This is a genomic window from Clostridium sp. CS001 (genome assembly GCF_020443565.1).
Classification (GTDB): domain Bacteria; phylum Bacillota; class Clostridia; order Clostridiales; family Clostridiaceae; genus Clostridium_AD.
Window position 1 is genome coordinate 1 of sequence record NZ_JAIZZN010000024.1, and the last position, 57,671, is coordinate 57,671.

Consider the following 57,671-nt stretch of genomic DNA (forward strand, 5'->3'; position numbering starts at 1 on the left):
TGAAAAATATTTATGATTAGGTAAATCTTATTGAACCGCCAAGTACCGAACGGTATGCTTGGTGGTGTGAGAGGTCGCTGAATAAATTAATTATTCAGCTCCTACTCGATTGCATCATAATAGAACATTATCATACGCATATGTAAGTAAAGTTTTATACAGATACTTAACTCTAGACTATTATATAAAGTAGAAATATGTACTATAATTATATATGTGTGACATAAGACAAAAAATATTAAAGGGGAAAAATCATATGAAAATAGATATTATAATTTCGGCCAGCGATATAAAAAAAGAAAAAATAGAAAATAAAACTGTGGTAGTTATAGATATACTTAGGGCAACTAGCGTAATAACTACTGCAATGAATAATGGATGCAAGGGTGTTATTCCTGTTTTAACAGTAGAGGAAGCATCGAGCATTGTGAGAAATAGTAAAGAGGAATTTATGCTTGGCGGAGAAAGAAATGCACTGAGGATAGAAGGCTTTCACTATTCCAATTCCCCATTAGAATACACTAGAGAAAGCATTCAGGGTAAAACTCTTGTTATGACTACTACAAATGGTACTAAAGCTATAAAAGGCTGCATAGGAGCTAGTAACATCCTAATTGGTGCAATGGTGAATGCAAAGGCTACTGCAAAAAGAATATTAGAATTAAACAATGATGTGGTAATAGTTAATGCAGGAACTTATGGTGAGTTTTCTATAGATGATTTCTTGTGCAGTGGATACATAATTGATTGTATATTAGAATCTCTGCAAGCAGAGCTTTCAGATATAGCTATAACTTCACATTATATTTATAAAAATAATAAAGATATTCATAGCTTTATTAAATATGCAAATCACTACAAAAGGATTACAGAGTTAGGTCTTGAAGCAGATTTAGAATACTGCTGCAGAAAAGATACTATAGACATTGTTCCAGAATATAGGGATGGGATTATAGTTTAAAAAAGTACGATATACTTAATTGAAAGATTATATAATGATAAAGTTTTGATTACTTATATTTTAGCATAATAAAAAGGTATATATTACGTAAAGTGCATTTGAACAAGCTAATAAATTTTAGAATTTCTTAGCGATGTGAAAGCAGTTGTAGTAATATATACCTTTTTCGTTTTAAACTACTTGGAACACATAAAATTTTAAATAATAAGATTCATCAGAATTCCATAGTATTGGATGATCTGCAGCTTGAGTTCTAAATTCTACTTGTCTCAGTGTTCTTTTAGCATCCAATGCTGCTTCCGCTATTGTATCTCTAAACAAATCAGGATACATAAAATGAGAGCAGGAACAAGTTACAAGATAGCCACCTGGTTTAACTAATTTCATTCCACGCAGGTTAATTTCCTTATATCCTCTTGAAGCTCCATCTATAGTAGAACGTGATTTTGTAAAGGCTGGGGGATCAAGTATTACTACATCATATTGTCTTTTATCTCTTGACCATTCTCTTAGTATATCAAAGGCGTTATGGCACTCAAATTTAACTGTATCTGAAAGGCCATTAAGCTCTGCATTTTTTCTGCAAAAATCTATTGCATGCTCAGAAATATCTACTCCAAGAACACTTTTAGCACCAGCGATACCTGCATTAAGAGCAAAGGAGCCTGTGTGGGTAAAGCAATCTAAAACATCAGCGTCTTTGCACAATCTGTGGATAGCTGCTCTGTTTTCCTTTTGATCTAAGAAAAATCCGGTCTTTTGACCATTTTCAATATCAACGAAGTATTTTACACCGTTTTCAACAATTTCTACCATGGTATCAAAGGGCTCTGTTAAGAAGCCTTTTGTTTGCTCCATTCCTTCAAGCTCGCGAACTCTAGCATCACTTCGCTCATAAACGCCTTTTGCACCATATTCTTCTACTAATAAATTAACAACTATATCTTTGTATCTATCTATACCTAGTGCCAAAGATTGAATAACATAATAGTCTTCAAATTTATCTATAGTAAGGCCAGGCAAAAAGTCTGCTTCTCCAAATACGAACCTACAACTAGAGGTATCGATAATAGTTTTTCTATAATTCCAAGCATCAGCAAGTCTTCTGCGGAAAAAGTCTTCATTTACTTCTTCCATTATATCTCTAGTCATTATTCTTATAGCAATTTTAGATGCATCATTTACAAAGCCCTTGCCTATAAACTCTCCTCTAAAATTGTATACCTCAATTATATCTCCATTTTCATACTCACCATCAAAGTTTTCTATCTCATTTGCATATATCCAAAGGTGTCCTTTTTCTGCATTTCTGCCCTTACCTTTATATAAGTAAAATTTACAAGCCATTTTTAATTCCTCCTGTGTTCTTTAGGGTTACAAACAACTTTTAATAAGAAATATCAAGCTATTTATCTATAGTAGTATACCACACCCAATTAATTTTCAACATAAAATCCATAAAATTCTTTTGACATAAGAGCACTTATAAATTAAACTAATCTATGTGTTGTTTTTTAATGTATGGTATTATTTTTTAATTAATACTATTGCTTTTGAATACACAACTTAGTTAAAAAGCTTTGAATTTAATGATTAAATGTATTTGCTTTTGGATGAGATTCCATAGTTTTCATAGAAGATTTTACGAAGTAAATGAATATAAAATTATAGATTATAAGGAGAATAACAAATGAGTATATTAGTAGTAAAGAATATTAACCATGGCTTTGGTGACAGAGCAATTTTTGAAAATGTATCTTTTAGGTTACTTAAAGGGGAACATATAGCACTTATAGGAGCTAACGGAGAAGGTAAGTCAACTTTCATGAACATTATTACTGGAAAACTTATGCCAGATGAAGGTGAAGTTGAATGGTCAAATGGTGTGAGGGTAGGATACATGGATCAGCACACTGCATTGGAAAACGGACAAACAATTCAAGATGTATTAAGAGGTGCATTTAAATATCTTTTTGACTTAGAAGAAGAAATGATGGTTATAGCAGAAAAGATGGCTGATGTAACACCTGAAGAGCTAGAAAAATTATTAGATAGAATGGGTACAATTCAAGATTTGTTAGATCATAATGGATTTTATAATATTGATTCCAAGATAGATGAGGTAGCGGCTGGAATTGGGCTTCGAGATGTTGGTCTTGAAAAAGAGGTTTCGGATTTAAGCGGAGGACAAAGAACAAAAATTCTTCTTGCAAAACTTTTGTTAGAAGTTCCGGATATTCTTTTACTAGACGAGCCTACTAACTACTTAGATGAACAACATGTAGAATGGCTTAAGAGATATCTTCAAAATTATGAAAATGCTTTTATCTTAATATCCCACGATGTTCCATTCTTAAGCGATGTAGTTAATTTAATATATCATGTGGAGAATAAAGAACTAAGTAGATATTCAGGTTCCTATGATGAATTCATAAGAGTATATGAGGCTAAAAAGAAACAAGTGGAATCTGCCTACGAAAGACAACAACAAGAAATTGCCAAACTAGAGGACTTTGTTGCTAGAAATAAAGCAAGGGTTGCCACTAGTAATATGGCAAAATCAAGACAAAAGAAATTAGACAAAATTGATAGAATAGAAATTACAAAAGAAAAACCAAAACCAGAGTTTAACTTTAAAACTGCAAGAGCTTCAGGAAGAGTAATCTTTGAAACTAAGGATTTGGTTATTGGATACGATAGTCCATTAACTAAGCCACTTGATTTGTACATGGAAAGAGGCCAAAAAATTGCTTTAGTGGGTGCTAATGGTCTTGGAAAAACAACTTTATTAAAAAGTCTTATGGGTAGTATTAAGGCTCTTTCAGGTAAAGTAAATTTAGGTGATTATCAATATATAGGGTACTTTGAACAGGAAATCAAGGGTTCAAACTATGATAGTTGTATTGATGAGTTTTGGAAGGACTTTCAAGGATATACTCAATATGAGGTAAGAGCAGCACTTGCAAAGTGCGGACTTACTACAAAGCATATTGAAAGTAAGATTGTGGTACTTAGTGGTGGAGAACAAGCAAAGGTAAGACTTGCTAAGCTTATAAATAAAGAAACCAACATTTTAATTCTAGACGAGCCTACCAATCATTTAGATGTAGATGCCAAGGAAGAGTTAAAAAGAGCATTAAAAGAATATAAAGGAACAATCCTTTTAGTTTGCCATGAACCAGAATTTTATCAAGATATAGTTACAGATGTATGGAATTGTGAGAATTGGACTACAAAGATTGTGTAGATAAAAATTAAAATACTAGGAGATATTTTATAATATTTCCTAGTATTATTTATATTAAGAATAGCATTTTGTTTATAACGTTACATATTTTGCTCATGTTTATATTGCTTGATTTTCCATTTACATTTCCAAACTATTTTTAATATTGCTAAACATATTACTCCAATAAAAACTGTGAATATACCAAAAGCATAAGAGCCAGTGTTGATTGTTGCCATACCCTCCATAAAGAAGCAGATGACTTCTATAATCAGAGCTACCTTGAAAAATTTCTTAATTTTAGTGTATTGAGTGATTTTTGATTCTACATCAGTATACATTTCAAAGAGACCATCTGATGCCTTCTTTTGTAAGTATACCCATCTCCACCATTGGGATATGACTTCTACTCCTGTATCCTCCATGAAGGCTGAATAGTCATCTTTTTCGCTATTCCAGCTATCAAGCAAGTCTATTTGATAGTTATATTCTCCTGGTTCACATTTTTCAAAAGTATAAAAACCAAGGAAGAATTTCTTAAAGGCCCATCCATTTAAACACATTTTCTTTAACCAAACTTCTTCTTCATCTTTGTCATAATATAGTTTGAATTTTAACATAGATACACGCCCCCTAATCACTTATATTTTTTGCGTTTTTTATAAGTTCATTTAACCTTGTTACTTCATTTTTGAATATTTCTTTTCCGGCATCTGTAATAAGATATTCTTTTTTCTTTCTAGATTCCTTATCCTCACTATATAAATTAAGCCAGCCCTTTGAAAGCATTGAATTAATAGCGCCATATAAGGTGCCTGGTCCTAGGGTTACTCTTTTATCTGTCATTTCACTTACAGCTTGAATAATTCCATATCCATGATTGGGTGTATGCACAGCCAACAAGATATAAAATAAAGCTTCTGTCAAAGGTGTGTTATTTTCCAATTATATCAACCTCCAATATATCGCTTGATGATATATAATATATCATCAAGCGATACGTTTGTCAACGATATATTAAAAAATATATTATACATCATAAGCTACATAGTATAATAAAAAAAACTTCAGAAAGGATGTAAATATCCTTCTGAAGTCTTTATTATTTACGTATTAATGATGATTCCATAGAAATTCTAGTTTAAAACTTCCAAGCCCAGGTCTAGTATATTTGCAAATAGTGATAATGTATTAATGTTTGGGATAACATTATTTTTAACATCTAATAATTTTCCAAGGCCGTAATCAGTGTAGATACTAACGCTAGCAAAGTTACTTTCACCCAGATCACAAATAATATCTGTTTCATATAACTTTATTTTAGTCATTTTATCAATAGGCTCTACTATTTTATAAAGTCTTGTGGAATAATCATATCTTAGAACTTTTAGAGTATCACTTGATAATATTTTTTGTGGTTTAGTGTTTATATCATACTTTGAAGTAGCAGACGCAACATTGTTAATAACAAAATAAGAAACATTTCTTTTGTAGTTTACCTTATCTTTAAATTCTTGTAATCTTTCTAAATTCAAATTAACATCTACTGAGATCTCATCAATATCTAAGGTGTTAAAACATTCCTTTATGCAAGTTAATTCTTCTTTTCCATGAAGCTCCCTAGCTAAGATATTCATGCAATCATCATAGATATCTTCAAAAGAGCTAAATTGCAATGAATATTTTATATTATCTAAAACAAGGTAAATCTTGAAGGTAGATTTATTACTGTTTTTAGAGGAATAATTTACTTCAACTAATAAATGTTCATGTAGTAGCCCTGTATCAAGTGTTATTTTTTCGATTCCTTCATTAAATTGTACAATGTAATTTTCATTAGTAGATAAGGTTTGTTTATGCTGATTTATTATGTATGTACTTTTAAAGCCAGCCTCATTAATTTCACCAACTCTTAATGAAATTGTTTTTGAAAGTTTCTTTAGATTTATATATGGTCTATCTATACATAGATTATTTTCAGATATTATTCTCATAGTGAACTCCTTTAGCACTAACAAAATTGTTAGTTTGATTCATAAATTATAACATAAGTAACATTGAAAAAATTAAAAACTTAATCAATAAGGAAAGGTCTATTGATTAAGTCTATTTTTACTATTAATTTCATAGCATTATAATTTCTATATTGAGCAAAATAGTAAGATGACATTATGATCAAATTATTATTTTAGGAGGTATAACACAATGAGCGAAAAAAAAGATCCTACCGTTTCAAGCCAACAAGAAAAAGAAAAGAAAGAAAACAATTTAAAACATAAGCACAGTAAAAAAACTCATAAAAAGGATTAATATTACGAGAATTAATAAAGGCATATACCCCATGGATATATGCCTTTGCCTAATAACAACATCTAAGATGATGATTTAAGTAGTTGTCTCTTCTTCACAATTAACAGTATCATCTACGGTAATTACGATATCTCTTTTTATCCACCCTTTATTATTAATATTAGTCTGGGATTTTAGGGAGACTTCATACCAGGAAATATTAAAGAGCTCAGCTAAATCTTGAATTTCTAGGTCAGTTCCTCTAGCTATACTAGATAGTATTGGTGAACTTTCCATAGGACTTAGATATAGGCTACAATTTGCTTTTGTAGTTCCTGCCTTAAAAAGTGGCTGTTTGTATCTTATTATAATTGGGCCCTCAGCACCGCGAACACTTGCAATTTTTGATTTAAATTCTCTGTTTTGTCTAGAGGTAATCTTTAGTTGAGTGTTCAAAGTAGATAGCTTTTGGCCCATTATATAATAATATACGCCAAAACATATAAGAAGAATTGAAAATAGAATAATAAGCAATGATATCTCTCCTTGTAAATTGCTTCTTAGAAGATATGAAAGAGGTTAATCTAAAAGATGGAACAATAGTAGGTTAAGTTATATTTCGTTCTAGTATATACTATTCTATAGAAAACAAAAAAATTCATATAAAAAATCCAACTATCTGCAATTAACGAAGATATGTGCGGGAGTTTTTATATGAATTTTTAACCACATTTCAGCACCTCAGGTGATGATTTAATTGGATGTTATTAGTTCATGATATTCTATTATGTATCTATCTGCATGGTAAATAATATCTTCCCATTGATGTTTAGAAAAATCATCATATACACCAACGACCTTCATTCCGGCAAGCTTTGCACCCTTAACTGCAGGAAGGATATCTTCAAAGACAATACATTCCTCTGGTTTTACACCTAACCTCTCTGCTGCAAGCAAATATACATCAGGAAAGTTTTTGCCTCTAGAGACTTCTTCAGTTAGAGTTATGGAGTCAAAGAAATCATATATTCCGTTAGCGTTTAGTCCTGCTTCTAATAGAATTCTTGTATTACTTGTAGCTAGTCCAATTTTTATATTTAGGGTTTTAAGTAAAGATAAAAATTCAATTGCACCAGGTTTTAGCCTCACATCACTAATGTACGACCTATGAGCAGAATCTAACCACTCTTTTTTTATTTCCTCTAAAGTGTCTGTTATGTTAAAGGTATTTTTAAAGTATACTGCAACATCGTCAAAACTGAGGTGCTCTATTTGGTCTTTTAGATCTTTAGGTAAATCAATGTTTCGAACTTTTAAATAATCTTCATCTATTTTACCCCAAACCCACATGGAATCTATAAGTGTACCATCTAAATCAAAAATTACAGCTTTAATATTTGTTAGCATTTACTCACCTCGCATATAAATATAGCAGAATTAGATAAATTACCTACCAAAGCAACCTTTCTAGGCTAAACAACTGCCACTTATAGAAGATGGCAGACTTTAAGCTTCCAAAATGTTGTTAAAAGAATATGTAAGTAACAAAGGAAAATGTAGTTCCAATAAATATTCCCATTATAACATCGGTGGGATAATGAACTCCATGATACATTCTAGAAATCCCAACACAAAGGGCTAGGGGAATAGTCAAAAGGCCCCAAATGGGGAAATAAAGCGCTATCATAACCGCTAGTGAAAATGCAGCAGTAGTATGACCAGAAGGAAAAGAATACATATCTATACCTATCTTTTTTATATTTAAATTAGGGATGTGTATAAAAGGTCTGAGCCTAGTGACACTTACCTTTAAAATTTTACCAACCCCTGTGCTTATTGTTACAGAAATCATAGCTTTAACAGCCATGGTGTGAAGAATAGCATCACTTAATAAAAAGGCTGCAGTGCAAAATATAAAGATAAAAGTGAATGAACCCAAATAGGTCATAATGGGCATTGCAAAATCTAAAAATTTACACTTCCAAGAGTTATTTATAAATTTAAGTAGTCGTATATCTTTGTGACTAATATACTCAAATAATGATTTCATAAAACCTCCATAGGAATAAAGAATCAATTAGGTTATTACTGAATATTGTATCATATTTTAGTTGTTATTTATATTGTAAATTCTATCTAAAACCTTAACATAAATAATAATATTATTCCTAGGCTCCATAATGTAGTTAAAGCTACCAAAAACTATCTAAAATTCCCTGCGAAATATCATAGTTTTATCTTTATCTTTGAAATCTTCGGCAACGAAGATCTCCATCTTATCTAGGATTTCGTGCATACAATCACTATCCAAAGCCACCTTGATTTTTGAGTTCTCTGCAAATTCATCTACTCGAAGTTTACCATAGCTCGAATCTTTCAGTGATTTAGGGCCGCCTACGCATCCACCTACACAACCCATACCTTCTATAAAATTTGCATCAAGTTCTCCCTTCCCAGCTTTAGTAAGTAGTTCCTTGCATTCTTTTACGCCATTTCCTTGAACTGAATTGAATAGGTTATATTTTTCGGGAAATAATCTTTCTAGAACTTCTCCAATAGCTATAGATACTCCGCCTGTCCTGGCATAAAGTCTACCACCTCTAGACGCATACTCACTAGATACATCTTCTTGTAACCTTTCTAGGTGGATCTCTAATGTATCAAAAATATCTTTAAGCTCTGTGAAGGTAAGCACATAATCTATATCACCTAAAAGGTCTTTTTCCTTAGCTTCTCCTTTTTTTGCAATACAAGGTCCTATAAATACTACTTTGCAATCTGGATCTAATTGTTTTAAAACTCTGCCAGCGGCAATCATAGGAGATATAGAAGGAGATACATATTTAACTAGATCATTGTATACCCTTTTTACCATTCCTACCCACATAGGGCAACAGCAAGAGGTAATCATTAAATCTTCTTTTGTTTTAACATGTTCATCAAATTCTATGGCTTCTTTTAATGTGAGCATATCTGCGAAAAAAGCAACTTCCACCATATCTGTAAATCCAACTTTCTTAAAGGCAGTTCTAAGATGATTTACATTAACATTTTCTCCAAACTGACCAGTAATGGCTGGTGCTACTGCTGCTATTACCTTGGAATTACCTTTTAATAAATTTATAAGTGGAATAAACTCTACTTTATCCATTAGCGCATCCTTAGGGCATGCATCTACGCAAAGCCCACAGTCTATGCACTTGTCATTATCAATATAGGTAGTGTTAGTTTTATTATCTATTAATATGGCATTAAAAGGACAAGAAGCTTGGCAGGGTTTATTTAAAGGGTCATCTGTGCAATCCATGGTGCAAGACTTGACTTTGGTTACAACCTTATGATTTATTTCGTAGGAAATAATAGCTTTTTTTAAGTCTTCTATGTAATTATTAGAAAAGTCTACTTGAACTCCGCAAAGCGAAGAAATTACTAAACTTAACTCATTCTTGTAAGTATTATCCTTAGAAAGTAGTTCTTGCACCTTGTCTTCAAAATTGTTTTCATAATAGGATTTAATCAGGGACTTAAAATGTTCACTATAGATCTTATTCAAAATAATCACTCCTAATTTGTTATTGGCTATACAATAATGTTAACATAATACTCTGAAAAAACAATAAAACAATGACTATTAGTAGCTTGTGAAATAGGAATGGTTTTATACATATTAATAAACAAAAAAGATTATAAAAAAAAGAGTTGTCATTAGACAACTCTTTTTTGGTCGGGGTGACAGGGATTGAACCTGCGACCTCATGGTCCCAAACCACGCGCGCTCCCAGCTGCGCTACACCCCGAGGACAAGACTTATTATATAAAAGAAATGGATAAATGTCAACAGTATTTAGAAATATTCTTTTTTTAAATAGTATAAAGTGCACCTCAGGCTATACATTACAGTAAGTAGAAGCTATAATTTAAAAGGAGAGAATAATTTGAAAAGTAATCGTTTATTTAAATTGTTTATCAACATCAAAGACGATGATTAAGTAGTTAGGGGGGATGAAATGTATAAATATCTATTAGAAGGATTGCTTGTAGGGTTTGCTTATGTAGCACCTATAGGTACGCAGAACATATTTGTAATAAACACAGCCATACGCAAAGAGAGACTAAAAGCATACCAAGTTGCATTTATTACCATATTCTTTGATATATCACTTGCACTTTCATGTTTCTTGGGTGTAGGAGCGCTTATGGAAAAGTTCAATCTTTTAAAAATGCTTATTCTTTTACTAGGCAGTATAGCGGTAATATATATTGGAGTAGGCCTTGTAAGGCAAGTTCCAGAAATTAAATCTGAAGATACTGTGGATGTGAATAAATCAATACTAAGAATAATAGGTACATGTTTTGCAGTGACCTGGTTAAATCCTCAAGCTATAATTGATGGTTCATTATTATTAGGTGGAAGTAGGGCATCGCTACCAGTAGATATGGGAATCTACTTTATTATAGGGGTATGCTTAGCATCTCTCATTTGGTTTACATCATTAGCAACAATTGTTTCCCTATTTAAAGCTAAATTTAATATTAAGGTTATTAGGATTATAAACTTGATATGTGGAGCAATTATAATCGTATATGGATTTAAATTAGCATATTCGTTTGTAAAATTAATTATCTAAAAAGATTCATAAAATAAGAGAGTAGTTTTTATAGATGATAGAAAAATCATCATATTAAAACTGCTCTCTTTATTATTTCTTAGCATCCTTTTCTTTATCACCTATACCCCTTGTTGGTACAGTGGACATAACAAACCCTACTAATATTGATAATAAGGCAGGAGCTATTATGTTTATGTATACTATATATCGGGTTTTGTATAAAACTAAAGCAATAAGAGAAGTGATTACTGCACTAGCTACAAAAATAATAATTACAAACTTTGCAAAAGAACTCATAAACTTTTCATATATTCTATGACGAGTGGGTCCACTTATTACACTTCTAAATAAAAAATAGGAAGCAAAAATTATTATAATATCTACTATAGCTGAAACTAAAAAATTTTTCACTGTACATACCTCCAAAAGAATTTTTCGTATTTTCATTTTTAGTGTTACCAAAGATTAATTCTTTTACACAATATAATTATAAAAGTTGAAACTAAATTAGGTAAATATAAGTATTTACAATAGTAGTCTTTTTTGGTAATATAAAATTCTGTCGTTTTAAAGATACAAATAATTCAGAATACAAGGGGTAAAACAATTAATAATTGTTTTGTACTACAGAGAACAGCAAAGGGGGATATTATGTCGCAAGTCATTGTGGAGAATTTAGTAAAAACCTTTAAAATAGCTAAACGAAGACCAGGTTTATGGAATGCAACAAAAGGCTTGATTCATAGGGAATATAATACTGTAAAAGCTTTAGAAGGAATTTCATTTAAACTAGATGCAGGAGAATTAGTAGGCTACATTGGCCCTAATGGAGCGGGTAAATCAACCACAGTCAAAGTCTTAAGTGGAATTCTTGTGCCAAGCTCAGGGCATTGTGAAGTTCTAGGGAATGTACCTTGGAAAAATAGAATTTCTCATGTTAAAAATATAGGAGTTGTATTCGGGCAACGTTCTCAGCTATGGTGGGATCTCCCTGTAATTGATTCTTTTGAACTATTGAAAGATATATACAACATTCCACAGGAGCAGTATAAAGCTACTAAGGATGAATTAGTTGAAAGATTAAATCTTTCTAAAATATTAGAAGTACCAGTACGCCAACTTAGTTTAGGTCAAAGGATGCGATGTGAAATATCAGCATCACTTCTTCATACACCGCCACTTCTTTTTCTTGATGAACCAACTATTGGACTAGACGCTGTATCAAAACTCGCTGTTCGGGAATTTATAAAAGGACTTAATAAAAAACGTGGAACAACTGTTATCTTAACTACTCATGATATGGATGATATTGAAGCTCTGTGTTCTAGGGTTATGGTTATTGGAAAAGGTCAGATTCTGTTAGATGGAAACATTGATAATCTTAGAGGGGCAGTATCAAAAGAACGTAGACTGATAGTAGACCTAGAGCAGCAAATCAGTGAAATATCTATAGAACATGCTAAAGTGATAAAAATAGAAGGAAATAGAGCACATCTAAGTTTTAACCCAGATAAAATAACTCCCTCGGAATTAATATCAAATATATCCTCCAAATATGAAATTAAAGATTTGCTAATTGAAAATCAGCCTATAGATGAAATAATCGCAAAGTTATACGGGGAACTCAAAATATGAGAGCATACATATCTATTGTAAAGCTAAGGTTCATGTTACTAATACAGTACAGGGTTGCAGCTATAGCAGGAATTTGTACACAATTCTTATTTGGATTTGTTAGAGTAATGATTATTGCAGCATTTTATGCATCAACTACAGGAACTCAGCCTATGTCATATGGACAAACTGTTACATACATATGGATTAGCCAAGCCCTTTTGGGGATGCTACCTTGGAATGGAGATGCTGAAATTCAAGGAATGATTACCACGGGAAATGTGGCATATGAGTTATGTAGGCCACTAGACTTATATAATCATTGGTTTTGCAGGGCATTTGCCCAGAGAACAGCACCCACCATACTACGGGCAATACCACTATTCATGGTTACTTTATTTTTGTTGCCAGAAAACTATAGCATGCAACTGCCAAATTCATTTGCCAGTTTTGGGGCGTGGATTTTAGTTACAATAGGTGCTTTAATGCTTTCCTGCGCAATAACCAATATATTCAATATCTCAATGCTTTGGACTATATCAGGAGACGGAATTAGAAGACTATTGCCAGCCTTGGTTATGATTTTCTCTGGGATGACAGTGCCATTACCCTTGTTCCCTTCATGGATGCAACCAATTCTTAGAATACTGCCCTTTAGTGGACTGGTAGATACACCTATGAGATTTTATTTAGGTCACATAAAGCCAAGTGATATATTGCCATATCTCTTTCATCAATTAATATGGACATGGATATTAATTTTATATGGAAGATGGCTGATTTCAAGAGGGTTAAAACGTATTGAAGTACAGGGGGGTTAACAATTGATGATTGTTAACTGCCCCAAAGGAATACAAAGGGGTCAACAATTAATAATTGTTATCTACTCCAGCGCGCTACAAGGGGGATAGATATGAGAAATGCTATTAAGCTTTATTTAAGATATATAAGTGTTTCAATTCAAAGTCAGATGCAATATAAGGCATCCTTTATTATGATGGCTATAGCCCACTTTGCAATAACCTTTATAGATTTTATTGGTGTTTGGGTTCTATTTGATAGGTTTGGTGCTATAAAAGGGTGGAATTTACCTGAGATTGCGCTTTTCTATGGAATGATACATATGGCCTTTGCTATAGCAGAAGCAGGTTCTAGGGGGTTTGACACCTTCGATGAAAAGGTGAGAACAGGAGAATTTGATAGATTACTATTGAGACCAAGAAGTCTTGTACTTCAAATCGTGGGACAAGAATTTCAATTAATGAGAATAGGTAGATTTACACAGGGGCTTATAGTTCTTCTTTGGGCTATGTGGTCTTTAAATAATAGCTTGAGTTTAGTTAAGATTATGCTTATAATTATTTCAATCTTTGGGGGAGCATTTTTGTTTTCAGGATTATTTGTCCTGCAAGCAACAATATCCTTTTGGTCGGTTCAGAGCCTTGAAGTTGTTAATATGGTTACCTATGGAGGCGTAGAGATAGCTCAGTTCCCTGTAACTATATATGATTCTTGGTTTAGAAAGTTTTTTATATTTGTAGTTCCTCTAGCTTGTGTTAATTATTTTCCTGCTATGGGGGTTTTAAATAAAGCTGATCCTTTGAATTCGCCAGCATGGATACCTTGGATATCGCCAATTGTAGGAATAGTGTTTTTCTTTGGTGCACTACAGATATGGAAATTTGGAGTTAAGCACTACAAATCTACAGGTAGTTAAATTACTACAGTGGATTCACAAGTCATGTAAAAATAATACTACTATATAGGGGGGCAATAATGAATGATATAAAGAGGATTTTAGATAAGCAAAGAGACTATTTCAATACTGGAGCAACAAGAGGTTTGGATTTTCGCATGAAAAAGTTAAGCATTTTAAAAGAATCTATAAAGAAAAATGAAAAGCAAATATTAAAAGCATTGTGGTCAGATTTACATAAATCTGAATTTGAGACTTATGCAACTGAAATTGGAATAGTTTTAGATGAGATAAACTATGTTATGAAACATTTAAAAGCCTGGTCAAAACCTAAAAAAGTAAAAACACCATTAACACATTTTTTGTCTTCTAGTTATATTTATTCAGAGCCCTATGGAGTAAGTCTAATTATATCTCCTTGGAATTATCCATTTCAACTATTAATAGCACCACTAATTGGTGCAATAGCTGCAGGTAACTGTGCTATGCTAAAACCATCTGAGAATGCTCCGAAAACCACAGAAGTTATTATAAAAATCATTGAAGAGAGTTTCACTGAGGAGTTTGTTTGTGTGGTTGAACCTTATGGTGGGAAGGAATCTGCAGAGGCGCTTTTAAAAGAAGAGTTTGACTATATATTTTTCACGGGTAGTGTACCTGTTGGTAAAGTAGTAATGGCAGCTGCGTCAAGACATCTCACCCCTGTAACATTAGAATTAGGTGGGAAAAGTCCTTGTATAGTGGATGAAGGCTCGAATATAAAGCTTGCGGCAAAAAGAATAGCTTGGGGTAAGTTCTTAAATGCAGGACAGACTTGTGTTGCACCTGACTATATAATGGTACACAAAAGCGTAAAGCTTGAACTACTAACTGAAATAACAAGATGCATCAAAGAATTTTTTGGAGATAATCCAGCAGATAGTAAGGATTTTCCGCGAATAATAAATGAAAGGCAATTCAATAGATTAATAGGGCTATTGGATGAAGGCAACATTATCACAGGTGGGGAATATAACAAAGATGAAAAATATATTTCACCTACAATTATTGATGATATAACTTGGGAAAGCCCAATTATGCTAGATGAAATATTTGGACCAATTCTACCAGTTATGGAGTTTGTGGACTTAGAGGAAGTTATAAAAACAGTTAATTCAAAACCTAAACCTCTAGCATTATACTTTTTCTCAAATAATAAGATGCATCAAGATAGGATAATAGAGATGATTCCGTATGGTGGAGGATGCATAAACGATACAATTATGCATGTTGCATCACCATATTTACCTTTTGGTGGAGTGGGAGCTAGTGGCATGGGTGCTTATCATGGTAAGGGAAGCTATGATGTATTTTCACACAAAAAAAGTATGACTAAAAAGAGCAATCTTATAGATATTAAAATAAGGTATGCACCATATAATGATAAAATTAATTTGATAAAGAAACTTATGAAATAAAGTTAAAACAAAATGCCCTGCGATATGCAAGGCATTTTGTTTTAATAAAATTCGAAATTTAAATGCTATCCAGTGTCTTCCTAAATTCTTCTATAGATTGGGCACCAGCTATAGCGTATTTATCATTTATGACAAAAGTAGGTGTACTATTAATTCCCATGCTGTGAGCAGTTTCAGAACTGTTCTTTAAAACAGTTTCGTATTCTCTATTCTTAACAGAATAAATAAGTTTATCTTTATCTAAACCAATAGTGATGCCTAGGTCGGAAAGCACTTCTAAATCACCAATATCTTTTGAATCTCTAAAGTATGCTTCCATTAGCAGCGAATGATACTCTTTTAGCTTACCATGTGCTCTAGCGAATTCAGCAGCCTCCAAAGCATTATGCGCATTTGGCATATGTTCTAAGGTTGCAAATTTAATCCCATAGGCTGAGCCAGCGTTATTAAGATTAGTCAACATTTTAGCTAGGTTCGCTTCACCAAATTTTTCGCTAAGACGTACGCCTTCTTTTGGCGTCTCAGGATGTATTTCTAGTCCTAGCCACTCAACATCAAGGTCATATTCTGTTTCTAGTTTATCGACAATACCTTTGCCGACGTAACAGAAAGGTCAAATATAGTCTGAAAAGATTTTAATTTTTATACTCATAATAATTCCTCCGATTTTTTTATAATATAATCAATACTTAATGATAATTACATTATATATATGTTGATAGTTATTTTCAATAGATAATTACTATTACATTAAATTCAAAAATAATAATAAAATAGCAAAGATTCTAGGTGAATTAAAATGCACACTAATCCAATATGATATAATGCTATATGGATTGGAGTATAATTTTATTGGAGGTGCTTTATGGTTTATGAAAAGAGCAATCTTAATGTACTGAGTGATTTTGAAATAATGGAGTTGCAAAAAGATGAGCATAGTGTTGATTTGATAATTAAAGTAGAATATAGATGCATAAACTTAGATTTTGATAACGCTCCTAAGTATATAAATTCTAGAATTCAATTTCCATCTGTTAAAAGTATTCTTATTAGATTTTGTACCATTGAAGATAATAATTTATGCACTATACATTTTCTAAGTGATAGTGGGATTCATTCTACTATAGCGAACTTTGAAGTGGATTACAGTGAAACTTATATAGAAGTGAAAGACAGAGAGTTTTCTGTGGATGTGAAAATAGGTCTAAAAAATGCTAGCAATTAAACATGTACTTCCGTAACGAAAACTAATGTAGATACGTTATGATTAAGCCAAAAATATAAAAGGAGCGATATTTAATGAATATAATAGAGTATACCTCTGATGATTTTAAAAGAATTAGTGAAAAGGTTAATACAATAATTATTCCTATTGGATCAGTGGAGGCACATGGGCATCACTTACCACTCGGAACAGATATCTTTTCACCTAGATTATTTTGTGAAAGCTTAAATAAAAAAATAGGTGATAAAGTATGGATTGCACCAGGAATTTCTTATGGGCAAAGCTATGATTTGTCTATTTACCCAGGTACTGTGACTATGCCATCGGAAGTTATGGCAGAATATATTTACTATGTAGGAAAAAGCTTTTATGAAAATGGACTTAAAAATATTATTTTTTTAAATGGACACGGGGGAAATATAACGGCTCTTAGTTTAGCAGCTGAAAAATTAGTGCCACTTGGGGCATCTGTCATGACAATAAACTGGTGGTTAGATTTTTCAGAGGACATACTTACAATTACAGAAGGTCAAGGCCATGGTGGAGAGGATGAAACCTCTGCTATTTTATATTATAATGAAGAGCTCGTACAAATGGACAAAGCAATGAGGAATCCTAATAAGCAAGTTATACCGGTAAGATTTAAGGATAGGGGAAGAACTATTTTTCAAGATGCACTTACTGGAGACGCTACACTAGCAACGGTGGAAAAGGGGAAAAAAATATTTAAATTAGTTGGAGAAAAGATAATAGATAGAATCGAAACAATGATTCGTGGTGAGTATTTCATATAGGAGCAATCCTAAAATTATGGCCTTAGTAACTGGTAAACATAATGGTTACTAAGGCCATAAACATGAATATTACAAGTTTTTAATTACTTTGCAGGGATTACCGCCGGCTAAAACACTTTCTGGAATATCTTTGATTACTACGCTTCCAGCTGCAATAGTAGTATTTTTTCCTATTTTTACTCCAGGGCAAACTATAACGCCACCACCTAGCCAGACGTTATCTCCAATTTCAATGGGATATCCCATCTCTTTTCCAGAGATTCGTTCTTGTGCATTAACAGGATGGGTAGCAGTATATATTTGAACGTTTGGAGCAAACATTACATTGTCGCCGATTTTCACCTTATTTACATCAAGAATAATGCAATTATGATTTGCATAAAAGTTTTTTCCGATTTCTATGTTATAGCCATAATCGCAAAAGAAACTAGGCTCTATGTGGCAAGTATTATCTGTTTGGAATAAACTTTTCAGCAATGCCCTCCTTTCAGGGAGTTTATCAAAAGTTAAAGCATTAAATTCTTGGCATGTATTTTTTGCACTTTGCCTATCAGCAAATAATTGTGGATCCATCGCATTATAAAACATGCCTGCAAGCATCTTTTCTTTTTCAGTCATAATGCCACCTCCTTATTAGTTGAGCTCAGTATAAAGGTATTAGTATTTATTTCCTTTATATTTCTGAAGTAAACTTCTCCATAACAATAACAGCCGTGCCTCCAACCTTTACCGTTAAATCATCTTTCTTTCCTTCTAGCCTTACAATTATTTTACTAGGTCTATTCATATAGTAGCCCTGTTCACAAATTATAGTTATATTATCTTCGAATTTAAGCACATTATTCTTTGCTAGATAAGCACCAAGCGCTCCATTAGAAGTACCAGTGGCGGCCTCTTCATCTATGCCAGCAGCGGGACCAAAGTTTCTACAGGATAGTGTAGAGGTTTCTTCTTCAGTTTCAAGGGTGAAAGCATGTACTCCAATAATATTTAGATTATTACTATACTCAGTTAATCTAGCATAGTTAGGATTTATAGATTTTAATGCAGACAAACTTTTAACTGGCAGCATAATATCTGTAAGGCCGGTAGATACTGCCTGAGGAATAAGAGCATAGCCTTCAATACCTATATCAGCTACGTTAATTCCCATTATACCTGCAAGTCCAGATATATCTTCAACATCAAAAACAAATTTGGGTTTAGCTTGAGTCATCATTACACTATCAATTTTACTATCTTTAAAATAAAGCTCCACTGGTAAAATACCAGCTTTTGTTTTTTGTTTTATTGCCTTAACATCATCTTCGCCAGTAATAATACCTTTTGAAGCTAAAGTGAAAAAGGAAGCAATTGTGGCATGACCACATAAGTCTACCTCTTGAGTAGGAGTAAAGAATTTTACTTCATAATCAGCTTCATGATTTTGCAATGGGAAAATAAAGGCAGTTTCTGATAAATTCATTTCTTTTGCGATATGTAACATCTGATTTTCATTTAATCCATTAGCATCAGGTACTACACCAGCTGGATTACCTCCAAAGGGCACTTCTGAAAAGGCATCTACTTGGTAAATAGCTTTCTTCATAAAAAATACATTCCTTTCTATTGTGGATTGTAGATATATTTTTCATCTACAACCACTATTTTAGCACAATCTCTTATAGGTGATATATTTTCAGAAATAGATTTTACTCTATCTCTGAAAATACTTTTTAGTTTGAGAAATATTATCATTTTCTCATGAGGGTGACACTATTATATGTGCTTATTTAATGTTAAAAGATAGTACAAATCATTAGCTCGGGCATCTCTACATAAATTTAGTGGCTTTCGCCGATAACGATTAAATAGATCTCCATTTTTAAAGAATGTGAACCCCATAGCAAACCCTTCTAAGTTAGTATTGTTATCTTTTGAATTTATAGACTTATTCATTTTAATTTCCTCGCTTTCAAGTTTTTATTTTATACTAAAGCATATATTATTATAGGTACTTTTTTAATACGAGATGATAGTAAAGTTCACTATTAAAATCAACTGTATTTAAAAATAAAGGTTTTGACAAATAAGTGTGTTTAGTTTTTTTGCTTTTTAAAAATTTTGGTTTCATAAGTATCCCTCCTAAATTGAATTTTGGTTTAGTTAAATCGTAACAATGATTCATTGGCATTCCTCCTTAACTTATTTTGAGTTTATATAATAAATCACAAAAGTGAGTTATTAATCATTACTTGTGGTGCGGAAATATCAACTACTTCAGAATAAGGTTTATATTCTTAATGAATTTATCTGACCTCATAGTATAAATAACCACCTATGTAATTAAATTTATACAATCCTAAATATAGTCAATATAAAAAAGCCATGGATATCTCCACGGCTTAAAAATGATTAATCTTATGTTAAAGCGATATGCCTACATAAGAAGTTAATGCATATAAAAAGGTCATGGACTAATAGCCCATGACCAATGTTTATGATTTCATAAAAATATGTTAATAAAGATAACAATTATGAAAAGATAAGTTCCATTAAGGTAGGACTATCATATAAAGTTTTAGACATAATAATGCAATTGGATGTAAATAAGTTAAATGCAATATTAGCATTAATACATATTTCTTTATTGATCATGATTACTACCTCCTTTTCAAATTGTATCATGGTTAACATTTCTCTCAAATGATTCCTTTTTAAGAATACTTTATTTATTAATGGATGTCAATAGATAATTTGAAGAAAATTCAAAATATTACTTTAAGTACATTTCTCCTACTTTGTATACATCCCCTGCACCCATTGTAACAAGCACATCTCCATCCACTAAGTTGTTTTTAAGATGATGAACAATTTCATCAAAGCTATGAAGGTTTATACAATTTATACTTTTTTCTCTTATTCTGTCGCAAAGCATAGTGGAACTTACCACCCCAGTATCTTTTTCCCTAGCAGCATAAATATCTGCTAGTATTAAATTGTCTACACCAGAAAAAGCATTTGAAAAATCTTCAAATAAGCTTAAGGTTCTTGAGTAAGTATGAGGTTGAAAAATACAATAGATTTTATTGTGAGGATAATTTTTTGCAGCATTTAAAGCAGCCTTTATTTCTGTAGGATGATGAGCATAATCATCAATAACAGTTACACCATCTTTTGAACCTTTTAGTTCGAATCGTCTATGGACACCACCGTAACTATAAAGTCCTTCTATAATTGAACTTTCAGAGAAATTGAGACTAAGTGCAGTACCTATGCTTGCAAGAGCATTTAGAACATTATGTTGTCCTGGTACATTAAGGTTTATTTGAAATAACATGCGATCGTCCTTATACACATCAAAGGTTGCGCAACCTGATTTATTATAGTTAATATTTCTACCTTGAAGAATTCCTTGAGTTAAACCGTAAGTAAGTATATTACAATCATAATCATGATTTAAAAGAATCTCTTTAACATTTTCATCTTCTACATTTGCAATTAAATACCCGTCTTTAGGTATAATATTAATAAACTTTACGAAGGTATCTTTAATATGATTTATATCTCTATAATAATCTAGGTGATCTGCATCTATGTTTAATATTGTGCCAATATAAGGGAAGAAACTTAAGAAGGAAGCTTTGTATTCACAGGCTTCTACAATAAAGTATTCACCGTTGCCAACTAAAACATTGCCACCGATAATATCTAATTCTCCACCTACTAATAGGGTAGGGTCTACATCCTCTTTTAAAGTAATGTGACAAAGCATAGATGTGGTAGTAGTTTTGCCGTGAGTACCCGACACTGCTACATTATACTTGTGTCCTTTCATAATGTGGCCTAAGAATTCAGCTCTATCCATTAAAGGCAGATTTAGTTCCTTAGCTTTAAGGTATTCAGGATTTTCAGGTGAAATAGCTGCAGTGTAAACCACTAAATCTACATCCTTTAGGTTATCACCATTATGGCCTTTATAAATCTCCGCACCTTTTTCTTTAAGTTTTTTTGTTATATTTGATGATTGCATATCAGACCCAGAAACTTTATAACTATTTTTTATTAGTATTTCAGCAAGACCACTCATGCTTATTCCACCAATCCCTATGAAATGAATCTTCTTGTTTTTATCTTCTATAAAATCAAAAGACATTATATCAACTCCTTAAAAATGATTATGATTATTTAGTATATGCAAATTGCATTGTAATTGACTGTAACAAAATAATGAATATAAGATATCACCTTAATTATATACAAAATTGTGCAAAAACTATACAGAAATAGAACAATATTTTATATTATGTGAAATAATAAGAATTCAAGGCTGTTAATAAGGATTATCATGTAAACAAATAAGATATTTTTAAATTGCTTAGATAAGCATTGTAATAAAGTTAAAAAAGATTTACAATAAAAGTACGAATGATAGTTAAAATTTTATTGTGTAAAATTCGTAAAATAAATATATAGGTGATGTATTATGAATAAGTATAGTAGAAATCAGAGAGTTACAGGTATTACAAAAATATTAACAGAAAGTCCTAATAAGACGATTAATTTAAAAGTATTTACAGATTTATTTAATGCAGCTAAATCCACAATTAGTGAAGATATTGTAATTGTGAGGGAAACCTTGAGCGAACTATCTATGGGGAAAGTGGAGACAGTTGCAGGGGCAGCAGGTGGAGTAAAGTATATTTGCGGGACCTCACAAAGGGAAAGTGAGAGGTTTGCAGATGAGCTATGTGAGATTTTAAGAGATTCGGATAGATTAATACCAGGAAATTTTATATATATGACTGATATTATGTATAATCCAGAGATAGTTTATAAAGCAGCAGTAATTCTTGCCTCAGCTTTTAACGGGATTAATGTAGATTATGTAGTGACAGTTGAGACTAAAGGAATACCGCTGGCTTATGAAGTAGCAAAGATGTTAGGTGTACAACTGGTTATAGTTAGAAGGGATACCAAAGTTACAGAAGGTAGTACCGTTAGTATTAATTATGTATCTGGCTCTAGTAACAGAATTCAAACCATGTCTCTTTCAAAAAGATCTATTAAAAAACAAAGTAAATGTATTTTTATAGATGACTTTATGAAAGCTGGGGGTACTGCAAGAGGCATAATTAATTTGCTTAAGGAGTTTGAAAGTGAAGTATTAGGGATAGGAGTCCTCATTGATAGTATTGAACATGAGCACAAATTAATAGATGAATATATATCAATAATTCAGTTTAAAGGAATAAGCCAGGAGGGAAAATCCGAGGTAAAACCATCAAAAATCTTTGAAAAAACGTAATATTCAAAAAATTTAATATTTTTACGCAATAAAAGAAGGAAAACTCCAAGTTATATAGAAATAGTATTAAGTATAAACATAACGCAGCTTGGAGGTGTAGGTATGGAAATTACAGACGTTAGAATTAGGAAAATTGCTACAGAGGGTAAAATGAAAGCTATTGTGTCAATAACTTTTGACAATGAGTTTGTTGTTCATGATATTAAAGTTATTGAAGGACAAAGTGGTCTTTTTATTGCTATGCCAAGTAGGAAAACTCCGGATGGAGAGTTCAAGGATATAGCACACCCAATAAACACTGAAACAAGAGAGAAGATTCAATCAGCAATTTTAGGTGAGTATGAAAAGGTAAAAAATGAAGAGCCTGTAGAAAGAATACAAAAAGTAGAAGAGCCAACAGAAAGCTCAGAAGTATAAAAAGGGGGGAAACCCCCCTTTTATTTTTTTGGAATAAAGATATTTTAAAACAGGGTAGGCTTGTTGCAATTAAATACTATATAAAATATAATTAAAGTGGTATTTAAATAGAAAATGATATAGCACATATTTAATTAAGTGTGTCAAATTATTATATAAAGAGGTGTTTGATTTGTATAAATGCGCTATAATATTAGCTGCTGGTGAAGGGAAAAGAATGAATTCCAGTACCCCTAAAGTCCTCCATAAGGTTTGTGGTAAAGAGATGATAAACCATGTTATTGACACCATGAGAAGTGCAGACATTGAAATGGTTGACGTGGTAATCGGAAGAGGAGCGGATGAAGTCAAAAAGGGAACAGAAGATAGAAGGATTAATTATTCTGTGCAAGAAGAACAGTTAGGAACTGGGCATGCAGTAATGTGCGCTAAAGAATTTCTAGGTGATCATGAGGGTACTGTGGCAATATTTGTTGGAGATGGTCCCTTAATTACTGAAGATACAGTTAGAGAAATGATAAACTATCATGAGAAGGGTAATTTTAAAGCTACTATATTAACTTCAAGTATGGAAAACCCAGCAAAGTATGGTAGGATAATTAGAGACGAAAATGGTGAAGTTTACAAGATAGTTGAGTTTAAAGACTGTACAAATCAAGAGGCATTGGTTAAGGAAATAAATTCAGGCATGTATTGCTTTGATATAAAAGAACTAATTAATGGCCTAGATAAATTAAATAATAATAATGCTCAAAAGGAATACTACTTAACAGATGTTATTGGCATATTAAAAAGTCAGGGATTCAAGGTTGGAGCTTACGATGTACCTATTGAAGAAATCACTGCTGTTAATTCCAAAATAGAGCTTGCAGATGCAGAACTGATTATGAGAAGAAGAATAAACGCAAAGCATATGGAAAATGGAGTTACAATAATGGACCCTAATAACACCTACATTGATTGGGCGGTTACAATTGGAAAAGATACAACTATATATCCAGGTAATGTACTTCAAGGCAAGACTGTTATTAAGGAGGAATGTGTGCTTTATCCCAATAATAGAATTGCCGATAGTATACTTCAAAAATCAGTTTCCGTTCAAAGTTCTGTAGTACTTGAGAGTCAAATAGGAGAGGGAACCACAGTAGGTCCATTTGCGTATATCAGACCGGAAAGTAATATAGGTAAGCATGCTAGAATAGGTGATTTTGTTGAAATTAAAAAATCAACAATTGGAGATAATACAAAGGTATCTCATCTTACTTATATTGGAGATGCAGAGGTTGGAAGTGGATGTAATTTTGGATGTGGAACTGTGGTTTCAAATTATGATGGGAAATCAAAATTTAAAACTATCATAGGCAATAATATTTTTATAGGTTGCAACACGAACCTAGTGGCACCTGTAAAAGTTAATGATAATTCATACATTGCTGCAGGTTCTACAATTACAAATGAGGTTCCAGAAAATTCATTGGCAATAGCTAGAGCAAGGCAGGTAAACATTGAAAACTGGGTAGTTAAAAAGGGTTTTAGTAAATAAGTTATCCAGCATAATACTTAAAATAAAGGGAGGTGTAAAACTGATTTTTAAAACCATTATAAATTATTCAAAAAGACGATTTATTATGGTTTTGGGAACCAGAAAGACATATGGTAAATCACGGTAGGAATATTAAGATTTTCACAGGCAACTCAAATCCTAAATTAGCTGCAGATATAGCGGACATACTAGGACTACCAATTGGGGACTCACAAGTGACAACTTTTAGTGATGGGGAGATATCTGTAAATATCCACGAAACTGTTAGAGGGGCAGATGTATTTGTTATTCAATCCACTAATGCTCCAGTAAACGACAATTTAATGGAATTGCTTATTATGATTGATGCATTTAAAAGAGCATCAGCAGGAAGTATAACCGCTGTTATGCCATACTATGGGTATGCAAGACAAGACAGAAAAGCAAAGGCTAGAGACCCAATCACTGCAAAACTTGTGGCGGATATTATAACAACTTCAGGAGCAGATAGAGTGCTTACTATGGATTTACACGCAGCTCAAATACAGGGATATTTTAATATACCTGTTGATAATCTAATGGGAACGCCTATACTTGCAAAATATTTTATCCAAAACGGATTTAAAGATAGAGATGATGTAGTTGTAGTTGCACCAGACCTTGGAAGTGTTGCTAGATCAAGAAGATTTGCAGATAAACTACATGCACCAATAGCCATAATTGATAAGAGGAGACAAAAGGCTAATTGTTCAGAGGTTATGAATGTTATAGGTGATATTAAAGGCAAAACCTGCATAATGATGGATGATATGATAGACACTGCTGGAACTATAACGAATGGAGCCAACGCTTTAGTTGAACTGGGAGCAAAGGATGTTTATGCTTGTTGTAGTCATGGAGTGCTTTCTGGACCTGCAATTGAAAGAATAAATAATTCGGTAATAAAAAAGTTAATATCACTAAATACCATTGATTTGCCAGAGGATAAAAGGTTTGAAAAATTGACTATACTTTCTGTGGCGCCGATTTTAGCTGAAGCTATAAAGAGAATATATGAGGACGTTTCTGTAAGCAAATTATTTGATGAATAATTTATGAAGGAAGACTCTAATTTATAGATACATATTTTAAAAAGGTAATGCTCTATTGTTTTTATAATGGAGCATTACCCTTTTTATGTTAATAATCTGCTTCTATAACGGTGAATAATTTGTAACATTTTAAAAAAAACAATAAGTTGACATTAAAGTATGATAAATTAGTAATAAGTAAATCACTTATTAGAAATATTAAAGAAGTAAACTAAAATATTAAGTAGAGAATTTTAAATACATAAATTTAAAAAATAACTTGGAGGTGTACATATGGAAGGAACTATAGGAAAGATACTAATTGTTGATGATGATAAAAATATTGCTGAGGTAATTAAAATGTATCTTGAGAGTTCAGGCTATGGAACAAAAGTGGTACATGATGGCAGGGCTGCACAGGAAGCCTTTTCAAGCTACAAACCAGATTTGGTGCTACTAGATATAATGCTACCTTACATTGATGGTATTGATGTTTTGAAGTGGATAAGAAAAGAGAATGAAACACCAGTTATTATGCTTACTGCTAAAGGTGAAACCTTTGATAAGGTACTAGGCCTTGAACTAGGAGCAGATGATTATGTTGTAAAGCCTTTTGAACCGAAAGAAATAATTGCAAGAGTTAAAGCTGTGCTTAGACGATATAATTTAGATAATGCTGGTAAAGAAGTTTTAAGCTTTGAGGATTTAGAAATTGATATTAATTCTTATAACATCACATATAAAGGTGAAGAAGTAAAAATGCCACCTAAAGAATTTGAATTAGTACATTATTTAGCTCTTAATAAGAATAGAGTTTTTACAAGGCAACAATTATTATGTGAAGTTTGGGGATATGATTACCCCGGAGATTCTAGAACTGTAGATGTTCATGTTAAAAGGGTAAGGGAAAAGCTTCAAGGAGGAGCGAATTGGCAAATAGAAACTGTTTGGGGAGTAGGATATAAATTTGAGGTGAAATAGATGGTTAAAAAAGGACTATTTTCTAAGATGGTAGCGACATATACTATTATAATATCTCTTAGCTTAATAATTATCGCTTCCTTCTTGTCCTATTGGTTTCAAAACTATTTTTTCCAAGAACGAAAACAACAATTTTTGGATAAGTCATATATGATACAAGGTCTTGCTATGAAGTATTTGGATGGTGATGCTACCTCTGGGCAAGTAAATGAGATAATAGCTATAATTGGTGAGTATATAAAGTCGGATATTTGGCTTACAGACAGCAGTGGATTTGTTTATGCTGTATCTAATGATGATCATAAAGAGTTTATAGGAAAGCAGGTGTTTGCAAAGGAATTAGAACAACTTAGGCTTGGAAATACATTTGAGGTTACAGGGCCATTTGCTGGAATTCTTGACAAACCTGTAAGAGCTTACGGTATACCTATAAGAAATGAAGCTGGTATATTTAAAGGATCCATAGTATTACACAATTCCATTGAAGAATTAAATAAATCTTTAGACCGAGTTTATGAAATAATTTGGGTATCCGCAATTTTTGTAATAGTACTTTCTTGTGTAGTTATATATTATTTTTCACAAAAAATAATTATAAAACCCTTAGCGGAAATTAATTATGTAGCAAGGAAGATATCAAATGGAGATGTGGATCAGAGAGTTTATATAAAGTCTAATGATGAAATTGGAGAATTAGCTCAATCCCTTAATTTTCTGGCTGATTCTGTGGAGAAAATTGAAAAAAACAGACGTGAATTTATATCCAATGTATCACATGAAATTAGATCACCTATAACATCGATTAAAGGATTTATTAGTGGAATACTAGATGGTGTAATTCCTAAGGAAAAAGAAAAATACTATTTATCCATTGCCTACGAAGAAATACAAAGATTAACTAGGCTGGTAAATGATTTACTAGACATGTCTGCAATTGAGGCAGGGGAATTTAGTTTAAGTATTAGGGAAGTGGATATTAATGAAATCATTAGACTCACAGTTATAAAAAATGAAACAAGGATCAAGGAGAAAAAAGCATTAGTAGATGTATGTTTTGATGAAGATAACTTATTTGTAGCAGGAGATAAAGATAGACTAGTGCAAGTAATAACAAATTTATTGGATAATTCAATAAAGTATGTTAGCGAGGGTGGTAAAATAAAGATTACCTCCAAAACTAAAGGAAAAAAGGTACTGATATCTGTGTTTAATGATGGTCCACAAATAGCAAAGGATGATTTAAAATACATTTGGAATAGGTTTTATAAAGCGGATAAAGCAAGAACGGCAAAAGATAGCACTGGGCTCGGACTTTCTATAGTTAGAAATATAATAACTCAATTACAAGAAGATATATGGGTTGAGAATAAGGATGGTGGCGTTTATTTTACTTTCACATTAACGAAAGTAAAATAACTTGGAAATCAAATTACTCATAATATCTTAGAGGAATTTTTAATAATTTAATTATGGTCAGTAAGGGGGTAATGCCATGGATAACAATGATAATATTAGGATAGGTGAAGAAATAAAGGATGCTATGTGGAAGAATGCAGAGTGTCCTCAAGATATCTTTGGTGAAATTAAATTCAGAAAAAGCAATAAGAAAAATTACCTTAAATCATTTGCAAGAGTGGTTAGTTTTATAATGATAGCAGCCCTTTCTGGTGGAATTACAGCACAATATGCAATTAATAAGGATAAAGCATCAAAAGATTTGCAAAACAATAAAATTCAGGGAGTATACGAAAATTCTGTTTCAGGGGTTGCACAAAGTGTAGTACCAGCAGTAGTTGGAATTAGTAATAAGGCAGAAGGGTTATGGAATACGCCAGGGGGTAGTGCTTCTGGGATTATATTTAAAAGTGATGGATTCATCATTACTAATTATCATGTTATTGAGGGGGCAACAGAAATAAAAGTAAAACTCAGTAATGATAATGTTTTAAAAGCTTCAATCATAGGAACAGATGCTAGATCGGATTTAGCGGTTATAAAAGTTGAAGCTAAGAATCTTCCCATTGCAAAATTTGGTGATTCGTCAAAAGTTAAGGTTGGTGATATAGCTATTGCCATTGGTAACCCACTAGGAGATCAGTTTTCAGGAACAGTTACTGCGGGAATTGTAAGTGCGCTGGATAGAAGAATTAATATAGTTGATAAAAAAACAGGAGAACAAACTGTATATAAGGTAATACAAACCGATGCAGCTATAAATCCAGGCAACAGTGGTGGAGCATTATGCAACATCTATGGTGAAGTTATTGGTATAAACAGTTTAAAGATTAATTCCGAAGTTGCAACTGAAGGAATGGGTTTTGCTATTAATTCAAATGAAGTTAAAGAGATCATCAATGATTTGACGACTTATGGTAAGGTAATTAGACCAGCTATAGGCATTTATGGAGGAACTGCAATTTCAGTAGGCAGTGGAGGAATAGCAGGGGTGTACGTTCAAGAAGTTATAAGAGGAAGCGGAGCGGCGGTAGCTGGAGTTATGCCCACAGATATTATAATTGAATTAGGTGGCATAAGTGTTAAAAACATGGAAGAACTCACTGATATTTTGGAAAAATACAAGGTTTCCGATCGTGTGCCTTGTAAGATTTGGAGAAGTGGAAAGGTTAAGGATATTAACATAACCCTTTCTGAACTAAAAAGCAATAGATAAGAATACTAAAAAGAATTTTGTTAATAATATTATTAATATAAACTTGATTTTGGATAGAACATCTTAAATAAGTGCGTGATATTGTAACTTTTATGTATAGTTGTAGAATTAATATTCTTTTTAGTATAATATTATAAACAAAAGAAACAAAATAGTTATGTGGTAGGTGTATGGCTTAAACATAATAATATTTGGAGGTAACGATGTACTTGGTGGTTGGACTGGGGAATCCAGGAGATGAATATAGATATACGAGACATAATGTGGGGTTTGATATAATTGATCTAATGGCAAGTAAGTATAATATTTCAGTTAATAGGATAAAATTTAAAGGTGTGTACGGGGAAACAAATATATCCTCTGAAAAGGTCATTCTTTTAAAACCTAGCACATATATGAATTTGAGTGGTGAAAGTGTACGAGAAATAGCTTCTTTTTATAAGATTCCTAATGAAAATATCATCATAATATATGATGATATTAGTTTGGATGCAGGTAAACTAAGAATAAGAAGCAAGGGTAGTGCTGGCGGGCACAATGGAATAAAGAGCATTATTTTAAATATGTCTTCAGATGTATTTCCAAGAATAAAAATAGGTGTGGGACAACCAGAAAAATCACTAATACCTCATGTTTTAGGAAGGTTTTCTAAAGAGGACCGAGTGTTAGTAGAAAAAGCATTTGAAGCTACTATAAGTGCCGTTGAAACTTTAATAGCAAAAGGATGCACAGAGGCAATGAATCAGTTTAATGGATTTAGCGCTTAAATAAAATATTGTCTATATATTTATGGAGTAAGTGAGAGGTGTTAGAATGAGGCTAAATGGGCTTATGAAGCCTTTAAAAGCAAGTAATCAATTTAAAGATATACTAAAGAATGTAGAAAACAAAATGTATCCAATTGGCGTATATGGATTATCTGAATCAGCTAAAAATTATTTAGTAAATGGTGTGTACGAGCAATTAGATAAATCCATATTAATTTTAACTCATAGTGATGTAGAGGCTAAGAACATTTATGAGGACCTATCCTTTTATGTGAATGATGTATATTATTTTCCAACTAGGGAGGTAGTTTTTTACAATGTAGATGCAATATCTGGAGACCTTAGATGGGAAAGACTTAAAGTAATGAAGGAAATTGCTCAAAAGGGTAAAAAGATAATAATTACCTGCATTGAAGCTTTGGCAGCTACATATATACCTATAGATTTGTTTGAAAAGTATATTTTTAAATTAGCGGTAGGAGATACATTGAGTTTGAAGGATTTCTCAGGAAAGTTAATTCAATGTGGCTATGAAAGAGTAGATATAGTAGATACTAAGGGTCAGTTTTCTATAAGAGGGGGGATAATAGATTTATATCCTCCTATATCAGCATTGCCATTTAGAATAGAGCTATTTGATGAGGAAATTGATTCTATTAGGACATTTAGTTGTGAGACTCAAAGAAGTATAGATAAGGTCTATGAAATAGATGTTTTTCCAGCTAAGGAAATAATACTAACCCAAGAGAGTATGGAAAAAGGGTACAACGAAATAAAGGAAGACTTGGACAATCTATTATCTAGCTTTAATAAGAAGAAAGATAAGGAAAGCATAGAAAGAATAACTTCTTTGGTAAATATTAATTTAGAGGCACTTAAAGAAACTTGGAGCTTTGAAGCTATTGACAGCTATATGCCATATTTTTATGATAATACCTCTACTTTTTTAGATTATATGAAAGATGCATTTATAGTAGTGGATGATGCACAAAGATGCGCAGGCAAATTAGACAGTGTTTATTTTGAGTTTGAAGAAAATTATGAGAATCTTTTAAGACGAGGAAGTGTGCTTCCTAAACAAGCAGAAGTGTTAATTAGCAAAGAGCATATATATGAGGATTTAGGAAATAGAGAAGTTATAACAATAAATGCCATTGCTAAAAGTGCAAAAGTTCTTGCACCAAGATCCATAGTATCCTTTTCTCAAATTACTATTTATGATTACCATGGCCAATTAGATATACTTATTGAAGACATAAAAGATAAAAAGAGTAAAGGGTATAAAACTATAATTCTTTCTGGTACAAGAACTAGAGGAGAGAGACTTATAGATACACTAAGGGATAGAGGCATTGAAGCCGTCTATAAAGACAGTATATCAACTGTTGATTTCGGGGAAGTAGTGGTAACCTTTGGAAATCAATTAAAAGGATTTGAATACCCGGAACTGAAATTATGTGTTATATCAGACAAAGAGGTTTTCGGACAATCCAAGAGAAAAACTATTAGTCGTTCTAGCAAAAAGGGCGCGAGCAAAATAAAAAGCTTTACAGAGCTTAAGCTAGGAGACTATGTTGTTCATGTAAATCATGGCATAGGTGTATATAAAGGAATTAAGCAATTAGAAGTTCATGGTCATAAAAAGGATTATTTAGAGCTTGGGTACAACTCTGGAGACACTCTTTTTGTTCCAGTAGAGCAATTAGATTTAGTACAAAAATATATTGGAAGTGAAGGAAAAGCTCCAAAGATTAGTAAGCTAGGTGGAGTAGAATGGGTTAAGGCTAAAAGCAAGGTTAAAAGCTCTATTGCTGATATTGCAGAGGATTTGGTAAAACTATATGCAACGAGGGCAACCCTTAAGGGATATAGATATAGTAAGGATACTGTATGGCAAAGGCAGTTTGAGGAGGAATTTCCCTTTGAGGAAACTCCAGATCAATTAATAGCAATAGAAGAGATTAAAAAAGATATGGAATCTGATAAACCTATGGATAGGCTTATATGCGGAGATGTTGGGTATGGCAAAACAGAAGTAGCTATTAGAGCTGCCTTTAAAGCTGTTATGGATGGTAAGCAGGTTGCATTCTTGGTACCAACTACCATTTTAGCAGAACAACATTATAAAAACCTTACCAAAAGGTTTTCTGATTTTCCAATAAAGATTGAAATGGTAAGTAGATTTAGAACACCAGCTCAACAAAAAGTTGTTATTAAGGCTGTAAAAGAAGGAAATGTGGATATATTAATAGGTACACATAGGATAATCCAGCAAGATGTAAAGTTTAAAGATTTAGGGGTACTAATTATAGATGAGGAGCAACGATTCGGGGTTACTCATAAAGAAAAAATAAAGAGTATAAGAAAGAATGTAGATGTAATCACTTTAACAGCCACTCCAATTCCAAGAACCTTGCATATGTCTCTTACAGGGGTGAGGGATATAAGTGTAATTGAAACACCACCAGAGGAGAGGTATCCTATACAAACTTATGTGGTGGAGTTTAATGATCAGCTAATAAGGGATGCCATATTAAGAGAAATAAATAGAAATGGTCAAATTTTCTTTGTATATAATAGAGTAGAAACTATAAAAGATATGGCAGCATATATAGGAAAACTAGTTCCAGAAGCTAGAGTGGGTATTGCACATGGTCAAATGACAGAAAGAGAACTTGAATCTGTTATGATAGATTTTATGGAAAATAGGTATGATGTACTAATGTGTACTACTATTATTGAGACAGGAATAGACATCCAAAACACAAATACTATAATAATTTACGAAGCTGATAAGATGGGACTTTCACAGCTCTATCAATTAAGAGGCAGAGTAGGTAGATCAAATAGAATAGCCTATGCTTATTTTACCTATAGAAAAGATAAGGTTTTAACTGAGGTGGCAGAAAAAAGACTTAAAGCAATTAAGGATTTTACCGAACTCGGGTCAGGCTTTAAAATTGCAATGAGGGATCTTGAAATTCGAGGTGCTGGGAATATGATGGGTTCGGCCCAACATGGACATATGGCCACAGTGGGTTATGATTTATATTGTAGGATGCTAGAAGAGACAGTGAAAAATATAAGAGGGGATGTTGATACAGAGCCTATTCAAACCACTGTTGAATTTAAAATAGATGCATATATTCCTAGCACATATATTGAGGATGAAACACAGAAGATTGAAATTTACAAAAAAATTGCAGCAATTGATTGTCACGAGGACATGCTAGATGTACAAGAGGAAATAGAAGATAGGTTTTCAGATATACCACCATCAGTTGCAAACCTTATGGATATAGCCTATCTTAGAAGTATATCAAGGCAAGTGGGGATAATTGAAATTAAAGAGGAAAAGGAGGAGGTAGTACTACAATTTGACACCAAGGAAAGAATAAATCAAGAATTGGTTAAAGCCTTGATAAGTAAATACAATAGAAGTATTGTATTCAAGTTGGGAAGTAAACCAGCTTTTGCATATAAACTTAAAAGTTTAAGAAAAGAAGAAGTGCTTACAAATCTAATAGAGATTGTTAAGCATATAAAAAGTATAGTTGAAATAAAATAAATTTATGATAAAATAAACATGTATTGTAATACAATTTAAAGGTTCGTATTACATATAGAATGGGGGAAATAATATGAAAAACGTAAAAAAAGTAATTAGTGCAGCTTTGATAACTATATTCGCCACAACATTAATCGGTTGCAATATGATTGAAAAAACACCGGAAGGTATTGCTAAGGGTGTAGTTGCAAAGGTATTTGGTGTTAAAGTAACTAGAGGACAGGTAGACGCACAATTAGTACCAGCTATTAAACAATTAGAAGCGCAGTATGGTGCAAACTACAAAACGAATGAAGAGGCAATGGCGCAATTAAAAACTCAAAAAGAGCAAGTGCTAGAAGGTCTTATCTCAGAGACTATAGTAATGCGTAAAGTTGAAGATCTGAAATTAATGCCTGCTGAAGCTAAGATAAAAGAAGAAATCGACAAGCAATTAGCAGAGATTAAGAAAAGCTTAGAAACAGATGCAAAATACAAGGAGGCATTAACACAAGCCGGACTTACAGAAGCAGTACTAAAAGAAAGAATAAAATCAAGTTTTATTCAAGAAACATTATATAATAATGTTATAAAAGATGTTAAGGTTGATGAAGCAAAAGAAAAGACATACTATGATAGTAATTTAACTGAGTTTACAGAGAAACCAAATAGAATTCATGCAGCTCATGTTTTGCTTGCAACTGAAGAAGAAGCAATAGCTGTTAAGAAACGTTTAGATGCTGGTGAAGATTTTGCAAAAGTAGCAAAAGAGAAAAGTACAGATCAAAGCGCTAAGGAGAATGGTGGAGATTTAGGGTTCGTGGAGTACAATGATACTCAAATGGATAAAACCTTTATGACAGCTGCTATGACTCTTCCAGTAGGTAAGATTTCAGCACCTATTAAAACTCAATTTGGATGGCATGTAATAAAAACTATTGCAAAAGAAGAATTTCCTGTAAAGAAATTTGAGACTGTTAAAGCAGAAATAGAAGAAAAACTTTTAGTAACAGAAAAAGAAGCAGCGTGGAAAAAAGCTATGACGGCATGGCAAGAAGAAGCTAAAATAACAAGATATGAGAAAAATTTATAAAATATCATATAAAGAGTACCTTTTGTAGAGGTATTCTTTATTTTTTTTATTTTCTTTTTTATATTAAAATTAAACATATACAAAAGTGCATAAAATTCCAAGTTTAGAAAGATAATAATAGTGCAAGTATATTATATAAGATTTTATATAAGGAGGAGTTATTTAAATGAAAGCAACAGGAATAGTAAGACGTATAGATGATTTAGGAAGAGTCGTTATACCAAAAGAGATAAGAAGGACCCTCAGAATTAGAGAAGGAGACCCATTAGAGATATTTACAGATAGAGAAGGAGGAGTTATTTTAAAGAAATACTCACCTATAGGTGAATTAAGTGAATTCTCTAGGGAATATGCTGAGTCCTTACAACAAACCATAGGCAATATAATAATTGTATGTGACAAAGATAACATAATATCTGTAAGCGGTGGCACTAAAAAAGAATATGTTGATAAGAAAGTTAGTAATGAGCTTGAAAAGATAATGGAAGATAGAAAAGCTATTATCTTAGGCGAGGGCACAGGAAAAATTATAGAACTGTATGATGATGAAACTGAAAATAAATATAGCGCCCAAGTAATAGCTCCTATAATAACAGAAGGAGATTCTATTGGAGCAGTACTAATTGTAGCAACAGAGGGCGGAATTAAATTTGGAGATTTAGAATTGAAACTGGCTGAAACTGCGGCATCTTTCCTCGGAAAACAAATGGAACAATAAATCTAGAAACATTAAAAGTATATATTACTTTGCAAAGCGAAATGTATTTGCAGTAATATATACTTTCATTTTTTTAAAATATAAGTAATAATAATCCCTTAAATTAAATAATTATAATCAGAGAATGTAATTGCTACATATACCACGGTAATACAAGGAGGTTATTATGAAGAAACATTCATTGATAAAAGGGACTATTATACTTGGGGTGGCTGGAATATTTGCAAGGTTTTTAGGCTTGTTTTTTAGGATTCCTATTCAGGCACTTATAAAAGATGAGGGCATGGGATACTATCAGATGTCTTATCCACTTTATATGACTTTTGTGGCATTGGCTTCAGGGGTACCAATAGCTATGTCTAAACTTATTGCGGAGATGAACGCTAAAAATGATGGTGAAGGAGTAGGACAGGTGTTAAGACAAACGCTATCATTAATGTTGATATTTGGCTCAGTGGTTACTATTTTAATGGTGATGTTTGCAAGACCAATTATATCAATGTTAAAATGGGATCCTAAATCATATTACTCTTTTTTGGTAGTTGCTGTAGCTCCAATTTTTGTTTCTATTATGTGTACATTCAGGGGGTTTTTCCAAGGACTACAGAATGTTAAACCTACTGCTATTTCACAAATAGTAGAGCAAGTTGGTAGGGTTCTAGGAGGAGTTCTGTTTGCATACCTGTTGTTTCCAAAGGGAATTGAATATGCAGCAGCAGGAGCGGCACTAGGAACTCTAATTGGTGCAGTCATGGGGAGTGTATATTTATTTTTGACTTATTATAAAGTTAAAAAGGAGTTACCAAGAAGGCGAACATCAAAGAATAAATATATTTTATCTAATTTGGCTAAAGCTGCATTGCCAATATCCATGGGTGCTGCAGTAGGAACTATTATGTCATTAATAGATTCCATCTTAGTACCACAACAACTTCTTAGAGCTGGATTTACACAAACACAGTCGGCAGTTCTGTATGGTCAATTGACTGGGAAGGTATTTACTTTGATGAATGTACCCTTAGCTCTTTCTGTGGCCCTATGTGCATCGCTAGTGCCAATAATTGCAGAAGCATTTTATTTGGGCAGAAGACACGAACTTATTAAAAGGGTGGATATGGCTGTTAAGCTATCTAATGTTATTTCAATCCCATCCTCACTGGGCATGTTTTTTATGGCTTATCCTATAATGCATTTAGTTTTCATGAAAGATGTTGCAGGGTATGAGATTCTGCAGTATATATCCATATCTATACCATTTATAATTTTAACTCAAACGAGCACTGCAATACTTCAGAGCATTGGCAGTTATATGAAACCTGTATACAATTTAGGAATAGGATGCATTGTAAAAGTTATCATAACATATGTGTTAGTTTCGCTTTCATTTGTAAATATCTATGGAGCCGTTATAGGGAGTATTCTTGGATATGTTACAAGCTGCTTATTAAATATGAAAGCTCTAAAAAAGGATTTAAATATAAAGATAAACCGTGTAGATGCTTTCATAAAGCCCTCTATTGCATCTATAATAATGATAATTTCAGTTGTATTTATTAATGCTAATGTCTATAATTATACAATGAGTAGAGGATTATCTTGTATTATATCCATAATAATAGGTGTTATTATTTACTTGATTTTTATATTTTTGCTTAGGATATTTGAATATGAGGAGATTAAAAATAAGTTAAGAAGAGATTAAAGATAATCTTTTAGGAAAAGATAAAAACAAAGGAGTGGAAGTTAATGATTAAAGTAGTGGGACTGGGTCCTGGCGCAACAGAATCGCTAACTATAGGAACATTAGAAGTTTTAAAAGGTGGTAAAAATATTTATTTAAGAACAGAAAAACATCCTACTGTGGATTATTTGAAATCCATAAGAATTCAGTTTGAAACCTATGATGATAAATATGAACAATATAGCAACTTTGATGATGTGTATAAAGCTATTGCAGAGGATCTTATTCAAAAACACAAAATATATGGAGAAATTATTTACGGAGTTCCAGGTCATCCACTTGTGGCAGAAACTTCAGTTAAACTATTAATAGAACTTTGTGAAAAAGAGAAGATTGAGTTAGAAATACTGCCTGCAGTTAGCTTTATAGATGCAGTTATTGAAAGTTTAAAACTAGATCCTATTGAAGGACTTAAAATTATAGATGCATTTGATATAAAAAATCAAGTGTTAGATAAAAGAACAGGGATATTAATAACCCAAGTCTACAATAAGTTCATTGCAACAGATGTAAAACTTTCTTTACTAGAGTATTACAAAGATGATATGGAGATTTATTTTGTTAGAGCAGCAGGTGTAAAAGGCTTAGAAAGCACTAGAAAGATTAAATTATATGAACTAGATAGGCAAGAAGACACAGACTATTTAACATCAATATATATACCAAAAGAGCTAGAAGCTACAAAGGATTTCCAAGACTTAATCGAAGTTATGCATATATTAAGGGACGAGAGAGGATGTGCATGGGATAGGGAGCAAACCCATGAAACTTTAAAAAAATATCTTATAGAGGAATGTTATGAGGTTCTAGAAGCAATAGAAGAACAAGATGAGGATAAAATCATTGAGGAACTAGGAGATGTACTATTACAGGTTGTATTTCATGCACAGATAGCAAAAGAAGAAGGATATTTTAATATAAATGATGTTATTAAAAGTATTACAAATAAGATGATAAACAGACATCCTCATATTTTTAAGGATGTGCAAAGTAAAAATTCAGAGCAGGTTTTAGAAAGTTGGGAAGATATTAAGATTAAGGAAAAAGGGTTTGAAAGTTATACGGACACACTAAAGCATGTTACAAAGAATTTGCCAGGGCTTATGAGAGCTGATAAGGTTCAACAAAAAGCAGCAAGGGTAGGTTTTGATTGGGATACAGTTGAACCTGCTATGGAAAAGGTATTAGAGGAATTACAGGAAATAAAAGATGTATATAAAGATAATAATAAGGCAAAAATATTAGAAGAAGTGGGGGATCTGGTATTTTCTACTGTAAATGTTGCTAGACTACTTGACATAGACCCTGAACTTGCAGTAAATTATAGTATAGATAAATTTATCAATCGCTTTCAGTACATAGAAGAAAATGCAAGGAATAGAAATCTAGATTTAAAAAACATGTCACTTGCAGAAATGGACGTATTATGGAATGAATCAAAAAAACGATAAGTTTATTTAAAAATAAAAAATAGTCAAAAAGAAGGAATTTCAAAATTGGTGTAGAATATGCTATGTTAGTAGTGTACGTTAGTAGTGTACGCATTATTTAATAGTGTATTCAATAATAAGGAGGTAACAAAAGTGAATAAATCAGAATTAATAGCAAGTATTGCACAAAAATCTAATTTAACAAAAAAAGATGCAGAAGCAGCACTAAAAGGAATCATAGAGAGTATTGAAGAAACATTAGAAAAAGGTGAAAAAGTTCAATTGGTTGGATTCGGAACTTTTGAAACAAGAGCAAGAGCTGCAAGAATGGGTAGAAACCCAAGAACAAAAGAAGAAATTCAAATTGCAGCATCAGTAGTTCCAGTATTTAAAGCTGGTAAAGAATTTAAAGATATAGTAAATAAATAGCTTTTACTTTGGTATGGAAAACCTAGATATGTGTCTAGGTTTTTTATTTTAATTACATTTCAAAAGTTTTCAATGCAAAATCATGGGAAATCATGATTTAATAACAATAGAAAGGAGAACGTATATATGAGACTAGATAAATATTTAAAGGTATCAAGGATTATCAAGAGAAGAACCATAGCAAAAGCAGCCTGCGAAAGTGGTAGAGTTTTTATAAATGATAAAGTGGCGAAAGCAGGAACTGTAGTATCAGAAGGTGACACTATAGAAATTCAATTTGCAAATCAGATTTTAAAAGCTAAAATTATAAATATTGCAGAACATGTGACAAAAGAAAGTGCAAAAGCAATGTATGAAATAATTTCAGGTATAGAAGACAAAGAATAAATGTTGCTAAATACAATTCTTAATTAAGCTTAATAAGCATATATATTTTATATGAATATTAATGATATGCGCTTAATTAAGAATTGAGAATAGAAGGTGTTCCTTAATTCTTAATTTTTATTATTAAAGTTAATAAGGGGGACATTATGGAGTTGAAAAAAGAAGCTCAAGTAGAAGATAAGAAAAGTAATCTAACGCTAGAAAACAGAAAAAAGCTAACTATTAATGGAGTTATTGAAGTTATAAATTTTAATGAAAATCAAATATTACTTAATACGGACCTAGGAACCATGGTAATAAGAGGGCAAGAATTAAGGATGAATAAACTAGATGTTCAAAATGGAGAGGTACTAATAACTGGGAAGGTAGATTCCTTTGTGTATACTAATGACAAAAGTAAAGTTAAGAAAGATAGTATAGTATCAAGGCTTTTCAGGTAGAAAAATATGATAACTTCTTTGATAAATCAAATGAGACTTATAGCTTTCAGTTTGCTTGCCGGAGTTATAACTGGAGTGTTTTTTGATATATATAGATTGATAAGAGGGTTTGAAAATCCTAACAAATTATTAACTGTAATACAGGATCTTCTATTTTGGGCATTAACTTCTATAGTGGTTTTTGTATTTTTGATGTATACTAATGAAGGATACGTAAACTTTTATGTATATGTATGTTTAATGGTAGGGGTATACCTATATTTAAAACAATTAAGTAAAGGGTTTATAAATGTGCAGTACAAACTTTTAAAATTCAATGGAAAAGTATTTAGAATCGTAGTAAATACAATTTTATACCCTTTAGATTTACTGATCTATAAGCTGAAAATAAAAAAAAAAAATAAATTATAAGAAATAGCTTGAAGAAATGTGAAATACAAATTAAAATAGACTTATGAACGTAAATAGTACTCATTCCATAGAAAGGAAAAGGGTATGGGATATGAAGAAAAGGTTTAACATTAAAGGTGTTACAATAATTTTGACTATAGGATATGTTTGTTATATTTTAATTTACCAACAAACAACTATGAGCAGACAAAAAAAGCAATTGCAAAATTACAGTTTTGAGCTTCAAAAGAAAAGAGAAGAAAACAAAGTATTACAGGATGAAGTAGAGTTATCTAAAACCGATAAGTATATGGAAAAATTGGCAAGGGAAGTATTAGGTCTTGTTAAAGAAGGTGAAACTCCTGTATTGGATAATGAAAACTAAATGCTAGAATGATTATGCTTATTATTAAATTAATATATAATAAAAAAACATTATTTTTGAGGAGGAACTTTTTAATATGACCTTAATGGCTGGAAGTATTGTAGAAGGTAAAGTAGTAAATATCACTAACTTTGGTGCGTTTGTAGAGGTGGATGGAAAAACAGGATTAGTGCATATATCTGAGGTTTCAGATACATTCGTTAAAAATGTTAATGATCATCTTAAAGAAAATGACATGGTAAAAGTTAAAGTAATTTCTGTAGATGATAACGGCAAGATAAGTTTATCTATAAAGCAAGCCGGAGTTCCTAAGAAGTCTATTAAACCAATGGAAATAGACTGGGAAAAAGAAAAAAGCAAAGCAAATACATGTAATTTTGAAGATATAATGTCTAAATTTTTAAAAGATAGTGAAGAAAGATCTCAGGATGTTAAAAAACATCAAGAAGGTAAAGGTAGAGGCTATAGTAAAAAGACTTCAAGTTATTAGAAAAGTCTGTGGGAACTAAGTATTTAGTTCCTATTTTAAAAAAGTATATTGACAATGCTCAGAAGATAATATATAATAAAACATGTTGCCGAGGGGTAACGATTCGTATATGTTTTAATTAGCTGGAGTGGCGGAACTGGCAGACGCACAGGACTTAAAATCCTGCGGTGGTTAAACACCGTACCGGTTCGATTCCGGTCTTCAGCACCAATATCGCGGGATGGAGCAGTTGGTAGCTCGTCGGGCTCATAACCCGAAGGTCGTAGGTTCAAGTCCTGCTCCCGCAACCAAACATGGCGGAATAGCTCAGCTGGCTAGAGCATTCGGTTCATACCCGAAGGGTCGTAGGTTCAAGTCCTATTTCCGCTACCATTTTAATATATAATGTGGCATGAGATTAATATAGACTTTTAAAAGACTATTGACTTATGAAATACATTAGTATAAAATTTAAATTGTATTTAATATCGCGGGGTGGAGCAGCTGGTAGCTCGTCGGGCTCATAACCCGAAGGTCGCAGGTTCAAGTCCTGTCCCCGCAACCAATGAGTTTTAAATAACCCATTATGTCGATTAAATTAATCAGCTGGAGTGGCGGAACTGGCAGACGCACAGGACTTAAAATCCTGCGGTGGTTAAACACCGTACCGGTTCGATTCCGGTCTTCAGCACCAATATCGCGGGGTGGAGCAGTTGGTAGCTCGTCGGGCTCATAACCCGAAGGTCATAGGTTCAAGTCCTGTTCCCGCAACCAATGAGTTTTAAATAGCTCATTATGTCGATTAAATTAATAGTAAACCAATTAGCTGGAGTGGCGGAACTGGCAGACGCACAGGACTTAAAATCCTGCGGTGGTTAAACACCGTACCGGTTCGATTCCGGTCTTCAGCACCAAATATCGCGGGGTGGAGCAGCTGGTAGCTCGTCGGGCTCATAACCCGAAGGTCGCAGGTTCAAGTCCTGTCCCCGCAACCAAACATGGCGGAATAGCTCAGCTGGCTAGAGCATTCGGTTCATACCCGAAGGGTCGTAGGTTCAAGTCCTATTTCCGCTACCATAACTCAGAAGGAAACTTCTGAGTTATTTTTTCGTCTATTTATAATATAGAAAAGCAAAATTGGAAATGTAAAGATTAACAATGCAACTTTTATAAATATATAAATGCATGAAGTGACAAACTTCAGTAAATATTTCAAATCAGATATTTACATTCTAAAACTGAACACAAATATTGTAAGGCCTACTATATAAATATGGTAGGTTTTTTTATATTATGAGATAACATAAAATTAGAATGTAAAAAATATACAAATTAATGTCTCATAAAAAATATATAAGCGTTCACATTATGACAATTATTTCCAGATGACTTTGTTATAATGAAACTCTAATTATTAAAGGTGGGTGATTTATAATATGCAATATGGGGCGGAGATATTTCCATATGAAAGACTTAGAAAGATAAAAGAGGGGACAAAGAAAAGGGAGACTTTAAATACTAATTTAATCATTAAAGGGGTTGTTTATTTCATAGTAAGCTTATTAATAAGCAGGGTTCTACTTCTCAATAACTCGGCACCATTTGGTGTAGCTTTTTTAATAGCTACAATATTTATTAATAATGATAAGGTATTAAAGATTGTAGCCAGTGGTACGGTTTTAGGGTATATAACTTTATATCAAAGTATAAAGAATTTGCCGTCGTATTTAATAGTTGTAGGTACGATTTTCATTTTAAGTCATGTTTTTAATAAGATAGAAACTAAAACTAGAGCTTTAGTTACCATGTTTGCAATTATTATATTTGAACTATTTACTTATAATTTTTTTGTTTTAAGAATAAGTGGGTTGATGGCCTTTTTAAATTCACTTTTTCTGGTTTTATGTATCTTTCCTTTATATTTTATTCTAGACTACAGTCTTTTATGCTTTAAAGAAATTAAAACAAAACATATATTTTCAAATGAAGAAATAATAAGTATGTCAATTATAAGTTCTTTAATTATAGCAGGTACTTGGGGAATCAATCCTTTTAACATATCAATTACTAATATTTTAGGATTAGTCTTTATTATAATAATAGCATATATTGGTGGAAGTGGAGCTGGTGCCGCATCAGGAGTTGCCATGGGGATTATTGTGGGGATGTCTTCTGAAAATATGATTGTATTCATGGGAATGTATGGTATTTGTGGTTTAATAACAGGCATTTTTAAGGAAACGGGAAAGTGGTTAAGTGCAGCATCTTATTTGGTTGCCTTTTCGATAGTAAAGATATATTGTATTACAGGATCTACGTTTATAATATTTGAAGCTTTAATGGCTTCCATTATATTTTTGTTAATACCACAAAGAATTTATGCTGAGTTATCCGTAGAGTTTAATTCAGATAAAAAGAGGCAAAGTATAGAACAAGGATATATAAATAAGATTAAAGATACGTTTGTAGGAAGACTAAATAAGTTTTCAGATGTTCTTTCTAATATGTCAGATATTTTAAACAACTTAGTGGATAATGAAAAATTAGCAATGAAAGGTAAGAGTAGCGCATTAGTTGAGAATCTTGCAGATAGGGTGTGTAGTAATTGTAATATGAAAGCTATGTGCTGGAAAAGGGAATTACATTATACCTATGCTGCTTTTGAGGAATTAATTCAAAACTTTGAAATGAGGAGTGATAGTGTACCAGAAGAAATTGAAAGAAAATGTATAAAGAGAACTGCCATACTTAAAAATACAGAAGATATTGTTAATAAGCATATTATAAGTGAAATGTGGAGAACTAGGCTAAGTGAAGGTAGGGAGCTTTTAGCAAATCAAATTAATAATATGGCATATTCTGTAGGTGAGATTGTTGAAGATTTTAACTCAGAGATTCAAATAGACACTCCTATGGAAAAACTTATAGGAAGAGCCTTAGACAGAAATAGAATTAAGTATAATGATCTAATGTGTTTAAATGACAAGCTTGGGAGGATTAATGTTAAACTGTCACTTGATGCTTGTAGTGGGAGACAAATGTGCGTGAAAGACTTATTACCTATTATAAATAGTGTAACAGGAAAGGCTATGTGTGTTAGTGAAGAGGGGTGCAGCATAGATCCAAAGACAAATATGTGCAAGGTAAACATTGAAGAAACGCCTAAGTTTCACGTGGTTTCTAATGTGTCCAGGCAGTGTAAAGATGGTGAAAAGTTCAATGGAGACAGTTATAGATTTGGAAAGCTCTTAGACGGAAGTTATATGTCAATTATTAGTGATGGCATGGGCTCAGGACCACAAGCGGGCAGGGAAAGTGAGGCCGCTGTTGAATTAATAGAAAAGTTTACAACAGCAGGATTTAGTAAGATTACAGCTATTAATACTGTAAACTCAATAATGACATTAAGGTTTTCTGAAGAAGAAAAGTTTTCAACTATAGATTTAAGTAGCATAGATTTATATACTGGCGAAATTGATTTCATGAAAGTAGGGGCAGTTGCAACCTTTTTAAAATCTGGTGATAATCTAAAAATTATAAAGTCAAAATCACTTCCTATCGGTGTTTTAGATAAAGCAGATATAGACATACAACATATGAAATTAAAAAGTGGAGATATTATAGTTATGCTTAGTGACGGAGTGTTGGATTATAATGATGAAAATGTAGGGAGGATAGATTGGATAGTGGATTATTTGGGTAAATGTAATTGCAATGATCCAAAGGAGCTTGCTGAAGGACTTATAAGAGAGGCAAAGAAGCTAAGTGGGAATAGGGTAAAAGACGATATGACAGTTATTGTTTCAAAGATATATAGCCTATATTAGATAGCAAGGATAGCGCTAATATATTGAGTAGACAAGGAAAGGAGTAAGTAATGAAGAAGATATATATGGGCTTCATGGCCTCTTTTAGATTCTTCATTTTTTTGTTTTTAAAGCGATGTTAAAAAAAACGTGAAAATATCATTTAATAATATATATTATATGATATAGTAATATAAGATTAAAAAATATATAAACTTAAAAAAGAGATAAAGTATTATAAAAAACAAGTTTGGAAGTGAATGTTATGTTAGAAAAGGTTTTAAGTTTTATAAAAGCAAATTTAATGTTTGATAATGGAGATAAGGTTATAGTTGCTTTTTCTGGTGGTCCTGATTCTACATGCTTGTTATATGTTTTAAATGAACTTAAGAAAGAACTGGGGATTACACTTATTGGTGCGCACGTAAACCATTGTCTTCGAGGTGAAGAGTCTGACAAGGATGAGGATTATGCAAGAAAGGTTTGTGACAATTTGAACATAGCTTTCTATAGCAATAAAGTGGATATACACAGCATATCTAAGGAAAAGAACATTTCTTGCGAAATGGCAGGACGCGAGGCCAGATATGAATTTTTTGAAGATCTTATGGTTAAATTAAATGCGAACAAAGTTGCCTTGGCGCATAATGCCAATGATCAAGCTGAAACTATTTTAATGAGGATAATGAGAGGTACAGGTATTGAGGGGATGATAGGCATAAAACCCGTTAGAGACAAAATATATGTAAGGCCTATACTTCATCTTAGTAGAAAGGAAATAGAAAGTTATTGCCTGGTAAATAAAATAAGTCCAAGGATAGATAAAACAAACTTAGAGAACTTTTATGCAAGAAATAAAGTTAGGTTAGATTTGATTCCTTATATTGAAGAAAATTTTAATAAAGATATAATTAAAACTTTAAATCGATTATCAGATACAGTTAAGAAGGATAATGATTATTTAGAGAACATTTCTGCGAAGGAATATAAAAAACACTGTGACATAGGTAAGCAAAAAGTTATAATAGATAAAAAGGCTTTTCTGAATCATGAAGCTATTTTAAGTAGAATTGTTAGAGGAGCATTGCTAGAGATTAACAGTAGTTTATATAACTTTGAAAAGATTCATATATCTAGTATTATAGAGCTTCAAAAACATGATACAGGTAAAACTATAATGTTACCTCAAAATATAATAGCTGAAAACTGTTATGGTAATATGCATATATACATAGGTGAGAAATCTATTGAGACTAATAGTAACCAATATTCTCTAGATGTTAATAAAAAAAATCTCATTGATGATTTAGATAGAATAGTAGGACTTGAAGTTATAGAAAGATCACAGTTTATGGAGGTTAAAGCTAGTGATTACACTAAGTATTTTGATTATGATAAGATTGAAAAACCGATAATACTTAGGTATAGAAAAGAGGGTGACAGTTTCATGCCTCTTGGTATGACAGGCAATAAGAAATTGAAAGATTTATTTATGGATTTAAAAATACCAAAGATTAAACGAAATGAAATACCTTTAGTATGCTTTGGAAATGATATTGGTTGGGTAGTTGGATATAGGGTTAGTGAAAAGTTTAAGATTTCAAAGGATACTAAAAGTGTATTGAAAATTACATTTGAAAAAGAAAGCGAGGAATAAAAATGAACAATGATATTAAGGAAGTACTGTACAATGAAGATGAGTTAAGAGACAAAGTTAGGCAGATGGGGGCAAAAATAAGTAAGGATTATTTGGGGAAAGAGCTTATAATTATTGGCGTTTTAAAAGGCTCCGTTATATTCATGTCAGATTTATTAAAGGAAATTACAATTCCATGTAAAATGGATTTTATGGCGGTTTCTAGCTATGGAAACTCCACTGAAACATCAGGAGTTGTAAGAATTTTAAAAGACCTTGATTTTGAAATTCAAGGAAAGGATATACTGATAGTAGAAGACATTATAGATTCTGGTGTAACACTTAAATATTTAATGAAGTATCTATCAGGAAGAAAGCCCAATAGTTTAGAAATTGTATGTTTGCTGAACAAACCAGATAGAAGAAAGGCAGATATAGATGTAAAATATCTAGGGTACGATGTTCCAGACTATTTCCTTGTAGGCTATGGATTGGATTTTGCAGAAAAATACAGAAACTTACCATATGTAGGTATATTAAAAGAAGAAATTTACAAGTAAATATGTACAAAATATATATTATATTAATTAATAATTAATATATATTTTATTGTCAACTTATTTTTAATGTGATAGACTTTTAAAGTAACTAAAAAAAGGAGAGGGGGGTTTTTAATGAAAAAGATTTCTAGTGCATCAGTGTGGCTTATAGTCTTTGTGCTTGTGATTTTTGCATCGATAGCCTTACTTGAAACTAATAAAAATGTTAGCACAATTAGTGTTGATAAATTTCAAGAACATTGGATTAAGAAAGAAATTAAAAGTGTTCAAGTAAGAGAAGATAAAACTGTATCAGGAAAATTAAAGGATGGAACAGAATACGAAACTATAGTTCCATTGCAAAGACTGTTACAAGTCATGGATAAGTATCCTAATGCAGATGTTAAAGAAATGTACATAAGACCAGCAAGTATGCCAATGTGGTTACAAGTAGTACCAACATTGCTTATAATTTTAATGCTAGTAGCATTTTGGTTTATGTATATGCAACAATCACAAGGTGGCGGCGGTGGTGGTAACAGAGGTGTAATGAACTTTGGAAAAAGTAGAGCCAAAATTGCAACGCCAGACAAGAAAAAGGTTACATTTGAAGATGTAGCAGGAGAAGATGAAGAAAAGGAAGAACTTGCAGAAGTTGTAGATTTCTTAAAACAACCTAAAAGATATTTAGAAGCTGGTGCAAGAATTCCTAAGGGTATTCTTCTAGTAGGTCCACCAGGAACTGGTAAGACTTTACTTGCTAGAGCTGTATCAGGCGAAGCAGGAGTCCCTTTCTATAGTATATCAGGTTCTGACTTTGTTGAGATGTTTGTAGGTGTTGGAGCTTCAAGAGTAAGAGATCTATTTGAACAAGCAAAAAAAAGCGCCCCTTGTATAATATTTATTGATGAAATAGATGCAGTAGGTAGACAAAGAGGAGCTGGTCTTGGCGGTGGACATGATGAAAGAGAACAAACTCTAAATCAACTGTTAGTTGAGATGGATGGATTTGGGGTAAATGAAGGCATAATCATGATAGCTGCTACAAATAGACCAGACATATTAGACCCTGCCCTTTTAAGACCGGGTAGATTTGATAGACACATATTAGTAGGTGCGCCAGATGTTAAAGGAAGAGAAGAAATTCTAAAGGTACATTCTAAGAATAAGCATTTATCAGATGAAGTAAAACTGGATGTATTAGCAAAAAGAACACCGGGATTTACAGGTGCAGACTTAGAAAATTTAATGAATGAAGCTGCATTACTTACAGTAAGAAATAATAAAACACTTATAGGGATGGAAGAGTTAGATGAGGCTGTAACAAGAGTTATTGCTGGACCTGAAAAGAAGAGCAAGGTTATCAGTCAAAAGGACAGGAAATTAACTGCTTATCATGAGGCAGGGCATGCTGTGGTAATGAAATATTCTCCACTTTCAGACCCGGTTCATCAAATAAGCATTATACCAAGAGGTATGGCAGGCGGATACACAATGCATTTACCTGAAGAGGATACTGCATATACTTCAAAATTAAAACTTAAAGATGAGATGGTTGGACTACTAGGTGGTAGAGTTGCAGAAAAATTAGTTTTGCAAGATATTAGCACAGGTGCTAAGAATGACATTGATAGAGCATCAGCAATTGCAAGAAAAATGATTATGGAATATGGTATGAGTGATGAACTTGGACCAATATCTTTTGGTAATGATCATAATGAGGTATTCCTTGGAAGGGATTTAGGTAAAAGTAGGAACTTTAGTGAAACAGTAGCTTATCAAATAGATACAGAGGTTAAGTCTCTTATTGATGAAGCTTATGCAAAAGCTGAAAAAATCCTTACTGAAAACATAAGTAAACTTCACGCAGTAGCTCAAGAATTACTTATTAAAGAAAAGCTTGAAGGAGTAGATTTTGAGGATATAATCCTTAAGGTAGACTCAGGGGAGTATAAACCATCAGAAGTATAGATGCACAAAAAGATATACAGTAAATTTGCTGTATATCTTTTTTTATTAATATATATATAATGAATTAGTTAACTGAGTTTGGGGAAGATTGCTATAGAATATATTTATGATAATCTTGTTTTTTTAATATACAGAATAATGAAATATAACTTGCATAAAATAATATACAAAAGTCACATTATATGATATCATCATTATGGACTATAATTTTTATGTTTTATAAATAGGAGGAATGGATATGGATAAGGTAGATAATTTGATTCATATTATAAAAGAATCGCATAAGGGTGGTGGTGATTCTAAAATAGAAATGCAACATAACTTACATAAAAGCACCGCAAGAGAAAGATTAGAGTTTATTTTAGACGAAGGCTCATTTATAGAAATAGGCACTTTAGTTCAGAATAATGGTGCCGGGGTAATAACTGGGCATGGAACTGTTGATGGAAGGCTAGTATACATCTGTAGTCAGGATTATACAGTGGATGCTGGAGCTATTGGCGTTGTAAATAGTAATAAAATTTGTAATGTAATGGATATGGCAGTTAAGATGGGAGCACCATTAATACAGATTTTTGACTCTGTTGGAGCTAAACTATCAGAAGGATTAGATGTTTTAACTTCTTATGGAAGAATACTAAAGAGAAATGCGAAGATTTCAGGTGTAGTTCCACAAATAGCAGTAGTTGCTGGTCCCTGCATTGGAATCGCTGCACTAAGTGCAACTATGAGTGATTTTACAATAATGATTGATGGTTCTTCTGAACTAGCAATAAGTTCAATTAAGAAGCTTACTAAAGAAGAAGAAAAATACATAGATACTAAAATGTATTCAAGCGCTACTAATTGTAGTGAAAATGGCAGTGTTCAAATGGTTGCAGCAAACGATAAAGAAGCGTTTAAAACAGTAAAAAAAATACTTAGTTATATTCCGTCTAATAATATGGATGCTACGCCAATAGGCATTTGTAGACCTGATTTAAATATTCTAAAAAATAATTTAGATGAGATGGTTAACACTAAAGCAGTGAGCTCATATGAAGTAATGAAGTCCTTGACTGATGAAGATAGTATTATAGCATTAAATAGTAGTTGGGAGCCTAGCATCATCACTTGCTTAGCTAAAATAAATGGAATCACCGTTGGGATAATTGCTAATGAGCAAGATCACCATAAAGGTTTGAATATTAGAATTTCAGAAAAGATCAGTAGGTTTGTTAAGATATGCGATTGTTATAATATACCTATATTAAGCATAGTGGACACTAATGGATTTATAGTTAGCCTAGAGGAGGAGCAAGATGGATTATCATTTCATGTTTCAAAAATGATATATTCATTAATTGAAGCAACCGTACCAAAGGTTTCGCTAATAATAGGAGAGGCTTATGGTGCAGGATATTTAGCTCTTGCCAGTAAAGAGGTGGCTTTTGATATTTCATATGCTTGGCCAACTGCCAAAATATCGGCAGTAGAGCCAGAAACCTTAATAAAATCCTTATACAAGGATGAAATTATACAAGCTGAAAATCCAAAGCTTAAAGAACAAGAAGTCATACTCAAATATATGGATGAAGTAACTAGCCCATACAAGGCAGCACAAAAGGGTATTGTTGATGATATTATTATGCCCTCAGAGACAAAACAAAGAATTTTTGCTAGCTTAGATATGCTTAATAGCAAAAGAGAGATAAAGTACCCTAAAAAACATGGAAGTACATTAATATAGGGGGAATAAATATATGAAATATTCATTTTTAGATGCATTAGGCACAACATTTGTAGCAATGATTATAGTTTTTTCTTTGTTGATTCTTCTAATGTATATAATTAAGTTTCAAAGTTTTATCTTAAACCTTCCAGGAAAGAAAGCTCAGATTAATAAGGTAGATATAGTGGAAGAAGAAAAAGAAGAAGGAAAGCAATATCAGGATGATTTAGAAATAGTGGCAGCAATAGCTGCAGCCTTATCTAGTTATCTAGATGTACCACAATCAAACCTAAATATAAAGTCAATAAAAAGAGTAAGTAGCAAATGGGGACATTAAATATCACTAATTTAAAAGAATAAAAGGGATAGATAGGAGGAGTAAAAATGAAGAAATACAATGTAAAAGTTAATGGAACTACTTATGAAGTAGAAGTTGAAGAGGTTAATGGAGAAATTTCCAATATTCAAGCACCAGCAGCGGCAGCACAGATGCCACAAGCGAGCGCTCCACAAGCGCCGAAGCCTCAAGTTAAAAAGGTAATTACGGATGGGGAAAAAATAGAATGTCCAATGCCGGGAACTGTTCTTAAGGTGAATATTAACGCAGGGGATACTGTTAAAAAAGGTCAAGTGATGTTCATATTAGAAGCTATGAAAATGGAGAATGAAATTATGGCACCACATGATGCAAATATTGTAGAAGTAAATGTAACGAAAGGTGCAGCTGTTAATACAGGGGATGTTTTGGCAGTCATTTCTTAACGAGGGAGAGAGGTAATATAAAATGGATATCTTACAAGTGTTAAAAGATTTATGGCTTTCTTCTGGTTTTGTTAAAGTTGATGGACCACATCTTATTATGATAGGAATTTCATGCTTGTTAATATATTTAGCTATAGTAAAGAAGTTCGAACCATTACTTCTTTTACCAATTGCATTTGGTATGCTATTGGTTAACATACCGATGTCTACAATATCGGCATTACCACATGGTAGTGAGCCAGGAGGATTATTTTATTACTTATACAAAGGTGTGGAACTAGACATATATCCACCTTTAATATTTTTAGGGGTAGGAGCTATGACAGACTTTGGTCCTCTACTAGCAAACCCATCTAGCGTACTTATGGGCGCAGGAGCTCAATTTGGAGTGTTTTTTGCCTTTGCTGGTGCAATACTTTTGGGATTTACGCCACAGGAAGCAGCTTCAATAGGAATCATAGGTGGAGCGGATGGTCCTACAGCTATTTTCTTAACCAGTAAGCTTGCAAAACATCTTTTAGGACCAATTGCCGTGGCAGCTTATTCATATATGGCTTTGGTACCTTTAATACAGCCACCTATTATGAAATTATTAACCACCAAGGAAGAAAGAACTATTAAAATGGGACAATTAAGAGTGGTTAAACCCATTGAAAAAATTATTTTCCCAATAGTAGTTACAATAGTAGTTGTATTAATGCTCCCTTCAGTGGCATCACTAATTGGAATGCTAATGCTAGGAAATTTATTTAAAGAATCAGGAGTAGTTGGAAGATTATCAGATACAGCTCAAAATGGATTAATAAATGTAGTAACCATATTTCTAGGTGTAACTGTTGGAGCTACGGCAAAAGCAGATATATTCTTAAAAAAGGAAACATTGTTTATAGTTGGTTTAGGTATGGTTGCGTTTTGCATAAGTACTGCAGCTGGAGTTCTAATAGGGAAAATCATGTGCAAGGTTACCAAGGGTAAGATTAATCCATTAATAGGCTCAGCAGGAGTTTCAGCAGTGCCTATGGCGGCTAGAGTTTCTCAAGTGGTAGGTCAAGAAGCCGACCCAAGCAATTTCTTACTTATGCACGCTATGGGACCGAATGTGGCAGGGGTAATTGGAACTGCTGTTGCAGCAGGGATTCTTCTAACTATCTTTGGATAATAATATTTAAACATGTATTTTATAAATTTGTAGCACTATAAAACTCTTTATTCAGGAATGAATAAGGAGTTTTATTTTCAAAAAAGACAGGAATTATATAGAAAACTGAATATACCATTCCTTTTGGAGAATAATAGAGAAAAGGAGTTGGTATTTTATGATGAATAAACAATCTACAATTGAGTTTTTAATCCAAAAGGAAAAAGACATTATAAACAAGTATAGAGGGCTTGCAAATGTTACTAAAAGTAAAGGGCAAATGCTTCTATGCGAAGACTTAAGTAGTAAACATAGTTTACATATTATGATGCTTGAAAAGCATCTGGAAAGGTAGTGTTAAAATGCACAGTTATAGCAATTCCGCTATAAAGGAAACAGAACTTAGATGTAACAATATTGTTCATGGAGAGGAAAGCTTAGTTAGCATGTATACTAGTTTTTTAAGTGCAGAAAAGGAAGGAACAATTAAATTAGAATTATATACTTTGCTTAATGATCAGAAAGAAATATTAGACGAAGTTCAATGTGAAATACCAAGAAACATATATAACTAAAACCACTTATTATTAAGTTTGTCATCAGGATAAAAACACTTATAAAGATTTAACTTGACAAATATGCTTAAGTTGTTAAAATTAAATTGTTAAATTAGGAATAGTTTAAATCAATATTTTATAATATTAGATAAATTATTCATAAATTTGAGAAATGGAAAAATATAAAGCAGCTTAAAAGCTGCTTTATATTATATAGGCGGTGTATAAAGTGATTTTAGTTGTAGATGTGGGAAATACTAATACTGTTTTAGGGGTTTATAAAGAAAAAGAGTTACTTATAGAGTGGAGACTATCTACGGATTCAAAAAAAACTGCTGACGAATATGGAATCCAAGTAATGCAATTATTTTACCAGCGAAACATAAAAATAGAAGATGTTAAAGGGGTAATAGTTTCCTCTGTTGTTCCTAATATTATGTATTCACTAGAACATATGATAAGAAAATATTTTAAGATTACACCAATGATAGTAGGACCTGGAGTTAAGACTGGAATAAATGTAAAATATGATAATCCCAAAGAAGTAGGTGCTGATAGAATTGTTAATGCTGTTTCGGCTCATGCAATTTATAAGAGAGCCTTAATTCTAATAGACTTTGGAACAGCTACAACCTTTTGTGCTATAAGCAAAAATGCTAACTATATAGGGGGAACTATATGTCCTGGTATTAAAATAGCTTCGGAAGCACTCTTTGAGAGAGCAGCTAGGCTACCACGAGTTGAACTTATAAAACCAGAAACTGTTATATGTAAAGATACTGTTTCAAGCATGCAAGCTGGAATAATATATGGGTATATTGGACAGGTAGACTATATTGTTAATAAGATTAAAAGTGAAATGATTGATATGGGCGAAGAGGAACCTTTTGTAGTTGCTACAGGAGGACTTTCAAAGGTAATAAGCAAAGATTCCGCTACTATTGATGAGTTCAATCCATATTTGACGTTAGAAGGGCTTAGGATGATTTATGAGAAAAATAAGGAATAGGTGATTTAATGAAGATATCAAACATTGAACTTAAAAATGATGTTTTTTTGGCACCTATGGCAGGAGTTACAGATATAGCATTTAGGGAAATATGCAAAGAGTTAGGTTGTGGGCTCTTATATACTGAAATGGTAAGCGCTAAAGGACTATATTATGGTAGTAGCAATACCGAAGCTCTTATGCGGATTTCGGAGGAGGAAAGACCTGTAGCTATTCAGATATTTGGTAGTGATCCAAAGATTATGGCTAATGCTTGTGAAGTCTTTAATAAAAATGATGATATATGCATAGTTGATGTAAATATGGGTTGTCCAGTAAACAAGATAGTGAAAAATGGTGAGGGGTCAGCTTTGATGCAAAATCCCAAGCTAGCAGCAGAGATAATAAAAGAAATGAAAAAGGTTTCTACAAAGCCTGTTACCGTAAAGTTTAGAAAAGGCTTTGATTCAAATAATGTCAATGCTGTGGAGTTTGCTAAATACATGGAAGATGCAGGGATAGATGCTATTGCAGTACATGGTAGGACTAGGGAGCAAATGTATGAAGGTAAAGCAGATTGGGATATAATAAGGGCTGTAAAAGAAAGTGTCACGGTACCCGTAATAGGAAATGGAGACGTATTTTCTGTTGAGGATGCTATGCAAATAAAAGAAATCACTAATTGTGATGCCATTATGATTGCGAGAGGTGCCAAGGGAAACCCTTGGATTTTTAGAGAAATTATGCAGGCAATTCGAGGAGAAGAAGTTGTATATCCAACTGCAGTTGAAAAAGTAGATATGTGCATAAAACATTTAGACTTAGCTGTAAAATATCATGAAGAAATTAAAGCGGTTAGAGAGATGAGGAAACATACAGCTTGGTATATTAAATCGCTTAGTAATTGTAGTGAAGTTAAGGATAAGATTAACACTGAAAATAAATATGAAGATGTACGAAAATTGCTTCTAACTTATAAGGAGTATTTAAAATTTATGAATGTATAACTTTTAAATTTAAGTATGAATTTATATAATTAGTACTGAATAAGATTATAGTATATTAATTTATAAGGCGTATATTTATGAAACCAATTTTATGTGTCACTTCGAATATTATTAATTCCTATAATGAGTTCGGGTTTTTAAGTAAAATTAAAGATAAGAGAAAGATAAAGGTAGTAAGTCATGAACATATTAAGGAGTTAGATATCAAGGTGACAGAGGTAATGCTACCACCTAATTTTAATCATCAGGCATATCTTCATAACTTAACTTATGCTAAAAAAGTAAGTAAGTACAAGGAGGCCCAATTATCGCTTAAGACACTTAGGACGGTAGATTACAGTTACTTTAATGAGTTTCAAAGGCGGCTTTTAGCATATAGCGTTGTAAAAAGTATACAACTTATGCTTAGAATGCGAAATAAAAGTTTAAAAAACTGCTGCACCGTCGTATATGATGCTATAAAAGTGATAAACTATGATATTATTGTGGAACTTGCTAAACAAAGTAAATACATCATATTTTTATCATCAGATTTGCGTAAAGCTAGGAGCCTTGCAGATTATATTATTGCTAACTATGGAGTATCACCTATTATTACCAATGATAAGACCTATGCATTTAAGATGGCAGATTTTATTATTTCATCTAATAATTATGAGCTTAGTTCAGATAAATTAGTCTGGCTCTTAGATAATAGTAAGAATGTTGCAAGGAATGTTATAGCTATAAATGATGTAAGTTATGCTGTACCATGGAGTACCCTTAAAGTCAATTTTTCAATGGAACTTTTAGGAGCAGTATTATGCCAAATGCAAGAAAAAGATATTGAAAAGGCACTTAAATATAATGGCGTATACCTAAGGGAAATAAGATTCAACAATAATGTAATATATTAGTTTGTTTTGGTCAAGTATATTGACAATATTAGTGGACTGACTTATAATGTGCTAAATGGTTACATGGATGGTTATTCTAATTATGAATTTAAGCCCCAAGAATTCATCAATTTGAATTAATAGTCTTATATTATATAAACTCCATGAGTCTGCTATATTTTAGAAAAACAATATTATTGTGGGGGAGTTATGTGTTTGATGTTGTTACGTTATAGTGGATTTTATTAATGTTAATAACTTATTTACTAAAAATTAAAAGGGGAGAAATAATAAATGAGCGAACCAAAAAAGTATGTAATGACTTATGAAGGAATTAGGAAATTAGAAGAAGAATTAGAATTTCTTAAGACTGTAAAAAGAAAAGATATAACAGAAAAGATAAAAGTAGCACTAGGGTATGGAGATTTAAGTGAGAACTCTGAGTATGATGAAGCCAAAAATGAGCAAGCGTTTGTTGAAGGCAGAATAATACAACTAGAAAACATGCTTAGAAACGCAAGTGTTATAGATGAAAATGAAATTGAGAAAGATGTAGTAAGTATAGGTTCTATAGTTAAGGTTAAGGACTATATTTTTGATGAGGAAGTTGAATTTTATATAGTAGGCTCTGCAGAAGCAGATCCAATGGAAAATAAGATATCAGATGAATCACCAGTTGGAAGTGCCTTAGCAGGTAAAAAGGCGGGAGCAATTATAGAAGTTGCAGTTCCAGATGGTATTGCCAAATATGAGATTTTAGACGTTAGAAGAGGGTAGTCTTTTTTTAATTGTTGAATTTTTATAAGGTACAAGGGTACTTCACAATTCATAGCTGTGAAGTACCCTAAAGAAATATATGCACATAAACAATAAAACAGATTAAGTAAACATTAATTATTTTCTGTAATAGAGTAAATTAGGAGGGATACTAATGTCAAATGAAGAAAGCAATATACACGAACTTGAAGCTGAATATAATGAGCAGGTAACTATAAGGAGACAAAAGTTAGTTGATTTACAAGAACAAGGTAAAGATCCATTTGATGTATACAAAGTTGAAAGAAC

At 32.3% G+C, this 57,671-nt stretch carries 58 protein-coding genes, 10 tRNA genes and 1 pseudogene (1 of these 69 running past the window's edge); 52 read left to right on the forward strand and 17 right to left on the reverse strand.

The genetic code is table 11. The features are described from left to right. Nucleotides 1-256 precede the first annotated feature (256 nt). Nucleotides 257-961: a 2-phosphosulfolactate phosphatase family protein gene (locus tag LGK97_RS14495; protein WP_226260474.1), complete on the forward strand. Its 705-nt coding sequence runs from the start codon at nucleotides 257-259 to the stop codon at nucleotides 959-961. A gap of 171 nt (nucleotides 962-1,132) precedes the next feature. Here LGK97_RS14495 and LGK97_RS14500 read toward each other — a convergent pair whose 3' ends face one another. After that, on the reverse strand, nucleotides 1,133-2,308 hold the full coding sequence (locus LGK97_RS14500; protein WP_226260475.1) for a class I SAM-dependent rRNA methyltransferase: 1,176 nt from the start codon (nucleotides 2,306-2,308) through the stop codon (nucleotides 1,133-1,135). A 343-nt stretch (nucleotides 2,309-2,651) separates the two neighbouring features. Between LGK97_RS14500 and LGK97_RS14505 the strand changes: the two genes are divergently transcribed. Next, a complete protein-coding gene (locus LGK97_RS14505) occupies nucleotides 2,652-4,208 on the forward strand; it encodes an ABC-F family ATP-binding cassette domain-containing protein (RefSeq protein ID WP_226260476.1) in 1,557 nt (518 codons plus the stop codon). A gap of 80 nt (nucleotides 4,209-4,288) precedes the next feature. Here the strand turns inward: LGK97_RS14505 and LGK97_RS14510 are convergent, their stop codons facing one another. From LGK97_RS14510 to LGK97_RS14545, 8 genes are all read right to left on the reverse strand, one after another. After that, nucleotides 4,289-4,807: a DUF2812 domain-containing protein gene (locus tag LGK97_RS14510; RefSeq protein WP_226260477.1), complete on the reverse strand. Its 519-nt coding sequence runs from the start codon at nucleotides 4,805-4,807 to the stop codon at nucleotides 4,289-4,291. A 13-nt stretch (nucleotides 4,808-4,820) separates the two neighbouring features. Further along, nucleotides 4,821-5,132, reverse strand: coding sequence for a PadR family transcriptional regulator (locus tag LGK97_RS14515; protein WP_226260478.1), 312 nt, complete (start codon nucleotides 5,130-5,132; stop codon nucleotides 4,821-4,823). A 191-nt stretch (nucleotides 5,133-5,323) separates the two neighbouring features. Continuing rightward, nucleotides 5,324-6,181 (reverse strand): hypothetical protein, encoded by an 858-nt coding sequence (locus tag LGK97_RS14520; protein ID WP_226260479.1) that lies wholly within the window; start codon nucleotides 6,179-6,181, stop codon nucleotides 5,324-5,326. A 391-nt stretch (nucleotides 6,182-6,572) separates the two neighbouring features. Further along, on the reverse strand, nucleotides 6,573-7,010 hold the full coding sequence (locus LGK97_RS14525) for a hypothetical protein (protein ID WP_226260480.1): 438 nt from the start codon (nucleotides 7,008-7,010) through the stop codon (nucleotides 6,573-6,575). A gap of 219 nt (nucleotides 7,011-7,229) precedes the next feature. Further along, on the reverse strand, nucleotides 7,230-7,883 hold the full coding sequence (locus LGK97_RS14530; RefSeq protein ID WP_226260481.1) for an HAD family hydrolase: 654 nt from the start codon (nucleotides 7,881-7,883) through the stop codon (nucleotides 7,230-7,232). A 118-nt stretch (nucleotides 7,884-8,001) separates the two neighbouring features. Beyond that, on the reverse strand, nucleotides 8,002-8,526 hold the full coding sequence (locus tag LGK97_RS14535; protein WP_226260482.1) for a phosphatase PAP2 family protein: 525 nt from the start codon (nucleotides 8,524-8,526) through the stop codon (nucleotides 8,002-8,004). Nucleotides 8,527-8,682: 156 nt separating this feature from the next. Further along, the gene (locus tag LGK97_RS14540; protein WP_226260483.1) at nucleotides 8,683-10,029 is read right to left on the reverse strand and encodes a [Fe-Fe] hydrogenase large subunit C-terminal domain-containing protein; all 1,347 of its coding nucleotides are present in this window, start codon (nucleotides 10,027-10,029) and stop codon (nucleotides 8,683-8,685) included. Between the two features lie 168 nt (nucleotides 10,030-10,197). Further along, nucleotides 10,198-10,273 (reverse strand) — tRNA-Pro (locus tag LGK97_RS14545). Between the two features lie 210 nt (nucleotides 10,274-10,483). On the opposite strand from LGK97_RS14545, the gene LGK97_RS14550 reads away from it, so the two are divergent. Continuing rightward, nucleotides 10,484-11,104, forward strand: coding sequence for a LysE/ArgO family amino acid transporter (locus tag LGK97_RS14550; RefSeq protein WP_226260484.1), 621 nt, complete (start codon nucleotides 10,484-10,486; stop codon nucleotides 11,102-11,104). Nucleotides 11,105-11,176: 72 nt separating this feature from the next. On the opposite strand, the gene LGK97_RS14555 is transcribed toward LGK97_RS14550, so the two are convergent. Continuing rightward, entirely contained in the window at nucleotides 11,177-11,497 is a 321-nt protein-coding gene (locus LGK97_RS14555; protein ID WP_226260485.1) for a hypothetical protein, read from the reverse strand. Between the two features lie 240 nt (nucleotides 11,498-11,737). Between LGK97_RS14555 and LGK97_RS14560 the strand changes: the two genes are divergently transcribed. From LGK97_RS14560 to LGK97_RS14575, 4 genes are all read left to right on the forward strand, one after another. Continuing rightward, on the forward strand, nucleotides 11,738-12,721 hold the full coding sequence (locus LGK97_RS14560; protein WP_226260486.1) for an ATP-binding cassette domain-containing protein: 984 nt from the start codon (nucleotides 11,738-11,740) through the stop codon (nucleotides 12,719-12,721). Continuing rightward, complete coding sequence (locus LGK97_RS14565) at nucleotides 12,718-13,521, forward strand: ABC transporter permease (protein WP_226260487.1); 804 nt, start codon at nucleotides 12,718-12,720, stop codon at nucleotides 13,519-13,521. The genes LGK97_RS14560 and LGK97_RS14565 overlap by 4 nt, the downstream gene beginning before the upstream one ends. 92 nt (nucleotides 13,522-13,613) lie before the next feature. Beyond that, nucleotides 13,614-14,417, forward strand: coding sequence for an ABC transporter permease (locus LGK97_RS14570; RefSeq protein ID WP_226260488.1), 804 nt, complete (start codon nucleotides 13,614-13,616; stop codon nucleotides 14,415-14,417). Between the two features lie 59 nt (nucleotides 14,418-14,476). Continuing rightward, nucleotides 14,477-15,853 carry an aldehyde dehydrogenase gene (locus LGK97_RS14575; RefSeq protein WP_226260489.1) on the forward strand — a complete coding sequence of 459 codons (1,377 nt, stop codon included), beginning with the start codon at nucleotides 14,477-14,479 and terminating at the stop codon, nucleotides 15,851-15,853. A 58-nt stretch (nucleotides 15,854-15,911) separates the two neighbouring features. Here LGK97_RS14575 and LGK97_RS14580 read toward each other — a convergent pair. Then, nucleotides 15,912-16,454 (reverse strand): annotated as a pseudogene (locus tag LGK97_RS14580) (DsbA family protein); the annotation flags it as partial. Nucleotides 16,455-16,718: 264 nt separating this feature from the next. Between LGK97_RS14580 and LGK97_RS14585 the strand changes: the two are divergent. Then, nucleotides 16,719-17,078, forward strand: a complete 360-nt coding sequence (locus tag LGK97_RS14585; RefSeq protein WP_226260490.1) for a hypothetical protein — start codon at nucleotides 16,719-16,721, stop codon at nucleotides 17,076-17,078. A 74-nt stretch (nucleotides 17,079-17,152) separates the two neighbouring features. After that, complete coding sequence (locus LGK97_RS14590; RefSeq protein WP_226260491.1) at nucleotides 17,153-17,872, forward strand: creatininase family protein; 720 nt, start codon at nucleotides 17,153-17,155, stop codon at nucleotides 17,870-17,872. 69 nt (nucleotides 17,873-17,941) lie between these two features. Here LGK97_RS14590 and LGK97_RS14595 read toward each other — a convergent pair whose 3' ends face one another. The 6 genes from LGK97_RS14595 to murC all read right to left on the reverse strand — a co-directional run bounded on the left by LGK97_RS14595 (nucleotide 17,942) and on the right by murC (nucleotide 22,007). Continuing rightward, entirely contained in the window at nucleotides 17,942-18,490 is a 549-nt protein-coding gene (locus LGK97_RS14595) for a sugar O-acetyltransferase (RefSeq protein ID WP_264175048.1), read from the reverse strand. Between the two features lie 55 nt (nucleotides 18,491-18,545). Next, nucleotides 18,546-19,460, reverse strand: a complete 915-nt coding sequence (locus tag LGK97_RS14600) for a PhzF family phenazine biosynthesis protein (RefSeq protein WP_226260492.1) — start codon at nucleotides 19,458-19,460, stop codon at nucleotides 18,546-18,548. 170 nt (nucleotides 19,461-19,630) lie between these two features. Continuing rightward, nucleotides 19,631-19,810, reverse strand: a complete 180-nt coding sequence (locus tag LGK97_RS14605; protein ID WP_226260493.1) for a hypothetical protein — start codon at nucleotides 19,808-19,810, stop codon at nucleotides 19,631-19,633. A 49-nt stretch (nucleotides 19,811-19,859) separates the two neighbouring features. Further along, nucleotides 19,860-19,985 (reverse strand): hypothetical protein, encoded by a 126-nt coding sequence (locus LGK97_RS19830; RefSeq protein WP_264175049.1) that lies wholly within the window; start codon nucleotides 19,983-19,985, stop codon nucleotides 19,860-19,862. A 401-nt stretch (nucleotides 19,986-20,386) separates the two neighbouring features. Further along, on the reverse strand, nucleotides 20,387-20,509 hold the full coding sequence (locus LGK97_RS19835) for a hypothetical protein (RefSeq protein ID WP_264175050.1): 123 nt from the start codon (nucleotides 20,507-20,509) through the stop codon (nucleotides 20,387-20,389). Nucleotides 20,510-20,627: 118 nt separating this feature from the next. After that, nucleotides 20,628-22,007, reverse strand: a complete 1,380-nt coding sequence (murC, locus tag LGK97_RS14610) for a UDP-N-acetylmuramate--L-alanine ligase (protein ID WP_226260494.1) — start codon at nucleotides 22,005-22,007, stop codon at nucleotides 20,628-20,630. A 330-nt stretch (nucleotides 22,008-22,337) separates the two neighbouring features. Between murC and purR the strand changes: the two genes are divergently transcribed. The 43 genes from purR to lysS all read left to right on the forward strand — a co-directional run. Beyond that, on the forward strand, nucleotides 22,338-23,159 hold the full coding sequence (gene purR, locus LGK97_RS14615; RefSeq protein ID WP_226260495.1) for a pur operon repressor: 822 nt from the start codon (nucleotides 22,338-22,340) through the stop codon (nucleotides 23,157-23,159). A gap of 102 nt (nucleotides 23,160-23,261) precedes the next feature. Beyond that, nucleotides 23,262-23,576 carry a septation regulator SpoVG gene (gene spoVG / locus LGK97_RS14620; protein WP_226260496.1) on the forward strand — a complete coding sequence of 105 codons (315 nt, stop codon included), beginning with the start codon at nucleotides 23,262-23,264 and terminating at the stop codon, nucleotides 23,574-23,576. Nucleotides 23,577-23,748: 172 nt separating this feature from the next. After that, nucleotides 23,749-25,119 (forward strand): bifunctional UDP-N-acetylglucosamine diphosphorylase/glucosamine-1-phosphate N-acetyltransferase GlmU, encoded by a 1,371-nt coding sequence (glmU, locus tag LGK97_RS14625; RefSeq protein ID WP_226260497.1) that lies wholly within the window; start codon nucleotides 23,749-23,751, stop codon nucleotides 25,117-25,119. A gap of 110 nt (nucleotides 25,120-25,229) precedes the next feature. Next, nucleotides 25,230-26,189, forward strand: a complete 960-nt coding sequence (locus LGK97_RS14630; protein WP_226260498.1) for a ribose-phosphate diphosphokinase — start codon at nucleotides 25,230-25,232, stop codon at nucleotides 26,187-26,189. A gap of 273 nt (nucleotides 26,190-26,462) precedes the next feature. Then, nucleotides 26,463-27,149 (forward strand): response regulator transcription factor, encoded by a 687-nt coding sequence (locus LGK97_RS14635; protein WP_226260499.1) that lies wholly within the window; start codon nucleotides 26,463-26,465, stop codon nucleotides 27,147-27,149. Then, a complete protein-coding gene (locus LGK97_RS14640) occupies nucleotides 27,150-28,565 on the forward strand; it encodes a sensor histidine kinase (protein WP_226260500.1) in 1,416 nt (471 codons plus the stop codon). A gap of 124 nt (nucleotides 28,566-28,689) precedes the next feature. Then, nucleotides 28,690-29,820: a S1C family serine protease gene (locus tag LGK97_RS14645; protein WP_226260532.1), complete on the forward strand. Its 1,131-nt coding sequence runs from the start codon at nucleotides 28,690-28,692 to the stop codon at nucleotides 29,818-29,820. Between the two features lie 203 nt (nucleotides 29,821-30,023). Next, a complete protein-coding gene (gene pth, locus LGK97_RS14650) occupies nucleotides 30,024-30,587 on the forward strand; it encodes an aminoacyl-tRNA hydrolase (RefSeq protein ID WP_226260501.1) in 564 nt (187 codons plus the stop codon). A gap of 46 nt (nucleotides 30,588-30,633) precedes the next feature. Then, entirely contained in the window at nucleotides 30,634-34,155 is a 3,522-nt protein-coding gene (gene mfd, locus LGK97_RS14655; protein WP_226260502.1) for a transcription-repair coupling factor, read from the forward strand. 73 nt (nucleotides 34,156-34,228) lie between these two features. Continuing rightward, a complete protein-coding gene (locus tag LGK97_RS14660; RefSeq protein ID WP_226260503.1) occupies nucleotides 34,229-35,227 on the forward strand; it encodes a peptidylprolyl isomerase in 999 nt (332 codons plus the stop codon). Nucleotides 35,228-35,393: 166 nt separating this feature from the next. Then, a complete protein-coding gene (spoVT, locus tag LGK97_RS14665; RefSeq protein ID WP_226260504.1) occupies nucleotides 35,394-35,945 on the forward strand; it encodes a stage V sporulation protein T in 552 nt (183 codons plus the stop codon). Nucleotides 35,946-36,111: 166 nt separating this feature from the next. After that, complete coding sequence (locus tag LGK97_RS14670; protein WP_226260505.1) at nucleotides 36,112-37,647, forward strand: polysaccharide biosynthesis protein; 1,536 nt, start codon at nucleotides 36,112-36,114, stop codon at nucleotides 37,645-37,647. Nucleotides 37,648-37,691: 44 nt separating this feature from the next. Then, nucleotides 37,692-39,137: a nucleoside triphosphate pyrophosphohydrolase gene (gene mazG, locus LGK97_RS14675; RefSeq protein WP_226260506.1), complete on the forward strand. Its 1,446-nt coding sequence runs from the start codon at nucleotides 37,692-37,694 to the stop codon at nucleotides 39,135-39,137. Between the two features lie 132 nt (nucleotides 39,138-39,269). Beyond that, the gene (locus LGK97_RS14680) at nucleotides 39,270-39,545 is read left to right on the forward strand and encodes an HU family DNA-binding protein (protein WP_226260507.1); all 276 of its coding nucleotides are present in this window, start codon (nucleotides 39,270-39,272) and stop codon (nucleotides 39,543-39,545) included. Between the two features lie 126 nt (nucleotides 39,546-39,671). Next, a complete protein-coding gene (locus LGK97_RS14685; protein ID WP_226260508.1) occupies nucleotides 39,672-39,932 on the forward strand; it encodes an RNA-binding S4 domain-containing protein in 261 nt (86 codons plus the stop codon). A 146-nt stretch (nucleotides 39,933-40,078) separates the two neighbouring features. Next, complete coding sequence (gene yabP, locus LGK97_RS14690; protein ID WP_226260509.1) at nucleotides 40,079-40,372, forward strand: sporulation protein YabP; 294 nt, start codon at nucleotides 40,079-40,081, stop codon at nucleotides 40,370-40,372. Between the two features lie 6 nt (nucleotides 40,373-40,378). Continuing rightward, complete coding sequence (yabQ, locus tag LGK97_RS14695) at nucleotides 40,379-40,783, forward strand: spore cortex biosynthesis protein YabQ (protein ID WP_226260510.1); 405 nt, start codon at nucleotides 40,379-40,381, stop codon at nucleotides 40,781-40,783. 91 nt (nucleotides 40,784-40,874) lie between these two features. Continuing rightward, nucleotides 40,875-41,147: an FtsB family cell division protein gene (locus LGK97_RS14700; RefSeq protein ID WP_226260511.1), complete on the forward strand. Its 273-nt coding sequence runs from the start codon at nucleotides 40,875-40,877 to the stop codon at nucleotides 41,145-41,147. A 76-nt stretch (nucleotides 41,148-41,223) separates the two neighbouring features. Further along, nucleotides 41,224-41,637 carry a S1 domain-containing RNA-binding protein gene (locus tag LGK97_RS14705; RefSeq protein WP_226260512.1) on the forward strand — a complete coding sequence of 138 codons (414 nt, stop codon included), beginning with the start codon at nucleotides 41,224-41,226 and terminating at the stop codon, nucleotides 41,635-41,637. Nucleotides 41,638-41,758: 121 nt separating this feature from the next. Beyond that, nucleotides 41,759-41,847: transfer RNA gene (locus LGK97_RS14710), tRNA-Leu, on the forward strand. 4 nt (nucleotides 41,848-41,851) lie between these two features. Continuing rightward, nucleotides 41,852-41,927: transfer RNA gene (locus tag LGK97_RS14715), tRNA-Met, on the forward strand. A 5-nt stretch (nucleotides 41,928-41,932) separates the two neighbouring features. Beyond that, a tRNA-Met gene (locus LGK97_RS14720) sits at nucleotides 41,933-42,009 on the forward strand. A 96-nt stretch (nucleotides 42,010-42,105) separates the two neighbouring features. Continuing rightward, nucleotides 42,106-42,181, forward strand: a tRNA-Met gene (locus LGK97_RS14725). Between the two features lie 40 nt (nucleotides 42,182-42,221). Next, nucleotides 42,222-42,310 (forward strand) — tRNA-Leu (locus LGK97_RS14730). A 4-nt stretch (nucleotides 42,311-42,314) separates the two neighbouring features. Continuing rightward, nucleotides 42,315-42,390 (forward strand) — tRNA-Met (locus LGK97_RS14735). A 51-nt stretch (nucleotides 42,391-42,441) separates the two neighbouring features. Continuing rightward, a tRNA-Leu gene (locus LGK97_RS14740) sits at nucleotides 42,442-42,530 on the forward strand. Between the two features lie 5 nt (nucleotides 42,531-42,535). After that, a tRNA-Met gene (locus LGK97_RS14745) sits at nucleotides 42,536-42,611 on the forward strand. A gap of 5 nt (nucleotides 42,612-42,616) precedes the next feature. Beyond that, a tRNA-Met gene (locus LGK97_RS14750) sits at nucleotides 42,617-42,693 on the forward strand. Between the two features lie 359 nt (nucleotides 42,694-43,052). Next, entirely contained in the window at nucleotides 43,053-45,443 is a 2,391-nt protein-coding gene (spoIIE, locus tag LGK97_RS14755) for a stage II sporulation protein E (RefSeq protein ID WP_226260513.1), read from the forward strand. A gap of 244 nt (nucleotides 45,444-45,687) precedes the next feature. Then, nucleotides 45,688-47,079, forward strand: a complete 1,392-nt coding sequence (gene tilS / locus LGK97_RS14760; RefSeq protein ID WP_226260514.1) for a tRNA lysidine(34) synthetase TilS — start codon at nucleotides 45,688-45,690, stop codon at nucleotides 47,077-47,079. Between the two features lie 2 nt (nucleotides 47,080-47,081). Beyond that, nucleotides 47,082-47,618: a hypoxanthine phosphoribosyltransferase gene (gene hpt / locus LGK97_RS14765; protein ID WP_226260515.1), complete on the forward strand. Its 537-nt coding sequence runs from the start codon at nucleotides 47,082-47,084 to the stop codon at nucleotides 47,616-47,618. Between the two features lie 114 nt (nucleotides 47,619-47,732). Continuing rightward, complete coding sequence (gene ftsH / locus LGK97_RS14770; protein WP_226260516.1) at nucleotides 47,733-49,568, forward strand: ATP-dependent zinc metalloprotease FtsH; 1,836 nt, start codon at nucleotides 47,733-47,735, stop codon at nucleotides 49,566-49,568. Between the two features lie 238 nt (nucleotides 49,569-49,806). Then, nucleotides 49,807-51,297, forward strand: a complete 1,491-nt coding sequence (locus tag LGK97_RS14775; protein ID WP_226260517.1) for an acyl-CoA carboxylase subunit beta — start codon at nucleotides 49,807-49,809, stop codon at nucleotides 51,295-51,297. A 13-nt stretch (nucleotides 51,298-51,310) separates the two neighbouring features. Further along, nucleotides 51,311-51,616: an OadG family protein gene (locus tag LGK97_RS14780; RefSeq protein WP_226260518.1), complete on the forward strand. Its 306-nt coding sequence runs from the start codon at nucleotides 51,311-51,313 to the stop codon at nucleotides 51,614-51,616. A gap of 47 nt (nucleotides 51,617-51,663) precedes the next feature. Further along, the gene (locus LGK97_RS14785; RefSeq protein WP_226260519.1) at nucleotides 51,664-52,041 is read left to right on the forward strand and encodes a biotin/lipoyl-containing protein; all 378 of its coding nucleotides are present in this window, start codon (nucleotides 51,664-51,666) and stop codon (nucleotides 52,039-52,041) included. A 22-nt stretch (nucleotides 52,042-52,063) separates the two neighbouring features. After that, a complete protein-coding gene (locus LGK97_RS14790; RefSeq protein ID WP_226260520.1) occupies nucleotides 52,064-53,200 on the forward strand; it encodes a sodium ion-translocating decarboxylase subunit beta in 1,137 nt (378 codons plus the stop codon). 157 nt (nucleotides 53,201-53,357) lie between these two features. Continuing rightward, on the forward strand, nucleotides 53,358-53,534 hold the full coding sequence (locus LGK97_RS14795) for a hypothetical protein (protein WP_226260521.1): 177 nt from the start codon (nucleotides 53,358-53,360) through the stop codon (nucleotides 53,532-53,534). Between the two features lie 7 nt (nucleotides 53,535-53,541). Then, nucleotides 53,542-53,754 (forward strand): hypothetical protein, encoded by a 213-nt coding sequence (locus LGK97_RS14800; RefSeq protein ID WP_226260522.1) that lies wholly within the window; start codon nucleotides 53,542-53,544, stop codon nucleotides 53,752-53,754. 211 nt (nucleotides 53,755-53,965) lie between these two features. Further along, complete coding sequence (locus LGK97_RS14805) at nucleotides 53,966-54,745, forward strand: type III pantothenate kinase (protein ID WP_226260523.1); 780 nt, start codon at nucleotides 53,966-53,968, stop codon at nucleotides 54,743-54,745. 8 nt (nucleotides 54,746-54,753) lie between these two features. Beyond that, nucleotides 54,754-55,731, forward strand: a complete 978-nt coding sequence (gene dusB, locus LGK97_RS14810; protein WP_226260524.1) for a tRNA dihydrouridine synthase DusB — start codon at nucleotides 54,754-54,756, stop codon at nucleotides 55,729-55,731. A 77-nt stretch (nucleotides 55,732-55,808) separates the two neighbouring features. Further along, a complete protein-coding gene (locus LGK97_RS14815) occupies nucleotides 55,809-56,627 on the forward strand; it encodes a hypothetical protein (RefSeq protein WP_226260525.1) in 819 nt (272 codons plus the stop codon). Between the two features lie 273 nt (nucleotides 56,628-56,900). After that, nucleotides 56,901-57,383 (forward strand): transcription elongation factor GreA, encoded by a 483-nt coding sequence (gene greA / locus LGK97_RS14820; protein ID WP_226260526.1) that lies wholly within the window; start codon nucleotides 56,901-56,903, stop codon nucleotides 57,381-57,383. A 154-nt stretch (nucleotides 57,384-57,537) separates the two neighbouring features. Next, nucleotides 57,538-57,671, forward strand: the beginning of a protein-coding gene (lysS, locus tag LGK97_RS14825; RefSeq protein ID WP_226260527.1) for a lysine--tRNA ligase. It continues 1,375 nt past the right edge of the window; 134 of the gene's 1,509 nt are visible here — the first part of the coding sequence; it begins with the start codon at nucleotides 57,538-57,540; its stop codon lies off the right edge, out of view.

Coding starts and splice junctions, on each gene's coding strand:
- LGK97_RS14700 (WP_226260511.1), top strand. CDS start 40,875: ATGAAGAAAAGGTTTAACATTAAAGGTGTTACAATAATTTTGACTATA.
- LGK97_RS14685 (WP_226260508.1), top strand. CDS start 39,672: ATGAGACTAGATAAATATTTAAAGGTATCAAGGATTATCAAGAGAAGA.
- ftsH (WP_226260516.1), top strand. CDS start 47,733: ATGAAAAAGATTTCTAGTGCATCAGTGTGGCTTATAGTCTTTGTGCTT.
- LGK97_RS14510 (WP_226260477.1), bottom strand. CDS start 4,807: ATGTTAAAATTCAAACTATATTATGACAAAGATGAAGAAGAAGTTTGG.
- LGK97_RS14670 (WP_226260505.1), top strand. CDS start 36,112: ATGAAGAAACATTCATTGATAAAAGGGACTATTATACTTGGGGTGGCT.
- LGK97_RS14795 (WP_226260521.1), top strand. CDS start 53,358: ATGATGAATAAACAATCTACAATTGAGTTTTTAATCCAAAAGGAAAAA.
- LGK97_RS14570 (WP_226260488.1), top strand. CDS start 13,614: ATGAGAAATGCTATTAAGCTTTATTTAAGATATATAAGTGTTTCAATT.
- LGK97_RS14595 (WP_264175048.1), bottom strand. CDS start 18,490: ATGACTGAAAAAGAAAAGATGCTTGCAGGCATGTTTTATAATGCGATG.
- LGK97_RS14780 (WP_226260518.1), top strand. CDS start 51,311: ATGAAATATTCATTTTTAGATGCATTAGGCACAACATTTGTAGCAATG.
- LGK97_RS14590 (WP_226260491.1), top strand. CDS start 17,153: ATGAATATAATAGAGTATACCTCTGATGATTTTAAAAGAATTAGTGAA.
- LGK97_RS14635 (WP_226260499.1), top strand. CDS start 26,463: ATGGAAGGAACTATAGGAAAGATACTAATTGTTGATGATGATAAAAAT.
- LGK97_RS19830 (WP_264175049.1), bottom strand. CDS start 19,985: ATGAAACCAAAATTTTTAAAAAGCAAAAAAACTAAACACACTTATTTG.
- LGK97_RS14790 (WP_226260520.1), top strand. CDS start 52,064: ATGGATATCTTACAAGTGTTAAAAGATTTATGGCTTTCTTCTGGTTTT.
- pth (WP_226260501.1), top strand. CDS start 30,024: ATGTACTTGGTGGTTGGACTGGGGAATCCAGGAGATGAATATAGATAT.
- murC (WP_226260494.1), bottom strand. CDS start 22,007: ATGTCTTTTGATTTTATAGAAGATAAAAACAAGAAGATTCATTTCATA.
- LGK97_RS14800 (WP_226260522.1), top strand. CDS start 53,542: ATGCACAGTTATAGCAATTCCGCTATAAAGGAAACAGAACTTAGATGT.
- LGK97_RS14815 (WP_226260525.1), top strand. CDS start 55,809: ATGAAACCAATTTTATGTGTCACTTCGAATATTATTAATTCCTATAAT.
- LGK97_RS14575 (WP_226260489.1), top strand. CDS start 14,477: ATGAATGATATAAAGAGGATTTTAGATAAGCAAAGAGACTATTTCAAT.
- spoVG (WP_226260496.1), top strand. CDS start 23,262: ATGGAAATTACAGACGTTAGAATTAGGAAAATTGCTACAGAGGGTAAA.
- LGK97_RS14630 (WP_226260498.1), top strand. CDS start 25,230: ATGGTAAATCACGGTAGGAATATTAAGATTTTCACAGGCAACTCAAAT.
- LGK97_RS14560 (WP_226260486.1), top strand. CDS start 11,738: ATGTCGCAAGTCATTGTGGAGAATTTAGTAAAAACCTTTAAAATAGCT.
- tilS (WP_226260514.1), top strand. CDS start 45,688: ATGTTAGAAAAGGTTTTAAGTTTTATAAAAGCAAATTTAATGTTTGAT.
- LGK97_RS14505 (WP_226260476.1), top strand. CDS start 2,652: ATGAGTATATTAGTAGTAAAGAATATTAACCATGGCTTTGGTGACAGA.
- mazG (WP_226260506.1), top strand. CDS start 37,692: ATGATTAAAGTAGTGGGACTGGGTCCTGGCGCAACAGAATCGCTAACT.
- LGK97_RS14500 (WP_226260475.1), bottom strand. CDS start 2,308: ATGGCTTGTAAATTTTACTTATATAAAGGTAAGGGCAGAAATGCAGAA.
- LGK97_RS14550 (WP_226260484.1), top strand. CDS start 10,484: ATGTATAAATATCTATTAGAAGGATTGCTTGTAGGGTTTGCTTATGTA.
- LGK97_RS14605 (WP_226260493.1), bottom strand. CDS start 19,810: ATGAATAAGTCTATAAATTCAAAAGATAACAATACTAACTTAGAAGGG.
- LGK97_RS14530 (WP_226260481.1), bottom strand. CDS start 7,883: ATGCTAACAAATATTAAAGCTGTAATTTTTGATTTAGATGGTACACTT.
- purR (WP_226260495.1), top strand. CDS start 22,338: ATGAATAAGTATAGTAGAAATCAGAGAGTTACAGGTATTACAAAAATA.
- LGK97_RS14600 (WP_226260492.1), bottom strand. CDS start 19,460: ATGAAGAAAGCTATTTACCAAGTAGATGCCTTTTCAGAAGTGCCCTTT.
- hpt (WP_226260515.1), top strand. CDS start 47,082: ATGAACAATGATATTAAGGAAGTACTGTACAATGAAGATGAGTTAAGA.
- LGK97_RS14640 (WP_226260500.1), top strand. CDS start 27,150: ATGGTTAAAAAAGGACTATTTTCTAAGATGGTAGCGACATATACTATT.
- LGK97_RS14495 (WP_226260474.1), top strand. CDS start 257: ATGAAAATAGATATTATAATTTCGGCCAGCGATATAAAAAAAGAAAAA.
- LGK97_RS19835 (WP_264175050.1), bottom strand. CDS start 20,509: ATGATCAATAAAGAAATATGTATTAATGCTAATATTGCATTTAACTTA.
- greA (WP_226260526.1), top strand. CDS start 56,901: ATGAGCGAACCAAAAAAGTATGTAATGACTTATGAAGGAATTAGGAAA.
- mfd (WP_226260502.1), top strand. CDS start 30,634: ATGAGGCTAAATGGGCTTATGAAGCCTTTAAAAGCAAGTAATCAATTT.
- spoIIE (WP_226260513.1), top strand. CDS start 43,053: ATGCAATATGGGGCGGAGATATTTCCATATGAAAGACTTAGAAAGATA.
- LGK97_RS14645 (WP_226260532.1), top strand. CDS start 28,690: ATGTGGAAGAATGCAGAGTGTCCTCAAGATATCTTTGGTGAAATTAAA.
- LGK97_RS14660 (WP_226260503.1), top strand. CDS start 34,229: ATGAAAAACGTAAAAAAAGTAATTAGTGCAGCTTTGATAACTATATTC.
- LGK97_RS14785 (WP_226260519.1), top strand. CDS start 51,664: ATGAAGAAATACAATGTAAAAGTTAATGGAACTACTTATGAAGTAGAA.
- yabQ (WP_226260510.1), top strand. CDS start 40,379: ATGATAACTTCTTTGATAAATCAAATGAGACTTATAGCTTTCAGTTTG.
- LGK97_RS14775 (WP_226260517.1), top strand. CDS start 49,807: ATGGATAAGGTAGATAATTTGATTCATATTATAAAAGAATCGCATAAG.
- spoVT (WP_226260504.1), top strand. CDS start 35,394: ATGAAAGCAACAGGAATAGTAAGACGTATAGATGATTTAGGAAGAGTC.
- LGK97_RS14520 (WP_226260479.1), bottom strand. CDS start 6,181: ATGAGAATAATATCTGAAAATAATCTATGTATAGATAGACCATATATA.
- LGK97_RS14565 (WP_226260487.1), top strand. CDS start 12,718: ATGAGAGCATACATATCTATTGTAAAGCTAAGGTTCATGTTACTAATA.
- LGK97_RS14535 (WP_226260482.1), bottom strand. CDS start 8,526: ATGAAATCATTATTTGAGTATATTAGTCACAAAGATATACGACTACTT.
- dusB (WP_226260524.1), top strand. CDS start 54,754: ATGAAGATATCAAACATTGAACTTAAAAATGATGTTTTTTTGGCACCT.
- LGK97_RS14705 (WP_226260512.1), top strand. CDS start 41,224: ATGACCTTAATGGCTGGAAGTATTGTAGAAGGTAAAGTAGTAAATATC.
- yabP (WP_226260509.1), top strand. CDS start 40,079: ATGGAGTTGAAAAAAGAAGCTCAAGTAGAAGATAAGAAAAGTAATCTA.
- LGK97_RS14585 (WP_226260490.1), top strand. CDS start 16,719: ATGGTTTATGAAAAGAGCAATCTTAATGTACTGAGTGATTTTGAAATA.